Source organism: Bacillus sp. Xin1 (genome assembly GCF_013314535.1).
GTDB lineage: Bacteria > Bacillota > Bacilli > Bacillales > Bacillaceae_G > Bacillus_A.
The window spans coordinates 115344-173014 of sequence record NZ_JABUAE010000002.1; the positions used below are offsets into that span (position 1 = coordinate 115344).

61 protein-coding genes, 1 tRNA gene and 1 riboswitch (2 of these 63 cut by a window edge) are annotated in these 57671 nt (G+C 35.8%); of the genes, 46 read left to right on the forward strand and 16 right to left on the reverse strand.

Annotated elements, in window-relative coordinates:
* The 8 genes from HRG09_RS03675 to HRG09_RS03705 all read left to right on the forward strand — a co-directional run.
* A protein-coding gene (locus tag HRG09_RS03675; protein WP_174099410.1) for a helix-turn-helix transcriptional regulator crosses the window boundary here: on the forward strand, positions 1-144 show its 3' portion. It extends 63 nt beyond the left edge of the window; only the last 144 of its 207 coding nucleotides appear in the window; the start codon falls outside the window, past its left edge; the stop codon is at positions 142-144.
* 19 nt (positions 145-163) lie between these two features.
* Positions 164-541 (forward strand): permease, encoded by a 378-nt coding sequence (locus HRG09_RS03680; RefSeq protein ID WP_174099411.1) that lies wholly within the window; start codon positions 164-166, stop codon positions 539-541.
* Between the two features lie 41 nt (positions 542-582).
* A complete protein-coding gene (locus tag HRG09_RS03685; protein WP_174099412.1) occupies positions 583-768 on the forward strand; it encodes a DUF3976 domain-containing protein in 186 nt (61 codons plus the stop codon).
* 324 nt (positions 769-1092) lie between these two features.
* Complete coding sequence (locus tag HRG09_RS03690; protein ID WP_174099413.1) at positions 1093-2229, forward strand: 3D domain-containing protein; 1137 nt, start codon at positions 1093-1095, stop codon at positions 2227-2229.
* 232 nt (positions 2230-2461) lie between these two features.
* Positions 2462-3556, forward strand: a complete 1095-nt coding sequence (locus HRG09_RS03695; RefSeq protein WP_174099414.1) for a response regulator aspartate phosphatase — start codon at positions 2462-2464, stop codon at positions 3554-3556.
* Positions 3553-3687, forward strand: a complete 135-nt coding sequence (locus tag HRG09_RS29330) for a hypothetical protein (RefSeq protein WP_262386337.1) — start codon at positions 3553-3555, stop codon at positions 3685-3687. The genes HRG09_RS03695 and HRG09_RS29330 overlap by 4 nt, the downstream gene beginning before the upstream one ends.
* 358 nt (positions 3688-4045) lie before the next feature.
* On the forward strand, positions 4046-5311 hold the full coding sequence (locus HRG09_RS03700) for a Y-family DNA polymerase (RefSeq protein WP_174099415.1): 1266 nt from the start codon (positions 4046-4048) through the stop codon (positions 5309-5311).
* Positions 5308-5649 (forward strand): YolD-like family protein, encoded by a 342-nt coding sequence (locus HRG09_RS03705; protein WP_174099416.1) that lies wholly within the window; start codon positions 5308-5310, stop codon positions 5647-5649. Before HRG09_RS03700 ends, HRG09_RS03705 begins: the two co-directional genes overlap by 4 nt.
* A gap of 185 nt (positions 5650-5834) precedes the next feature.
* Here the strand turns inward: HRG09_RS03705 and HRG09_RS03710 are convergent.
* Together HRG09_RS03710 and HRG09_RS03715 are read right to left on the reverse strand one after the other, a co-directional pair.
* Positions 5835-5907: transfer RNA gene (locus tag HRG09_RS03710), tRNA-Val, on the reverse strand.
* A 236-nt stretch (positions 5908-6143) separates the two neighbouring features.
* Complete coding sequence (locus tag HRG09_RS03715) at positions 6144-6365, reverse strand: hypothetical protein (protein ID WP_174099417.1); 222 nt, start codon at positions 6363-6365, stop codon at positions 6144-6146.
* 275 nt (positions 6366-6640) lie between these two features.
* Here HRG09_RS03715 and HRG09_RS03720 point away from each other — a divergent pair, with 275 nt between their 5' ends.
* The 7 genes from HRG09_RS03720 (at position 6641) to calY (ending at position 12105) form a co-directional block, all read left to right on the forward strand.
* Complete coding sequence (locus tag HRG09_RS03720; protein ID WP_254610019.1) at positions 6641-7108, forward strand: hypothetical protein; 468 nt, start codon at positions 6641-6643, stop codon at positions 7106-7108.
* Positions 7109-7225: 117 nt separating this feature from the next.
* Complete coding sequence (locus tag HRG09_RS03725) at positions 7226-7453, forward strand: hypothetical protein (protein ID WP_174099418.1); 228 nt, start codon at positions 7226-7228, stop codon at positions 7451-7453.
* Between the two features lie 156 nt (positions 7454-7609).
* Positions 7610-8878: a D-alanyl-D-alanine carboxypeptidase family protein gene (locus tag HRG09_RS03730; RefSeq protein ID WP_174099419.1), complete on the forward strand. Its 1269-nt coding sequence runs from the start codon at positions 7610-7612 to the stop codon at positions 8876-8878.
* 134 nt (positions 8879-9012) lie between these two features.
* Positions 9013-9588, forward strand: a complete 576-nt coding sequence (sipW, locus tag HRG09_RS03735) for a signal peptidase I SipW (RefSeq protein WP_174099420.1) — start codon at positions 9013-9015, stop codon at positions 9586-9588.
* A 101-nt stretch (positions 9589-9689) separates the two neighbouring features.
* Entirely contained in the window at positions 9690-10277 is a 588-nt protein-coding gene (locus HRG09_RS03740; RefSeq protein WP_174099421.1) for a TasA family protein, read from the forward strand.
* A 171-nt stretch (positions 10278-10448) separates the two neighbouring features.
* Complete coding sequence (locus tag HRG09_RS03745; RefSeq protein ID WP_174099422.1) at positions 10449-11201, forward strand: DUF4047 domain-containing protein; 753 nt, start codon at positions 10449-10451, stop codon at positions 11199-11201.
* A 310-nt stretch (positions 11202-11511) separates the two neighbouring features.
* Positions 11512-12105 carry a biofilm matrix protein CalY gene (gene calY / locus HRG09_RS03750; protein WP_174099423.1) on the forward strand — a complete coding sequence of 198 codons (594 nt, stop codon included), beginning with the start codon at positions 11512-11514 and terminating at the stop codon, positions 12103-12105.
* Positions 12106-12194: 89 nt separating this feature from the next.
* Here the strand turns inward: calY and HRG09_RS03755 are convergent, their stop codons facing one another.
* Both HRG09_RS03755 and HRG09_RS03760 read right to left on the reverse strand, forming a co-directional pair.
* On the reverse strand, positions 12195-12518 hold the full coding sequence (locus tag HRG09_RS03755; RefSeq protein WP_174099424.1) for a helix-turn-helix domain-containing protein: 324 nt from the start codon (positions 12516-12518) through the stop codon (positions 12195-12197).
* An 82-nt stretch (positions 12519-12600) separates the two neighbouring features.
* Positions 12601-12732, reverse strand: a complete 132-nt coding sequence (locus tag HRG09_RS03760; protein WP_174099425.1) for an anti-repressor SinI family protein — start codon at positions 12730-12732, stop codon at positions 12601-12603.
* Between the two features lie 378 nt (positions 12733-13110).
* Between HRG09_RS03760 and HRG09_RS03765 the strand changes: the two genes are divergently transcribed.
* The 11 genes from HRG09_RS03765 (at position 13111) to HRG09_RS03815 (ending at position 26942) form a co-directional block, all read left to right on the forward strand.
* The gene (locus HRG09_RS03765) at positions 13111-15495 is read left to right on the forward strand and encodes an immune inhibitor A domain-containing protein (RefSeq protein WP_174099426.1); all 2385 of its coding nucleotides are present in this window, start codon (positions 13111-13113) and stop codon (positions 15493-15495) included.
* 310 nt (positions 15496-15805) lie between these two features.
* Positions 15806-17173, forward strand: coding sequence for an aldehyde dehydrogenase (locus HRG09_RS03770; protein ID WP_174099427.1), 1368 nt, complete (start codon positions 15806-15808; stop codon positions 17171-17173).
* 235 nt (positions 17174-17408) lie between these two features.
* Entirely contained in the window at positions 17409-18392 is a 984-nt protein-coding gene (gene potA, locus HRG09_RS03775; RefSeq protein ID WP_174099428.1) for a spermidine/putrescine ABC transporter ATP-binding protein PotA, read from the forward strand.
* Complete coding sequence (potB, locus tag HRG09_RS03780) at positions 18389-19234, forward strand: spermidine/putrescine ABC transporter permease PotB (protein ID WP_098492316.1); 846 nt, start codon at positions 18389-18391, stop codon at positions 19232-19234. Before potA ends, potB begins: the two co-directional genes overlap by 4 nt.
* A gap of 6 nt (positions 19235-19240) precedes the next feature.
* Positions 19241-20041, forward strand: a complete 801-nt coding sequence (potC, locus tag HRG09_RS03785) for a spermidine/putrescine ABC transporter permease PotC (RefSeq protein ID WP_174099429.1) — start codon at positions 19241-19243, stop codon at positions 20039-20041.
* A gap of 39 nt (positions 20042-20080) precedes the next feature.
* Entirely contained in the window at positions 20081-21130 is a 1050-nt protein-coding gene (locus HRG09_RS03790; protein WP_174099430.1) for a polyamine ABC transporter substrate-binding protein, read from the forward strand.
* Between the two features lie 395 nt (positions 21131-21525).
* Complete coding sequence (locus HRG09_RS03795) at positions 21526-22173, forward strand: phosphatase PAP2 family protein (protein ID WP_174099431.1); 648 nt, start codon at positions 21526-21528, stop codon at positions 22171-22173.
* A gap of 128 nt (positions 22174-22301) precedes the next feature.
* Positions 22302-24497, forward strand: a complete 2196-nt coding sequence (locus HRG09_RS03800; RefSeq protein WP_174099432.1) for an MMPL family transporter — start codon at positions 22302-22304, stop codon at positions 24495-24497.
* A gap of 308 nt (positions 24498-24805) precedes the next feature.
* Entirely contained in the window at positions 24806-25222 is a 417-nt protein-coding gene (locus tag HRG09_RS03805) for a histidinol dehydrogenase (protein ID WP_174099433.1), read from the forward strand.
* A gap of 100 nt (positions 25223-25322) precedes the next feature.
* Entirely contained in the window at positions 25323-26246 is a 924-nt protein-coding gene (locus HRG09_RS03810; RefSeq protein ID WP_174099434.1) for an RluA family pseudouridine synthase, read from the forward strand.
* Positions 26247-26336: 90 nt separating this feature from the next.
* Entirely contained in the window at positions 26337-26942 is a 606-nt protein-coding gene (locus HRG09_RS03815) for a DUF1648 domain-containing protein (RefSeq protein WP_174099435.1), read from the forward strand.
* 162 nt (positions 26943-27104) lie between these two features.
* On the opposite strand, the gene HRG09_RS03820 is transcribed toward HRG09_RS03815, so the two are convergent.
* The 4 genes from HRG09_RS03820 to HRG09_RS03835 form a co-directional block, all read right to left on the reverse strand.
* Positions 27105-27896, reverse strand: a complete 792-nt coding sequence (locus HRG09_RS03820) for a CAP domain-containing protein (protein WP_174099436.1) — start codon at positions 27894-27896, stop codon at positions 27105-27107.
* A gap of 458 nt (positions 27897-28354) precedes the next feature.
* On the reverse strand, positions 28355-29683 hold the full coding sequence (locus tag HRG09_RS03825; protein ID WP_174099437.1) for a (Fe-S)-binding protein: 1329 nt from the start codon (positions 29681-29683) through the stop codon (positions 28355-28357).
* A complete protein-coding gene (glcD, locus tag HRG09_RS03830; RefSeq protein WP_174099438.1) occupies positions 29680-31092 on the reverse strand; it encodes a glycolate oxidase subunit GlcD in 1413 nt (470 codons plus the stop codon). The genes HRG09_RS03825 and glcD overlap by 4 nt, the downstream gene beginning before the upstream one ends.
* Positions 31093-31278: 186 nt before the next feature.
* On the reverse strand, positions 31279-32382 hold the full coding sequence (locus HRG09_RS03835; RefSeq protein ID WP_174099439.1) for a CdaR family transcriptional regulator: 1104 nt from the start codon (positions 32380-32382) through the stop codon (positions 31279-31281).
* Between the two features lie 329 nt (positions 32383-32711).
* Between HRG09_RS03835 and HRG09_RS03840 the strand changes: the two genes are divergently transcribed.
* The 9 genes from HRG09_RS03840 to HRG09_RS03880 all read left to right on the forward strand — a co-directional run bounded on the left by HRG09_RS03840 (position 32712) and on the right by HRG09_RS03880 (position 41020).
* Positions 32712-33683, forward strand: coding sequence for a YncE family protein (locus HRG09_RS03840; protein ID WP_174099440.1), 972 nt, complete (start codon positions 32712-32714; stop codon positions 33681-33683).
* Positions 33680-34354, forward strand: a complete 675-nt coding sequence (locus tag HRG09_RS03845; RefSeq protein WP_174099441.1) for a response regulator transcription factor — start codon at positions 33680-33682, stop codon at positions 34352-34354. Before HRG09_RS03840 ends, HRG09_RS03845 begins: the two co-directional genes overlap by 4 nt.
* Position 34355: 1 nt before the next feature.
* Positions 34356-35756, forward strand: a complete 1401-nt coding sequence (locus tag HRG09_RS03850; RefSeq protein ID WP_174099442.1) for a sensor histidine kinase — start codon at positions 34356-34358, stop codon at positions 35754-35756.
* 312 nt (positions 35757-36068) lie between these two features.
* Entirely contained in the window at positions 36069-36758 is a 690-nt protein-coding gene (locus HRG09_RS03855; protein WP_309231999.1) for a FadR/GntR family transcriptional regulator, read from the forward strand.
* A gap of 172 nt (positions 36759-36930) precedes the next feature.
* Positions 36931-37650, forward strand: coding sequence for a (Fe-S)-binding protein (locus HRG09_RS03860; RefSeq protein WP_174099443.1), 720 nt, complete (start codon positions 36931-36933; stop codon positions 37648-37650).
* 16 nt (positions 37651-37666) lie between these two features.
* Entirely contained in the window at positions 37667-39088 is a 1422-nt protein-coding gene (locus HRG09_RS03865) for a LutB/LldF family L-lactate oxidation iron-sulfur protein (protein WP_174099444.1), read from the forward strand.
* Complete coding sequence (locus HRG09_RS03870) at positions 39088-39798, forward strand: LutC/YkgG family protein (protein ID WP_174099445.1); 711 nt, start codon at positions 39088-39090, stop codon at positions 39796-39798. Before HRG09_RS03865 ends, HRG09_RS03870 begins: the two co-directional genes overlap by 1 nt.
* An 85-nt stretch (positions 39799-39883) precedes the next feature.
* Positions 39884-40633: a prepilin peptidase gene (locus HRG09_RS03875; RefSeq protein WP_375335747.1), complete on the forward strand. Its 750-nt coding sequence runs from the start codon at positions 39884-39886 to the stop codon at positions 40631-40633.
* A 15-nt stretch (positions 40634-40648) separates the two neighbouring features.
* A complete protein-coding gene (locus HRG09_RS03880; protein WP_174099447.1) occupies positions 40649-41020 on the forward strand; it encodes a cyclic-phosphate processing receiver domain-containing protein in 372 nt (123 codons plus the stop codon).
* On the opposite strand, the gene HRG09_RS03885 is transcribed toward HRG09_RS03880, so the two are convergent.
* From HRG09_RS03885 to phaQ, 7 genes are all read right to left on the reverse strand, one after another.
* Entirely contained in the window at positions 40989-41840 is an 852-nt protein-coding gene (locus HRG09_RS03885) for a formate/nitrite transporter family protein (protein ID WP_174099448.1), read from the reverse strand. The genes HRG09_RS03880 and HRG09_RS03885 overlap by 32 nt on opposite strands.
* 231 nt (positions 41841-42071) lie before the next feature.
* Complete coding sequence (locus tag HRG09_RS03890) at positions 42072-42869, reverse strand: TerC family protein (protein ID WP_174099449.1); 798 nt, start codon at positions 42867-42869, stop codon at positions 42072-42074.
* A gap of 80 nt (positions 42870-42949) precedes the next feature.
* Positions 42950-43125, reverse strand: a riboswitch (yybP-ykoY riboswitch).
* Between the two features lie 38 nt (positions 43126-43163).
* Positions 43164-44483: a TrkH family potassium uptake protein gene (locus HRG09_RS03895; protein WP_174099450.1), complete on the reverse strand. Its 1320-nt coding sequence runs from the start codon at positions 44481-44483 to the stop codon at positions 43164-43166.
* A 117-nt stretch (positions 44484-44600) separates the two neighbouring features.
* Entirely contained in the window at positions 44601-44786 is a 186-nt protein-coding gene (locus HRG09_RS03900; protein WP_000241213.1) for an alpha/beta-type small acid-soluble spore protein, read from the reverse strand.
* Between the two features lie 172 nt (positions 44787-44958).
* Entirely contained in the window at positions 44959-45402 is a 444-nt protein-coding gene (locus tag HRG09_RS03905; protein ID WP_174099451.1) for a MaoC family dehydratase, read from the reverse strand.
* A 101-nt stretch (positions 45403-45503) separates the two neighbouring features.
* The gene (gene phaP / locus HRG09_RS03910; RefSeq protein WP_174099452.1) at positions 45504-46028 is read right to left on the reverse strand and encodes a polyhydroxyalkanoic acid inclusion protein PhaP; all 525 of its coding nucleotides are present in this window, start codon (positions 46026-46028) and stop codon (positions 45504-45506) included.
* 42 nt (positions 46029-46070) lie between these two features.
* Entirely contained in the window at positions 46071-46523 is a 453-nt protein-coding gene (gene phaQ, locus HRG09_RS03915) for a poly-beta-hydroxybutyrate-responsive repressor (protein ID WP_174099453.1), read from the reverse strand.
* 198 nt (positions 46524-46721) lie between these two features.
* Between phaQ and phaR the strand changes: the two genes are divergently transcribed.
* From phaR to HRG09_RS03940, 5 genes are all read left to right on the forward strand, one after another.
* Positions 46722-47204, forward strand: coding sequence for a polyhydroxyalkanoic acid synthase subunit PhaR (gene phaR / locus HRG09_RS03920; RefSeq protein WP_174099454.1), 483 nt, complete (start codon positions 46722-46724; stop codon positions 47202-47204).
* Between the two features lie 157 nt (positions 47205-47361).
* Positions 47362-48105, forward strand: a complete 744-nt coding sequence (locus HRG09_RS03925; RefSeq protein ID WP_174099455.1) for an acetoacetyl-CoA reductase — start codon at positions 47362-47364, stop codon at positions 48103-48105.
* An 83-nt stretch (positions 48106-48188) separates the two neighbouring features.
* Positions 48189-49274, forward strand: a complete 1086-nt coding sequence (gene phaC, locus HRG09_RS03930; protein ID WP_174099456.1) for a class III poly(R)-hydroxyalkanoic acid synthase subunit PhaC — start codon at positions 48189-48191, stop codon at positions 49272-49274.
* A 143-nt stretch (positions 49275-49417) separates the two neighbouring features.
* Positions 49418-50611 carry an NAD(P)/FAD-dependent oxidoreductase gene (locus tag HRG09_RS03935; RefSeq protein WP_174099457.1) on the forward strand — a complete coding sequence of 398 codons (1194 nt, stop codon included), beginning with the start codon at positions 49418-49420 and terminating at the stop codon, positions 50609-50611.
* Positions 50612-50634: 23 nt separating this feature from the next.
* Positions 50635-51984, forward strand: a complete 1350-nt coding sequence (locus HRG09_RS03940; protein ID WP_174099458.1) for a TrkH family potassium uptake protein — start codon at positions 50635-50637, stop codon at positions 51982-51984.
* Positions 51985-52021: 37 nt separating this feature from the next.
* Here the strand turns inward: HRG09_RS03940 and HRG09_RS03945 are convergent, their stop codons facing one another.
* Positions 52022-52357 carry a DUF3905 domain-containing protein gene (locus HRG09_RS03945; RefSeq protein ID WP_174099459.1) on the reverse strand — a complete coding sequence of 112 codons (336 nt, stop codon included), beginning with the start codon at positions 52355-52357 and terminating at the stop codon, positions 52022-52024.
* Positions 52358-52530: 173 nt separating this feature from the next.
* On the opposite strand from HRG09_RS03945, the gene HRG09_RS03950 reads away from it, so the two are divergent.
* The 6 genes from HRG09_RS03950 to phnW all read left to right on the forward strand — a co-directional run.
* The gene (locus tag HRG09_RS03950; RefSeq protein WP_000240797.1) at positions 52531-52683 is read left to right on the forward strand and encodes a hypothetical protein; all 153 of its coding nucleotides are present in this window, start codon (positions 52531-52533) and stop codon (positions 52681-52683) included.
* Between the two features lie 227 nt (positions 52684-52910).
* A complete protein-coding gene (locus tag HRG09_RS03955; RefSeq protein WP_174099460.1) occupies positions 52911-53987 on the forward strand; it encodes a putative 2-aminoethylphosphonate ABC transporter substrate-binding protein in 1077 nt (358 codons plus the stop codon).
* A 15-nt stretch (positions 53988-54002) separates the two neighbouring features.
* Positions 54003-55004, forward strand: a complete 1002-nt coding sequence (locus tag HRG09_RS03960; RefSeq protein WP_174099461.1) for an ATP-binding cassette domain-containing protein — start codon at positions 54003-54005, stop codon at positions 55002-55004.
* Positions 55005-56762: a putative 2-aminoethylphosphonate ABC transporter permease subunit gene (locus HRG09_RS03965; RefSeq protein ID WP_174099462.1), complete on the forward strand. Its 1758-nt coding sequence runs from the start codon at positions 55005-55007 to the stop codon at positions 56760-56762.
* A gap of 17 nt (positions 56763-56779) precedes the next feature.
* Positions 56780-57574: a phosphonoacetaldehyde hydrolase gene (gene phnX / locus HRG09_RS03970; RefSeq protein WP_174099463.1), complete on the forward strand. Its 795-nt coding sequence runs from the start codon at positions 56780-56782 to the stop codon at positions 57572-57574.
* Between the two features lie 14 nt (positions 57575-57588).
* Positions 57589-57671: the beginning of a 2-aminoethylphosphonate--pyruvate transaminase gene (gene phnW, locus HRG09_RS03975; RefSeq protein WP_174099464.1), read on the forward strand. 1015 nt of this gene lie beyond the right edge of the window; the window shows 83 of its 1098 coding nt (coding positions 1-83); its start codon is at positions 57589-57591; its stop codon lies beyond the right edge, outside the window.

Consider the following 57671-nt stretch of genomic DNA (forward strand, 5'->3'; position numbering starts at 1 on the left):
AAGCTTGGAGTATCTAGGCAAACCATTATTTCAATTGAAAAAGGAAAATATGATCCATCGCTTCCTTTAGCATTTGAAATTGCGAAAACATTTCAGACAACCATTGAGAATGTATTTCTTTATGAGGGGAAAGAAGAGGAATGATAGAAAAGGGGGAATAGTAATGAATTATTCACAGAAGTACTTTATGATTATTGGTATGCTCTTTTTAATTATGAGTGGATTCATGGTATTAGCAGGGGTTATGACACATTCTGCGCCGCCCACTCCGACTTATACATTAGTATCGATGATGATTATGTGCTTTTGCTTAAGCTATTTACATCCGCAATTTAAAGAAAAAGATGAGCGAATGAAGTTGATTCGTCAAAAAGGAATGTTTTATTCTTTCTTTGCATTATTGATATATTACATTGTTTTTTCATTTGGACTACATTTAGAAATCATTATATTGACCGCTGGAGAACTACTTAATATTTTAGCTGCATTAACAATTAGTACAGTTTTTATTTCGTTTGTTGTTTTATCTAAAAGATATTAAGTGGAAAATAATAAATAGGTCTTATATAGGAAGGAGAAAAAATGCAACTTCTTTATACGTTTGGTATCAGTATTATTTTAGTTCTATTCATGTATTTCTTCGTTCGTAAAGATATTACGAAAGATAATACACTCACAAAGAGAGGTTTTTATAAATTAATTGGGTGTTTAGCAGTGATGTTTATAGGGATTATTGTGATGATTGTTTTGGTGATTCAGAAATTCTAGAGATGGTGTAGAGCGGAATAGGCATTGACATTGAACTAGAGTTTTAAGGTTTATAGAAAAGGATAGATTGACTTGTAAAAGTTAATCTATCCTTTTCTACATTTCTTATAGGTGACTGATATTGTGCAGTTGCCCTTTTGTTGTTTCAAATTACATACAAAAATAGATTAATTCCAGTATGCACTAAGTTTGAAATTGGATTTCATTCTATTTAATTTTTATTACAATTATGTTACTACTCTTATTCTTATCTTAGAAACAATTATACTTATACATAGTACATATGTTTAGTCAATGATAAAATTTAGGAAAAGGAAGGAATTTATGAGAAAACAAATTATAGCACTCACTTTAGCTGCGGCTCTAGGACTCGGTTTCCAACCGAATAGTAGTTTAGCAGAAACATCAAATACTATAACACAAGCGGCTCCTCAGCAAAATGGATGGAAATCACAAAATGGGAAATGGTTTTATTATCAAAATGGTAGTAAAAAAACAGGATGGATTACGGTAAATAATCAATGGTATTACCTAGATGGAGCAGCTGGCGGAGCGATGAAGACGGGCTGGTTGAAGTACGGAGGTAGTTGGTATTACTTAGATGGAGCAGCCGGTGGAGCGATGAAGACGGGCTGGTTGAAGTACGGGGGTAGTTGGTATTACTTAGATGGAGCAGCCGGCGGAGCGATGAAGACGGGCTGGTTGAAGTACGGAGGTAGTTGGTATTACTTAGATGGAGCAGCCGGTGGAGCAATGAAGACGGGCTGGTTGAAGTACGGGGGTAGTTGGTATTACTTAGATGGAGCAGCCGGCGGAGCAATGAAGACGGGCTGGTTACAAACAGGAGGTAGCTGGTACTACTTAGATGAAGCAGCCGGCGGAGCAATGAAGACAGGCTGGTTAAACAAATGGGGATTTTGGTACTACTTAGATGGAGCAGCCGGCGGAGCAATGAAGACAGGCTGGTTACAAACAGGAGGTAGCTGGTACTACTTAGATGAAGCGGCCGGCGGAGCAATGAAGACAGGCTGGTTAAACAAATGGGGATTTTGGTACTACTTAGATGCAGCAACTGGCGGAACAATGAAAACAGGTTGGAATAAGATTGATGCAAAAATGAATTATTTCAAAGATGGTGGACAATGGGTAAATACACGTGAGCTAACGGTTAGATCAACAGCATACTCAAACGATCCAGCAGAAAATGGTGTGAAACCTGGTCAACATGTTTATACGAGCATGGGCGATGATTTAACAGCCAATCCACATTTAAAAGTGATTGCTGTGGATCCTAAAGTTATTCCACTTGGATCAAATGTATATGTAGAAGGGTATGGTCCAGCTGGAGCTAGGGATACTGGTGGGGCTATTAAAGGGAATAAAATAGATGTATTCATTCCTTCCAAGCAGGATGTTTGGAACTGGGGAGTTAGAACAGTAAAGGTATATGTATTACCTTAAAACTGATTGTAGTTTATGTACATATTGCTATGTTGATAGTTTTTTAGTAGAAAGAGCTTCTTTAAGTATAGACTTGGAGAAGCTCTTTTGTTTTATGTAAATACAATTATTTTATTTTCTCTAAAAGCAGAATATTCTTGAGAAATAAATATATGTACTTTTTGTTTATTCTAATTTTGGTATTGTTTATTATAGGGAGCTTTGATAGAAAAAAGAAGAGGGAGGGTTATTTATGAACGTTCAAACAAAAGGGAATGAACAAATTACACTATTATTAAATCAGTGGTATTTAGAGATTCGCTCTAGAAATTTAGAAAAATCTACCGAATTAAAAAAGGAAGTAGATACAAAGGTTAATGAGATGAAAGAGAACAAGGAGCTATTTCAGCATTATTTACTCCTGAATTTTCGATATGATTTTTTGATGGATAATTTGGGGGTATCTAAAGATAGTTTTGATGAAATTGCTTCTTTAGGTGTACCGACAAATCAGTCACTAGCTTACTATTATCATTTTTTTAAAGCGATTCACTCTGATGCAATTGGTGAATATAAGTTAGCGAAAGAGCACTATGAGAAGGCAGAAAGTCTCTTGAAGTATATTTATGATGAACTTGAACATGCAGAGTTTTATTATAAACTTGGGTATTCTTACTATGATACTTATCAAGCTGTACTAGCGATGAAGTATTTAAATAAAGCGAAAGATATGTTTTTAAAACATACGGGCTGTGAAACCAATATAGCTTTTTGTAATAACCTTTTAGGATTAGCTTGTACGCATTTGAGAGAGTATGAGTTGGCTGAAGAGTATTTGACTTCTGCAATGAACACTTTCCAGAAGATAGGTGAAAAGAAGTTTATTACGATGGCCAAACATAATCTTGGCCTACTGTATGGAAGTCAAGATCTTTCAGAAGTAGCCATTCGTTATCTTTCTGAGGTAATCAAAAACTCACCAAATCATTATAAAGCTATTTTTATTAAAGCTAGAGAACACTTTAAATTAGATGAAACAAATATAGCATCAGAATTAATTGAAAAAGGGTTAAGCATTTGTACGAATTTAGAGAATGAACAATATCAATATCGTTTTGTAATCCTTAGGGAAATGAATAAAAAGGTTTCAGCTGAGGAGTTGGAAAAAGCAGTTTTAGCAGGAATGGACTACTTCAAAAAAGAAGAATTATGGGAGTATATCCAAGAATATACTGAGGTAGTGGCTGTTCATTACCATAATGAAGGTAATTTTGAGCAGAGTAGCAAGTATTTTTATTTAAGTTATAAGGCTAAAAAAGAAATTCATAGGAAGGGGGCGTTAAAATGAAGAAGACATTACTTAGCTTAATGGGAATTGTAACGATTTTTACTTTAACACTTGGAGTACATACTTCAGTAGATAAGGAACAAAATATTACTCTAGTGAAAAGCATGGCAGATGGAGACGGTGGTGGTTGATTTTTTTAAGAAATTAACAGGAGCAGGGAGAAATCCTTGCTTTATTTTTTTGTGCAGAAATATGAAGTAATGTAGCAGAGAATATGCAGGAAAGAAAATTATAAAACCTTTTCTCTATTAATCTAGACCGTGAAAAAAGCTGCTTCTGAGTCATTTGAGTAGCAGATTGGCAGTAGCCTTTTTGTAACTCGTGATGCCTTACTTTGAGCAACTCAGTTTTAGATTATACGAATAGTTTCATCATTTCATGTAGTATTGGGAATTATTTTTAACCAATATTTTCTTAAAAAACCCTTCTAAAAGAACGTAGGTTCGTATATAATAAGAACGAACGTTCTGTATTTTAGGAGTGATTATCTTGTATGAATATTCTCTTTTGCCTAATCGAATCATACTATGCGTCGATCTTCAAAGCTTTTACGCATCAGTCAGTTGTATCAAAAGAGGACTAGATCCGAGATATACAAAACTTGCCGTAGTGGGTGATGTAAATCGAAGTGGGGCGATAGTGCTAGCAACCACACCTCCGTTAAAAGCATTGGGCGTTAAGAAAATGGCTCGATTATACGAAATACCTAAACGACCAGATATACTTATCGTTAACCCAATCATGCATACATATATGAAATGTTCGAATTACATAACGGAATTAGCGCTACAATACGTGGCACCAGAAGATTTTCACCAGTATTCAATAGACGAATTTTTCATGGACATGACGGCTAGTATTCATTTGTTTGCGAATAGTCCGTACGAATTCGCACTAAATTTTAAGCGAGAAGTCTACGAACGTACGCGTATTATATGCACAATCGGCATTGGTCCCAATTTATTAATGAGTAAGGTTGCAATGGATAGTGAGGCGAAGCGGAACCAAACTGGGATTACACAATGGACGTATGACGATATACCCGAGAAGTTATGGAGCATAAGGCCACTCAGTAAATTTTGGGGTATATCGTACAAAACAGAAGCGAAGTTAAATAGAAAAGGAATTTATACAATCGGTGATTTAGCGAACTATCCACTGAAATATTTAAAACAAAACTTCGGGGTACTTGGAGAAGAATTACACTTACATAGTAACGGTATAGATTTCAGTCGTATATCGGAAAAACATATCCAAGAGGAAAAATCTATAGCGAAGAGTCAGATATTATTACGTGATTATATGATATATGAGATTCCGATCATTTTGCTCGAGCATACAGAAGAAGTGTGCTATCGATTACGCATGCAAAAGAAACTCGCTAGAACAATCCACCTTTCAATAGGCAGCAGTAAAGGGTACGGTGGTGGCTTTAGAAAAACACACACGTTCAGCCGGCCGACCAATTTAACGATGGATGTGTATCAAGTTTGTACATATTATTTACACACACTATACACTGGTGAGCCAATTCGAACAGTTAGCATATCACTAACGAATCTAGTAGCAGAAGGTGAAGAACAGATCTCGTTATTTGATAACGTAATACAACGAGAAAAAGAAATGCGACTCACGCAGGTCATGGATGAAATCAGAACACGTTTCGGAAAAAATAGCATTTTACGAGGCGTTTCCTACACAGAAAATGCAACTGCGAGATATAGAAACACACTACTAGGGGGACACAAATCATGAATAACGCAAATATGCCAAAAGGAAGAGGTATGATGAAATGGCAGCCGTTTGCAAGTATGCCAGAACAATTTATTGGTATACGAGAAATCATTAAAGAGAATGCAAAAGTGTCACGACCGATCGTAACGCAAGACGCCAAGGAGCGAATTGAGAATCGTCTACTAACGTCGTTATTAACAGAAGAAGAAATACTAATTACATATTATGAGGATGGTTACGTACTTACTAGTTATATGACCGTTGTTGATATTGATCCTTTAAAAAAGGAAGTTATGTGTACGGATGCATTTCATACTAAGAAGACGTTTATATTTATCGATATAATTGATGTAGAATGAGCGCTATTGAACTACAGGAGATTGCATACTTGCTGTACTAGATGAATATGAAATTGGTGAAAACTTCGGTGCGATCTGGTGAAGAGATAAACAAATATATAGACTTGAAAATAGAGGGAGATAAGAGGCGGATGAAAAAATAAAAACCGTATCAAATGTTTATTTGATACGGTTTTTTACAACTATGACCCCGGAGAGGCTCGAACTCACGACCTCCACCCTGTCAAGGTGGCGCTCTCCCTGCTGAGCTACGGGATCGTAATAAATATTGATGTTGTTTTATGTCTGATAATTCTGTTAAGTTTATTATACATAACTAAGTGTCACATTACAATAGTTTTTAATTGCAATATGTAAACTGTTATATGCTATTTGGAAATGAGAAGTGTATGGAAAGGTTGGACGGGTTAGAAGACAGAAAGGTTTATAGAATATGTTTTTTTAGAAGTGAGCATTGCAAGTGTTTAAATGAAAGAAAAGAATATCGGCTTGTATTATTTCTTCCTAAACTTTAATAAAGGACTTGTATTGCTTAATTCAACAAAGAAGGGAAAAAGAAATAAAAAAGGTAAAGCATGAGCACCAAATTCAAATGTATCATCTGAAAGATATTGTCTTTCAAAACAATAAGGACAGTCCTTACCATCATTTTGCATGAGAATTGACCAGGTATCTTTTGCTTTCCATTTCGCTTTACAATTCGTACAACGAGTCATAAAACCCATCCTTTCCTTTGGTTTATTTTATTTTCCTAAATATCCCATTTAATTATATGCAGAATAAATACTAGAGTAAATGAAATCAGATAGAAGTTTATATGTATTACATGTGAAAAGGTAAGTATTATTGTAAATAATATATATCTATTTAACTTGAAACATCGATATAAGCTTATAATCTATAAATAAAAGGAGAGTGTCACAATGGTTAAAAAAGTGATTCGTTTTGTTATGGAGGCCTTGTTTTATTTGGAGTTATACTCGGCGGCGTTATGTGGTTTCATAAAACAGATAAACAAGGAACGAATGTTGAAAAAACTGAGACAATGAAAGAGGTAGACAAATCAAAAGATATTGGAATGAAGATAAGGGAAACGCATAGTGATTTAAATCGTATGACTGGTTGGGAAAGATATGAGAATCTTGAGAAGGTGGATGCCCTAGCTTGGGAAGAGAACAAAGAGGGTTTTAAATTAATTGATGTAACTTTAAAGGAGGCAGTTTCATTGACTACAGGTAATTTAAAGGAAGATTTAGAACGAGCTAGAAAATTGCTTGATATTTCAGTTCAAAATCACGATACAACAGCTTTACTATATGTTCATCGTATTTTACATGATCTTGATATCGGACAAAACAGATTGAAAGAGAAAGATGTGTTTAATAGCGCAAAAGCGGGTGCTGGTAATGCGAGTGAAATACCTACTTATGATGATTATATTAAGCAACATAGTAAATAAATAGTTACTTTATAGTTGTTTTGGTAGGATATTCTTTTTACAATGTCATAGAAATAGTATATAACAGAAATAGAGAATAGATTTATAAATATTCATAGATTAAAGGAGCATATACGAATGGTAAGAAAAACTTTCAAGATGCGTGTACCTAGAAATAGAACAATTTCAATAAATGGTGCGATTCTTGATGTTGATGTTTCTCATGATGAGTTTTTAGATGAGTTTATTAAATGGGTAGATTTAAAGGGCTGGTCCTTTATGGGAATGACTGATGAAATTACAGAAGAGGAAGCTGGGAATAATTTAATAGATTTATTAGCTGATGAGAAGGATAAGAAAGAATGAGTCCTTCTTATTTTTATACGTATGATTATGTCCTTTCTTGTAAAATTATGATATAGTGAAAAACGGTAATAATTTTTCCATTTTAATTCCAATTGTATGACAGATTGGTAGAGTTAGTACATACGGTGAAAAAGAAAATAGAAAAGGGAGAGTCACATGGTGAATTGTAAGAAAATTTCGGTTTTTATGATGGTTATTTGTTTATTCTTTTTAACACCTATGACATTGTACGCTGAAACTAGCACCGCACCAGTACCGGCACTAGGCCAAGGTCCAAATGTATTTGGTCAGTTTGCAGTTTCAATCGATGCAAAAACGGGGGATGTGTTGTACGACAAAAATGCATATCAACATGCATTTCCGGCAAGTATGACGAAGGTATTGACTGCTATTTTATTAATGGAGCATGTGAAGCCGGGGGAGCAATTTACGTTTTCGCAACCTGCATTAGATCAGGAAAAAAGTAATTATCAACTTGAATTTCAAGTAGGGGAAACGATCGATCGGAATACAGCGCTTACAATTTTAATGGTGCTGAGTGCAAATGATGTTTCGTACGCAATTGGTGAACGTATTGGAGGAAGTATAGAGAACTTTGCAAATATGATGAATGAGAAAGCAAAGCAACTAGGAGCAAAAGATAGTCATTTTATAACGCCCAATGGTTTACATGACTCGAATCATTACACGACGGCATATGATATGGCAATGATTACGAGAGGGGTTCAGCAATATCCTGAGATTTTACAAGCCATGAATACAAAAAGGATAACGGTTACAACATCTAGACAAACGGTTTCTATTTTTAATAAAGCTACCTATTTTGAAAACCCATACAGCATTGGGGGGAAAACGGGTTTTACGAATGAAGCACGCAATACTCTTGTATTGTTAAATGAGAAAGATGGCAATCGTATTATCAATGTTGTGATGGCATCACAAAGACCAGAAATCTACGAAGATATGCGTCAAATTGCAGATCATTCCTTCGCGCAATTTACAAAGCAAATGGTGTTAGATAAAAATAATTGGCATCAGCAGGCAACATATTTAGATAAAAATATAGATTGTGAACTGGAAAAAAGTGCAGAATTGATGTTAAAGAAAGATGAAGGAAAGAATGTGAAAACAGTCTTTAAAGCAGCTACGGTTGATAAGGAACAATTATATCAAAAAGGAATTCACCGCGGAGATGTGATCGGGACAGTAAATGTGACGAAAAATAATCAAACGATTGAAAGCATTAATGTTCTTTCTAAGGAAGATGTTACATTTGCAATACCTAAAAAAAATATAAAGCCAGCTGAGCCTACGTATCCAGTTGGGTTGATGGCAAGTATCGGAATTGGATTTATTGCTTGTATGATAATCGGTTTATATATAGTAAGACGTGCTAAAAAGAATGTGATTTCAGAAGGGGAATAGGCAATGATCAATTGCCTATTTTTTATTGCGTTTTCGAGTTGTTCATTATAGTATTGACTTAAGTTCTCTTTTAAGAACAATTCAGGATATCCTTGTTTTACGTGCATATACATAATAAAAAGGAGGAGATACGGATGAAACTAGTTTGGAAGATTATTAGTAACGTTATCTCATTTGTTTTATTTGCGCTCATGGTTTGTTTAGCGTTTGTTGTCATTTCATCAAAGGCGAGCGGCGGGGATCCAACCGTAATGGGATATCAATTTAAAACGGTACTATCTGGATCGATGGAACCAACATTTTTAACAGGTTCAATTATTGCGATTGAACCAACGAAAGATGGATCTAAATATAAAAAAGATGATGTAATTACTTTTAAAGAAGATGAGAAAAAAATTGTCACTCACCGTATTATTGGTGTGAAAGAGGTAAATGGGAAAGTCATGTATGAAACAAAAGGTGACAATAATAATGGTCCGGATTTAAAGCCAGTCTTAGCGGAAAATGTTATTGGAAAATATGAAGATATTACAGTTCCATATGTGGGATATTTGTTGAATTATGCAAGTTCAAAAGCAGGAGCTGCCTTACTTTTAATTATTCCAGGTGTATGCTTACTTGTGTATTCTATCATTTCTATCTCTAGCGCAATCCGTAGCATTGATAATGAAAAGAAAAATAAATCTACAGATGTTGGACAATCTGTGTAATTCCGTGTAATTCCGTGTAATTCCGTGTAATTCCGTGTAATTCCGTTATTTTCTCTATTTTGGAGATTATAAATATATAGATATTATTGGGGGATATGGACATGACCTTAAAGAAAAAAATGGGAATGGGAATTACATCAGCGCTTTTGGGAGCAGCATTAATCGGAGGAGGAACATACGCGTACTTTAGCGATAAAGAAGTCTCAAATAATACATTTGCGGCAGGTACGCTTGATTTAACTGCAAATCCGACAGCAATTATTAATGTGAATAATATTAAGCCTGGTGATACGATCATACGCGATTTTGAATTGGTAAACAGTGGGACAATAGATATTGAAAAAGTTTTATTATACTCTGAATATAGTGTGAAAGATGCGAAAGGCGATAATACTGAAGATTTTGGTGACCAGATTAAAGTAACGATTTTAAGAAATATGGACAAGGGACATGCGATTATAAAAGAAAAGAAATTATCTCAATTAACAGGAAAACCATCTGTACCAGTTAATAATGATGCCCTGTCTGAGAGAGTAGATGAGAAGGGAATTAAAGCGGGAAACAAGGATACATTTAAAGTGAAGTTCGAATTTATGGATAATGGAAAAAATCAAAATCAATTTCAAGGGGATACACTTGAGTTGAAATGGACATTCGATGCGCAGCAAACAAAAGGTGAGGAAAAATAAACCGAGGAAAAAGCTATCAAAAACGATAGCTTTTTTCTTTTGATAGATGTAGGAGGTAGATTAAGTGAAAAATGATACAGCTTTTTCTTTTCATTTGAATACAACTTCATTATAATGAATTTATAAGTTCTTCATAAAGAACGAGAAATGCACGTAGTGGGAGAGGGTATAATGTCAAAAACTTCAAAGAGGATAAAAGCGATGCTCATATTACCATGTATGTGTTCGGCTGCTTTTTATATGGGCTCTCAAATCGTTACTCATACAGAAGCTGCTTTTGTAAAAGAGCAACAGGTTCAAGGTGTTATTTCTGCAGCACCTGTATTTCCGAAAACAATTGATATATTAAAAAGCGATGCTCAGCAGCGTGAACAATCTATTATACATGCATATAATGAGATGAATAAGGCGCCAGAAACAACTTCCATAGAAGCACTTGAAAAAAAGCTGAACCTCTGGAAAGAGCAGCATGAAAAGATTGCTCCTGAGCGTGAGGCGTTACAAAATATATACATAGAGATTGAGAGTTATTATAACCAATTAGTAGAAAGTGAAAAAAATAATCATTTGGAATCCAATCAACAACTCATTCAGTCTACACAAGCTGGTTTAGCGTTTATTAAGAAAGTTTGTGAGAATGTAGATAAGCAAGTGAATTTACAAAAAATTGATGAACAAATTCAAGGGTTCCAAAAGCAAATAGATGATGAAAAGGCGAAGCAAAAGCTACTTGAGCAATCAAAAGAAGTAGAAAAGAAAACTGAACAAATCGTACCGCCTGAAAAGAAAGAAGAAGTAGTAACTGTGAAAGAAAAGGATCAGTTAGAAGAGAAAAAGTCCTCACAAGAAACAGAACCGAAAAATCCGGCGTTGCAACAACCAAAAGAGCAATCTAAGGAGCAATCGACAAAAGTAGTACAGTAGTGATTCGCGGACAGTGACGCTTTTATATTAATGGAAGAACCTGCTGCCAATTGAGGGGATTTTTCATTATAAAAGGAAATAATTTTGAATATTATGTAAAAAAATGAGAAATAAATTAAATCTATTTTATGGTTGCAATAACACCTCTATGTTCTTTATAATGAACATAAGGTAGCTTTTTAAAGAACAGATAGATTCAAGGGGTATTGTACATACATTGACCATAGAAAAAATAAAAGTCGTTCTATTAGTTATACCTCTTATCCAATCATTAAGAGATAACAATAAAAAAGCTTAGGGGGAATTTAAAGTGAGTTTAAAGAAAAAATTAGGTATGGGAGTCGCTTCAGCAGCATTAGGATTATCTTTAATCGGTGGAGGAACATTCGCTTACTTTAGTGACAAAGAAGTATCGAACAATACGTTTGCAGCGGGTACATTAGATCTTACTTTGGACCCTAAAACAATTGTAGATATTAAGGACCTTAAACCAGGGGATACTGTTAAGAAAGAGTTCTTATTAAAGAACAGCGGTACATTAGCAATTAAAGATGTGAAATTAGCAACGAAATATAAAGTAACAGATGCAAAAGGTGATAATGCTGGGGAAGATTTCGGTAAGCATATTAAAGTAAAATTCCTTTGGAACTGGGATAAACAAAGTGAGCCTGTATATGAAACAACATTAGCAGACTTACAAAATGTTGATCCAGATGTATTAGCGAAAGATATCTTTGCTCCAGAGTGGGGTGAAAATGGCGGCTTAGAAGCTGGAACTGAAGACTATCTATGGGTACAATTTGAATTTGTAGATAATAAAGATGATCAAAATAAATTCCAAGGCGATGCATTAAACCTAGAATGGACATTTAATGCAAACCAAACAGATGGGGAAGAAAGATAAGAAAATTAAGCGAAAAAGCGGGGAGATTCCCCGCTTTTTTCTTAAATAAAAAAAGAGTGCTCCCCAGTATGCACCCCTTCTCGTATACACTATTTCTGGTTTTGCTTCCATTTTGTAAACTCTAGAAATTCTCGGAATTGCTCTTTTGAAACACCGGAGTTCATCGCTTCTTTGACGAGATGTGTCCATTCCGAGTCCAATTGGCTTTCGGATGTTGTTTCGTCATGGAGGAGCGTGTCAACTGGTATTTGTAGAACATTTGCGATTTTTTCAAGAAATTGAATGGAAGGGTTCTTTTGCAAATTACGTTCAATAGAGCTGATGTAAGACTTTGCCACACCGGCTTTTTCAGCGAGTTCTGTTAAAGAAATCCCTCTTTGCAAACGAAGGCGTTTTATACGTTCTCCTATCATCTTTGCGCACCTTTCTGTAAGTATGTAATCGGCTTATGATGTAATTAGTATAACACAAATTTCGTTAAAAAGAACGCCTCTGCTAGTTTCCAGTAGGCTGGTTCATACGTTGGAAAAAGTGTTCGATATCTTGAATCGCAATTCCAGCATCTAGAGCTTCAAGCATTAAATCAATCCAATCCTGATCTAGCGTATCTGCCTTTTCTTTGTACAAAGTGTATTCCTCCCTAATGTCCAATTGTCATGTCATAAATCGTACAAAATAAACAATCTTTTAAACACATTATAATATTTTGAAAAGTTAATTTGGTGAAAATAATGTTAATTTATTGTATATTTTGTAGGTAAAACCAATAAAGAAGTTACTATTTTGTCATTCTATAAAGAAATTGTAATAGTTTTATCAAAAATTATCAATATCTTCAGAAATGACTGATATATTGAGAAATTTTTTTATGGATAATATATAATTTTACAAAAATATTACGAATTTTACAAAATAACGCAAAATAAAACAAAATATTGAAAAGTTACTGAATTTTTATTATTATCTAAATATTAGTACATATTCTTATTAGGGGAGGAAATGGGGATGAAAAAGAAACCATTTAAAGTTTTATCAACACTGGCTTTAGCAGCTGTATTAGGCTGCTCGTTTGGGGCCGGTAGTCAGTCTGTTTATGCAGAAACGCCTGCAAAAACACCTACAAGTCCAATTGATGATCATTTAATTCCAGAGGAGCGTTTAGCGGATGCTCTGAAAAAACGTGGAGTAATTGATTCATCTGCTTCAAAAGAAGAAACAAAGAAAGCTGTCGAAAAGTATGTAGAGAAAAAGAAGGGTGACAAACCTGGAAAAGAAGTAACAACTGGGGATTCTGTTACAAAAGAAGCGTCTGATTTTCTGAAGAAGGTAAAAGATGAAAAAGCTGACACAAAAGAAAAATTGGAACAACCAGCAAATGGAAATGCTGCTGGAACTGGTCCAGTTAGAGGAGCATTAAATGGTAAAGTGCCAACTTCTCCTGCGAAAGCAAAAGAGTATAACGGGGAAGTTCGTAAAGATAAAGTACTAGTTTTACTAGTAGAGTATGCGGATTTCAAACATAACAATATCGATAAAGAGCCTGGTTATATGTATTCTAGTGATTTTAACCAAGAACATTATCAAAAAATGCTATTTGGTGACGAACCGTTTAAATTAGAAGATGGGACAAGCATTGAAACATTTAAGAAATATTATGAAGAACAATCTGGCGGTAGTTATACAGTAGATGGAACAGTTACAAAATGGTTAACAGTTCCAGGTAAAGCGGCTGATTACGGTGCAGATGCTGGAGATGGACACGATAACAAAGGCCCATTAGGACCTCGTGACCTAATCAAAGATGCGTTAAAAGCAGCGGTAGATAGCGGTCTTGATTTATCAGAATTTGATCAATTTGATCAATATGATGTAAATGAAGACGGCAATAAAAATCAACCAGATGGTTTGGTTGACCACTTAATGGTAATTCATGCGGGTGTTGGACAAGAAGCTGGCGGCGGTAAATTAGGTGACGATGCGATTTGGTCACATCGCTGGACAATTGGTCCAAAACCATTTGCAATTGACGGAACAAAAGCGAAAGTGCCATATTGGGGCGGTAAGATGGCAGCATTTGACTACACAATTGAACCTGAAGATGGAGCAGTTGGTGTATTCGCACATGAATATGGTCATGATTTAGGTCTTCCAGATGAGTATGACACGAAATACTCTGGCGGCGGTGAACCAGTTCAATCATGGTCTATTATGAGTGGTGGTAGCTGGGCAGGTAACATTGCTGGAACGACGCCAACAAGTTTCTCTCCGCAAAACAAAGAGTTCTTCCAAAAAACAATTGGTGGAAACTGGGCAAACATTGTGGAAGTAGATTATGATAAGTTAAACCGAGGCGTTGGTTATGCAACATACTTAGATCAAAGTGTAACAAAAACAGCTCGACCAGGTTTGATCCGTGTTAATTTACCGGATAAAGATGTAAAAGGAATTGAACCTGCATTTGGTAAGAAGTACTACTATAGTACAAAAGGCGATGATCTTCATACAACATTAGAAACACCTTTATTTGATTTAACAAATGCAACAAATGCAAAGTTTGATTACAAATCGTTGTATGAAATCGAAACAGATTATGACTTCTTAGAAGTACATGCTGTGGCTGAAGATGGAACGAAAACATTAATCGATACGATTGGTAAGAAGAATGTAAAAGATGGTGCAGATACATCTCTTGGACAATGGGTAGACAAATCGTATGATTTAAGCCAATTCAAAGGCAAAAAAGTGAAGCTAGTATTTGAATACATTACTGATGGTGGATTAGCATTAAATGGATTTACTCTTGATAATGCAACATTAACAGTAGATGGTAATGTCGTATTCTCTGATGATGCAGAAGGCGATACTCAGTTTAAGTTAGATGGTTTTGTTGTTTCAAATGGAATCGAGAAGAAGAGCCATAACTACTATGTAGAGTGGAGAAACTATGCTGGTGCGGATGAAGCGTTAAAACATGCTCGTGGCCCAGTATATAACACAGGTATGGTTGTGTGGTATGCAGATTCTAGCTATACAGATAACTGGGTTGGCGTACATCCAGGATACGGATTCCTTGGTGTAGTTGACTCTCATCCTGAAGCAATTGCAGGAACTTTAAATGGTAAACCAACATTTAAAGATAGCACACGTTATCAAATTGCTGATGCAGCGTTCTCTTTCGATCAAACACCAGCTTGGAAAGTAGTATCACCAACTCGTGGAACGTTTGACTACAAAGGATTACCAGGGGTTGCGAAATTTGATGATTCTAAAACGTATATTAATAAGCAAATTCCAGATGCAGGACGTATCTTACCGCAACTTGGCCTGAAATTTGAAGTAGTTGGTCAATCGGATGATAAATCTGCAGGAGCAGTTCGCCTATACCGTTAATTATGAAAAAGCTGTTGAAGATTTTCTTTTCAACAGCTTTTTTTATGAGCAAATGTATTTTATATGAAATACAAACTCATATATAATGAAACTTTAAGAATAGAAAATGTTAAGTAAAAGATGGCATATATATTGAAGAGCCGAGATAAACCTTTTTTAGATGGAAGAGAGCATCCGTCTATGTATAGAAGCGGTCAAATCCATGCCGAGTGAAGATAAAAGAAGAAAATGAGTGGAAATCTGTTTTTGTTTTCAGAGCATTGATTTATATGTTGAAAAATTAATATGAATATAGGAGGAGGGATAACAGGTGGATATTACTTCTATTGTGAACGAGCAAAAATCATATTTCTATAAAGGGTACACAAGAAATATAGAGGTAAGAAAACAAAATTTAAAAAGATTGTATGAAGGGATTCAGCAGTATGAATCTGATATTTTTCAAGCGTTAAAATTAGATTTAAATAAATCCGATCATGAATCATTTACGACAGAAGTTGGATACGTATTAAAGGAAATTTCATTTTTAATGAAGCACCTTTCTTCATGGAGTAAGCCAAGGCGTGTTCGTACAGCACTGACGCACGTTGGTTCGAAAGGAAAAGTCGTTCCAGAGCCATATGGTGTTACCCTTGTAATGGCCCCGTGGAATTATCCATTCCAACTTGCAATCGCACCCCTTGTAGGGGCAATAGCCGCTGGAAATACAGTTGTATTAAAACCTTCCGAATTGACACCTAATGTGTCTAGTCTTCTTGCAAACATGTTACGGGAGTTATTTCCGGCCGAACTGGTTGCGGTTGTTGAAGGTGGTATTGTGGAAAGTACTGCACTCTTAAAAGAGCCGTTTGATTATATTTTCTTCACGGGTAGTGTCGGAGTAGGGAAAATTGTTATGGAAGCAGCGGCTAAAAATTTAACGCCCCTTACGCTAGAACTTGGCGGAAAAAGCCCATGTATTGTGCATCATGATGCACAATTAGAAATAGCAGCAAGGCGCATTGTTTGGGGGAAATTCTTAAATGCGGGACAAACATGTGTCGCGCCGGATTACATATATGTTCATTCTTCTGTAAAAGAACAATTGATTGAAGAATTGCGAAATGAAATTAAAAATCAATATGGAGAAAAACCTCTGCAAAATGAAAATTACGTTCGGATCGTTAGTAAACGTCATTTTGAAAGGTTATGTTCGTTTTTACAAGATGGAAAAGTTGAAATTGGCGGGAAATATAATGAAGAAACGCTGCATATTGAGCCAAGTATTGTAACGAATATTACATGGCAGGATTCGATTATGGAGGATGAAATTTTCGGTCCGATTTTGCCAATTATGGAGTATGAGAAAATAGAAGATATAATTGAAATGATTCAAAGGCAACCTAAATCATTAGCCTTATACGTATTTTCAGAGAGTAAAGAAGTTCAAAAAAACATTACACGTAATATTTCATATGGTGGAGGGTGCATAAATGATGTTGTGTATCACCTTGCTACCCCATATTTACCCTTTGGCGGCGTTGGAAGTAGTGGACTAGGAAGTTATCATGGAAAACAAAGTTTTCGCACATTTTCGCATTATAAAAGCATTTTATCTCAATCTACAGTGTTTGATATGAAAATTCGTTATTCTTCTACAAAAAGTGCTTTAAAATTCATACGAAAGTTGTTAAAATGATGATGGTGTTTATCAGTAGGCGTAGCCGTATGATAAAAGCCCCTTCTTACGTGAAGGGGTTTTTCTGTTCGACATATGTATCATGAGAAAATGAAACAAACATACTACATAAGGAATAGAAGAGGACGCTGTTAAACAATTATTTTTGTTTGGATCGAAACAAAAGAATTTATAAAAAAACTAATATATTCATGAATATAAAGATTAAAAAACTTGAGGTAGATAGGACGGGAAAATGAAAAAGATTATTAAAGTTGAAGCGGTAGAAAAACATTTTGGAGATCAAGTGATTATTCCACCTCTTTCTTTAGATATTAAAGAAGGAGAATTTTTAACAATTCTTGGACCGAGTGGGTGTGGTAAAACCACTTTACTTCGTATGATTGCAGGGTTTGAAACTCCTACAAAAGGTAATCTCTTACTCGATGAGGAGAGAATAAATGATTTACCACCTTATAAGCGTCATATGAACCTAGTGTTCCAGCATTATGCATTGTTTCCACATATGACGGTTGAGAAAAATATTTGTTTTGGTATGAAGATGCAAAAAGTATCTGCAGCGGAACAAAAAGAACGTGCAGAAGAAGCGATGCGTTTAACACAGCTTCTTGAATTCCGTAATCGTAAACCAGCAAAACTTTCTGGTGGACAACAACAACGTGTAGCGATTGCAAGAGCAATCGTAAACAACCCGCGTGTATTATTACTAGATGAGCCACTTGGAGCACTAGACTTTAAATTAAGAAAAGATTTGCAACGTGAATTGAAAAATCTGCAACGTAATTTAGGAATTACGTTCATTTATGTAACGCATGATCAAGAAGAGGCAATGAGTATGAGTGATCGTATTGTCGTTATGAATAAAGGGCACATCGAGCAAATTGGAACGCCTAAGGAAATTTATAATGAGCCAAAGACATTGTTTGTCGCGACATTCATTGGTGAAAATAATATTATTAAAAATGGGGAAAACTATGTAGCAGTTCGCCCTGAAAATGTGAAAATACGTTCGGTTGAGCAACCAATTTTAAAAGAATACCATCTTGGACATATTGAAGATATCGAATTTGTTGGAAATATGGAGAAGCTGTATGTACGTGATGAAAAAACATCAGAACTATTAATGGCATACCAAACTGCAGAAGAAGCAGCGCAGTGGAGTATTGGAGATAATGTATACGTAGGCTGGGAGCAAGAGGATGAGGTGACCTTAAATTGAAAAAAGGGAAACTACTCGCATTACCTACAGTTACGTGGTTATTAATCTTCTTTTTATTTCCGCTTGTATTCGTATTAGCATTCGCATTCTTGCAGCGCGGGGCATATGGAACAGTGGAAATGCAATTTACGTTAGAGAATATAGCGCGCGTGTTTGACCCCTTGTACATGAATACGCTATGGGAAACAGTGAAAATTGCAGTTATTACGACGGTACTTTGTTTACTTATTGGTTACCCATTTGCATATACGATTACAATTGTTGATCGCAAATACCGCTCTATTCTTTTATTATTGGCAACGATTCCGTTTTGGATTAACTTCCTTGTGCGCTCGTATGCATGGATTGTTATTTTACGCTCACAAGGTCTTGTAAACACACTATTGTTAAAGTTAGGCATTATTAGTGAACCGTTAAATTTATTGTATAATACACCATCTGTAATATTAGGAATGGTATATTCTTTACTACCGTTTATGATTTTACCAGTGTACGCAGCAATCGAGCAGCTTGATAAACGTAAGTTAGAAGCAGCATATGATTTAGGAGCAACACCGATGAAAGCGTTTTGGCATGTAACATTGCCAATGACAATGTCAGGAGTTGCGACTGGTTCGATTTTAGTATTTGTATCATCTATCGGAATGTTTGTTGTATCAGACGTGATGGGTGGATCGAAAGTAGCATTAATCGGAAATGTGATTCAAAACCAATTCCTAGGTGCACGTGATTGGCCATTTGGATCAGCGTTATCTATTATCGTGGTTCTGTTCTCTGTTCTGTTAATTTACTTATATTATCGTGCGACGAAAGTATATAAATACGGAAACGGAGGGGAATAGACAAAAATGAAGAAGTTTTTAATTTCGTATTCTTGGTTAATTTTATTGTTCTTGTATTTTCCAATGATGGTTCTGATGGTATATTCTTTTAATGATTCACGTATTAACGCAGAATGGGAAGGATTTACACTTCATTGGTATACAGATTTATTTCAAAAGCAAGATGTTATTGATGCATTTGTAAATAGTATTACAATTGCGATTGTGACGACAGTTGTAACAACAGTTCTTGGTGTAATTTTCGCTGTTGCATTACATCGTTATAAATATCGCTTTGAAGGGGCAATTAACGGTCTTGTATACTTACCGATTTTAATTCCTGATATTTTAATGGGATTATCGCTACTTATTTTATTTAGCCAGATTGGTATGGAATTAGGACAAGTTACCATTATTATTGCGCATATTACATTTAGTATTTCATTTGTTGTTGTTATTTTAGCAGCACGCCTTTCTGGTATGGGACGTGATTTAGAAGAAGCAGCAAATGATTTAGGAGCAACTCCGTGGCAAACGTTTCGCTATGTAACATTCCCTAGTATTGCGCCTGGTGTTATTTCAGCGGCGTTATTAACATTTACACTATCAATCGATGACTTTGTGATTAGTTTCTTCGTATCCGGTCCAGGGTCAACAACATTACCATTATATATTTATAGTATGGTGAAACGTGGTGTAACACCTGAAATTAATGCTCTTTCTACCATCTTAATTGTTGTGATTGTTGGATTAATGGTTGCATCAGAAATCTTCCGTAATAAAGGTGCAGACGGTGAAGAAAACTCTGGAGGACATCTTCCGTTATAAGAGAGTGCGCATGATAAAGAACGAGGAGGTAATGAATCGATGAAATTGATGAAAAAAGTAGCTGGCGTAGCACTTAGCTTTAGCCTTGTTGCCGGTGTACTTGCTGGTTGTGGTGAAAAGAAAGAAGAGCTAAATATTTATAGCTGGGCTGATAACTTTGATGAGCAAGTAATTAAGGACTTTGAAAAGAAATATAATGTAAAAGTTAACTATGATAAATATGCAAGTAACGAAGAAATGCTTGCGAAATTACAAGCTGGTGGAGCAAATTATGATTTAATTCAACCGTCAGACTACATGGTTAAAACGATGGCGAAAATGGATTTATTAGAGCCGTTAGATAAAAACAACATTCCGAACGTAAAGAATCTTGTATCTAACTTTAAAACACCTGCATTCGATCCGGAGAATAAATACTCACTTGTATACACTTGGGGAGTAACAGGAATTGCATATAATAAAAAGTATGTAAAAGAAACGCCAACAAGTTGGAACGATTTATGGAATGAGAAATATAAAGGCCATGTTACTTTATTGAACGATTCTCGTGAAGTATTAGGCATGGGGCTTAAGAAGAATGGATTTTCAAATAGCACAAAAGATGATGCACAGTTAAAGACAGCAGCGACCGATTTACAAAAGTTACTGCCAAACTTACTTGCATTTGATACAGATAATATTAAACAAAAGTTTATTACAGAAGATGCTTGGATTGGAACAGTATGGTCTGGAGATGCAGCATTTATTGCAAAAGATAATAAAGATGTAGGATATGTTGTTCCAAAAGAAGGCGGAACGATTTGGGCGGATACGTTAGCGATTCCGAAAGGTGCGAAACATAAAGAACTTGCAGAGAAGTTTATGAATTATTTAATGGATGAAAAAGTAAGTGTGAAAAACTATGAATCCATTGGATATAGTAATCCAAATGAAAAAGCTTGGGAGCTTCACAGTAAAGAATACCGTGATAATAAAATGATTTTCTTATCACCAGAGGAGTTAAATCGTACAGAGTGGCTTGTTGATGTAGACGATAAATTAAAAGAGTACGATCGTTACTGGACGGAATTAAAAACAAAAGGGAAATAATGATAGAAAACTTAATCTTTTAGGTTGGAGAGAGGATCCGGCTGAGCGTAGAAGCGGTCAGATTCTTTTTTCGCCCCATGCCATGTGAAAACAGAAGGAGGAAGTAAGTGGAAGTTTCCTTTTGTTTTCCAAGCCGTGATGTATATGTTGGGAACCCAAAATATATAAATATAGATAGAAAAACAGATAGAAAACCTAATCTTTTAGGTTGGAGAGAGGATCCGGCTGAGCGTAGAAGCGGTCAGATTCTTTTTTCGCCCCGTGCCATGTGAAAACATAAGTAGAAAATGAGTGGAAGTCTTCTTTTGTTTTCCTAGCTGTAATGTATATATTGGAAATTAAAAAATGCGGTTTCTAAATAGAAATCGCATTTTTTCATAATGGGAGGAAAAAGCTTGAAACGAAAATTGCATCAATATGAGCTTGCTTGTATCATCTTGTTATTTGCTGCATTTGCTCTCATTGCTTGGAGAGTACAAGCAGATGGTGTAACATCAATTGATTCATATGTGAAAAACCTTGTAGGCAGTTTACAAACAGAAAATTCTCTTAAGTTTTTTTCATATTTTACAAAGTTAGGCTCTGCAATTGGAATTGTTACGATTCTGATTGTTAGTTTGCTAATCTTCTTTAAGAAACGCTATTATGTAGCAATGGTAGTTTATCCAACTGCTATATTAATTACGCACCTTGTTAATAAGGGGATAAAAGAAATTGTAAAAAGAGATCGACCGAGCTTAAATGAGGCACTTGATGCCCTTGGATATAGCTTTCCGAGTGGACATGCTATGCTATCCATTATGACGTATGGATTTCTTGCGTACATTATTGCTGCAAACGTAAAAAATATGGCTGGAAAAATTATTATTACACTTATTATGGCAATACAGATTTTATTGATTGGATTAAGTAGAATCATTTTATCTGTACATTATCCGACTGATATTTTAGCTGGCTATTGTTTAAGTGGTATTTTATTAATTATGGCTATTTATTTTCACCGCTTACTTTCAGAGCGGTTTGGAGCAAATCAAGAGAGATAAGAAACATCTGAAAATTCCTAGACTATAGGGACTTTCGGGTGTTTTTTTATTATGTTTTATTAGTGATCATGGTAAGATATGCTAAAATGTAGGGGGAATCATTAATTATATAAAGTAGGTGAAAATGCGTGAAGACAAATGTACATAAAATAGATAAATGGGGAAAACTAGGTACTTTTTTGTATCGATTTCGCTATACAGTTATTGCGGCATTAATCATGTTAGCGATAGGACTTGGCATTTTTGCACCAAAACTTCCGGGGGTATTAGGAGGCGATGGCTTCCAAACAGAAGGAGACTATCAAACGACAAAAGCAATTTTAGATAAAGATTTTAAACAGTCTCAAGACACGCTCCTCCTCGTGTTTCAGAAGAGTAAGGGAGTTGCAAATGAGGATTTTCAAAAACGAATAGGAGAAATTGTAGCGAATATTCAAACGAAAGAAACGTATGATTCATTCCGTCATCCATTAGAAAATAAGGAAATGATTCAAGATGATATTGCGTATGCGACGATTTTATTTTCCGGGAAAACAAGTAAAGAGCGTAATGAAAAGACGTTACAATTTGCAAAAGAAATACAAAAAGAGAGTAACAATGTTTTGAAGGTATCACCAACCGGTTTCCCAAAGATTAATGAAGAAATTAACGAGCGAACACAAAATGATTTGAAAGTAGCAGAAATGATCGGGCTGCCAATTGCCTTTCTTGTACTATTATTTTCGTTTGGTAGCTTGCTTGCATCAATCTTGCCGATTATAAATGGGGCGCTTAGCGTACTAAGTACAATGGGAATTTTATATTTTATTGGTGTAGATAAAGAATTGTCAATTTTTGTATTAAATGTTGCGCCTATGATTGGGCTTGCTTTATCAATTGATTTCGCATTATTATTTGTAAATCGGTTTCGTGAGGAAGTGGCATATCGGACAGTAAAAGAGGCAATAGCTGTCACATATCAAACAGCGGGGCGCGCTATTGTATTCTCTGGACTATGTGTCTTTGTTGGTTTATCTGGTCTATTTTTCTTTGAGATTGATTACATTCAATCTGTTGCGATTAGCGGAATGATTGTTGTTGTGATGAGTATTTTATTTTCACTTACACTTCTTCCAGCATTGTTATCGTTAATAGGGAAACGAATATTGAAAAAGAATCAAACTGCACCTCGCACTTCAAACATGTGGCGTCAGTTCGCTCAATTTGTTATGAAGCATCCTATTATGATGATTATCGTTGTTACATTGTTTATTATTGTCTGTTTATTGCCGCTTCGCACTGCCAATCTTCAATTTCCTGGTGTAGAAGCATTGCCAGAGAAAAGTGATACACGGGTTGCGTATGAGCAGTATGAAGAGTCATTCAACAAAACTGTAAAAACACATGCTGATGTGACAGTAGTGCTAGAGATGAAGGGGAATGTCATAGAGAAAGAAAATTTACAGAAGTTAGAGGATGTTATTCAAAAACTGAAAAAAGATAAGCATGTCTATAAAGTTAACAGTCTATATGGTGAGTTAAATGGTATGAACGCTGAACAATTGGCTACATTGTTACAATCTCCGCAGCGTACGCAAGTGGAACCTGTACTAGAAGCATATACGAAAGGAAATAAAACAACTCTTCAAATTTTCTTGGATACAAAGCCTAAAGCGGAAACTGCGAAACAATGGGTTCGTGATTTTAAAGACACGTATAAAGATGACAGTATTACGTATTATTTAGGTGGTATGACAACATTTCAACAAGAATTAGAGGATGAAATTAAAGATAAAGTTGTAATCGGGATGTCTGTCATATTCGGATCTACTTTCCTTATTTTATTATTCGCTTTCCGTTCTATCCTTATTCCAATTAAGGCGATTGTGATGAATATCCTTAGTTTAAGTGCAACCATTGGTATTGTGATTTGGTTATTTGAAGGAGGGCACTTTGGACTAGAGGAAAGTTCGGTTTTATTCGTGTTACCAATCTTTATATTTGGCCTTGTATTTGGCTTAAGTATGGATTATGAAGTATTTCTTATTTCACGTATTCATGAATTATATGAAGAGACAGGAGATAATGACAAGGCAACGCTTGAAGGGCTTGTATCAACAAGTCGCATTATTACATCAGCTGCTCTTATTATGATTGTTGTAACAGGAGCATTCGCTTTTACAGATATTTTACCAGTAAAACAAATGGGGCTTGGTGTGGCACTCGCTATTTTTCTTGATGCGACGATTATTAGACTTATGCTTGTACCGAGCTTAATGAAAATGTTCGGAGATTGGAATTGGTGGTTACCTTTTCGAAAGAAACAAGTAAAATCATCAGATTAAAAAAGCGCTTATTTTGTAGAGAGGCTACTGAAAAACGAAAGTTTTTCAGTAGCCTCTTGTTTATATATCGTTTATATACTGGCATATTAGTCGTAGCTATGAAAACAAAAGCATCCTCCTTTTACTTTCATGCTGAATGGTTGGAAAAGGCACTAATCGCCTCTATGTATAAGCGGATCTTCTCTCACACTCCAAAACATATTTTTAGCAGTTTCTCTTATAGAAGGGCGCTTTTTTATGAATAGCATTCCCCTCTTTTTGCAAATAGTATGTGATAAGAACAATACATATAGAAGCAGGTGAAGACAATGTTTCGCTATTTTAAATTTAAGTTAAATGATACTGTACAGTTTGCAGAAAATGATGGGCACATGTATCGCATTGTCGGTTATAGGCTAGAAAAAGGTTTTTATCCAAAAGATGAATGGACTCATATTATTTATGAATTACTTAGAGAATTTGATGGGTATACGATGGATGCTGAAGAAGAGGAACTTGTGAAAGTCATTCAAGTGGAGGAAGAATATTATAAAATACATGAGATGTCTGGTTATCGGTACCCAGTGAAAATGAAATCAAAGCCAACTGTTTCTAAAGAAGAAACGATAGATGAACTATTAGATGCTTACAACGACTATAAGCGATTGGCAGACTTTTTTAAAGATCTATCTTATGAACAAAAAGCAGAAGAAACGTTACAAGAAATGAAGAAATTACGTGCTTAGAGGGCAGTCTATTATGTAGACTGTCTTTTGCTTTAAACAATGCATAATGAATCATTTTCCGTTACAATAGTAGAATCAATAGAAATAAGGTGGATAAAGCATGGAAATGAAAAGAAAGGGAGAATGGTGCGAAATTACGGTTCCTGCTAAATGGAGCGGTATCAGCATTGATTCTTTGTTAAAAGAAGAATGGGGCGTCCCCAAAAAACTATTACACAGGATTCGTATGGAAAGAGGCATTATCGTCAATGGAGAACGAAAAGGGTGGAGTGACCCTTTAAAAGAAGGAGATAAACTGCAGGTTCATATGTTTATCCAGGAAGAGTATGGTGTCCAGCCAGAGTTCGGTGATTTAGAAGTGATATTTGAAGATGACCACGTATTAATTGTAAATAAACCTGCGCATATGGATACGCATCCTTCTAGCAAAGGGGGAACAGGAACACTCGCGAACCTCGTTGCTTTTCATTTACAAATGCAAGGTGTAGAGACAAAAGTACGTCATATTCATCGATTAGATAAAGATACAACAGGTGGTGTTGTATTTGCGAAACATGGGATAGCCGGTGCCATTATGGATCGATTATTGATGGAGCGTAACATAAAAAGAACATATTTGGCATTGGTGGAAGGGAAAGTAAAAAAGAAGCAAGGAATAATTGACGCAGCGATTGGAAGAGATCGACATCATGCAACAAGACGCCGTGTGTCTCCAAAAGGTGATCATGCTATAACGCATTATAAAGTAGAGAAATACTTCAAGAAGCAAGATGTAACGCTTGTAACGTTACAATTAGAGACAGGGAGAACGCATCAAATTCGCGTTCATATGAGTCATAGTGGTCATCCGCTGATTGGTGATATGTTATATGGTGGACAAGCAACACATATGTCTCATCAAGCCTTACATGCTATGCGGATTGTTTTTTTACATCCAATTACGAAAGAAGAGATAACAGTAGAAGTGCCACTTCCTAATCATTTAAATAACATCATTGAATCTTTTAAAATGTCGAATAAATAAAGTTCTTCTGTGTGGTTGAGAAAGATATTTTTTGCAGGAATTTTTTTATGGAAATCGAAGCCGTAAATAGAAAAGAGAGGTGAAGAGTACTTGGTAAGACATAAATATATTATGGGTATATTTCTTGCTGGTCTTCTATTTACGTTGTTTCTATATCCATATTTACCGAATTATTTAGCGGTGCATTGGAATCAGGATGGTGAACCAAATGAATATGCAAGGAAGCAAGTTGTTGTATTGTTTATTCCTTGCCTTATTATTTTTTTTCATGGTCTGTTGTATATAATCTCACGTTACGTATATAAGCTGAATGAGAATGACCACTACATTGTAATAAGGTTTAAAGAGAATGTATCGCTATTTTTATTATTTATTCATATACTTATTCTTGCTATTGGCACTGGAATAGATATACCATTTCAAACGGGCCTTATAATCGGGAGTAGTGCGTTTCTTTTTATGGTTAGTAAAGGATTTAAAAAAGGAAGAGAAAAGGAAGAGGAGCCGATTGTGTTACAGAAAATACGCTTGTTTAGTCAGCGTATTTTTCAATATATGTCGCTTACCATACTCATTTGTTTGTTTTTGAAGCTACAATGGGGATTTTATTTACTAATTGGTGTGATTAGTCTCGGGTCTATTTCTTTTATGTTTTGTATTTTGTATTCATATATACTGGAAAATTATGAAACATAAAAAGGAGTCTTCCGTAACAGAAGACTCCTTTAATATAAATCTATTGTGGCATACCAACATATAAGTTATGGCTATGAATCCAAAAAGGATCTGACCGCTTCTATGCACGGCCAGATCCTCTCTCTCCCTCTAAAAAGAAGGGTTTTCTATCAGTTTTTATACTTACTTCGTGATAAATTGTTGTGTCCAGTAGTTTCCACTTTCAACATAACCAACACCGATGTGAGTATAACCACTATTTAAAATATTCGCACGGTGACCTTCACTATTCATCCAAGCTTGTACAACTTCTTCTGGTGTACGTTGGCCTTGTGCAATGTTTTCACCTGCAGATCTATAAGAAATACCAAACTTCTTCATCATATCGAATGGAGATCCGTATGTTGGGCTGTTATGATCGAAGTAGTTATTTTTTTGCATGTCTTCAGATTTAACGCGTGCAACTTTACTTAATTCAGCATCAACTTTTAATGCTGGTAAGCCTTGTTTTGTACGCTCAGCGTTTGTTAATTCAACAACGCGTTGTTCAAATTCGCTTAAAGAACCTTTTGACTCTTCAGCAGGCTTATTTTCAGCCGGTTTTTGTGTTTCATTGTTGTTATTGTTATTTTCAGCTGGTTTTTGAGCTTCAGGTTTTGTTACTTCTTCAGCAGGCTTATTTTCAGCTGGTTTTTGTTCTACTGGCTTCGTAGTTTCTGGCGCTGGTACATTTGGTTGTTGACCAGGAATGAAGCAGTTACCTTGTTGGAATTGTGCTAGAGAGTTAATTCCCATAGATTGTAAGTGTTTTTGTAATTCTTCTTGATTCATATGTTGCATAAAGTCTTTAGCTTGCTGAATATTTTGAACCTTCATTGTAGATGGTTGTACTGTTGATGCCTCTGCATTAAGAGTAGATGCTCCGAATGTAAATGCAGTTGCTGCTGCTACAGATAATAAAACACGTTTTTTCATGACATGTGTCCCCCTATATAAAAGTTTTTTAACTGTTCTCACAAAGATTTGTTTTTGACAGCCTGTCTGACTGACAAATTCATCGTAGCATACAAATTACCGGAAAAAAGATGGAAAAAAATACATAGATTATAAAATTACCTATTTTATCCTAGAATGAAATAAGAGATAAAATAGGAGAAAACTAGAGTGTAACAGGAGTTTTCAGCATTTTCTGCTTTGCTTTTGAAGGGGGGATTTTGGTTGGAATTACCTATTAGAGATGTAGAGAAACCTATTGTATCAAGGGTTTCTCTACATTTTCGAGGAATATAATGGATGTATTTTTACAAAACTGTAATCTTTTTGTTGTTCTTTTTTATAGACGGTAACATATTTTTAATCTTGTAGCGAATAAAAAAAGCGGCTATCTCTTTACGTAGAAGAAGGAGATAGCCGTTTTCATATTGTTACATATATTACGATGTATATTCAATTGCTTCCAATAATAAATCTACAATGTGAACGCCTCTCATTTTGTGAGAGAGTTTTTCACGTTCAATGCCGAGTTTCATTTGTAGTAAGCAACCTGGGTTTGCAGTGACAATGGTTGCCGCGTCTGTTTCATGAACACGTTCCATTTTATAATCTAAAAATTCCATAGACAATTCAGAGTGTACAATATTATAAATACCTGCAGAACCGCAGCAACGATCTGCTTCTTTCATTTCTCGATAGGTCACACCTTGAATTGCTTGCAGTAGCATACGCGGCTCGGAAGATGTCCTCATGACATTGCGCAAGTGACAAGAATCTTGATACGTAATAATTTGCGGAGGAAGGCGTAAATCATAACGTTTATGAAAATCTAACTCTACTAAAATAGCGGTGATATCTTTTATTTTTGCAACAAAATGTTTTGCGCGTGCTGCCCATTCTGGATAATCTTTTAATAAATGATCATAATCTACAAGAAACGCTCCGCAACCACTGGCATTCGTAATAATATAATCAATTTTTAAGTCTTCAAAGGCTTGGATGTTTCGTTTTGCCAGCTCTTTTGCACCGCTTTTTTCTCCGGCATGGCCATGCAGTGCTCCGCAACAACTTTGTTCTTTTGGGATTACAATATCACAGCCAGCAAGCTGAAGGAGCTTTGTTGTAGCGTTGTTTGTTTCCAAAAACATAGTGTCCATTAAACAACCAGTAAAGAAAGCAACACGTTTTTTCTTTGTTGTTTCAGCTGGTAAAAATTCAGGCCGGTTTTTCATTTCTTTCATCTTCGGTACTTTTGGCAAGACGAGATCCATTGTTGCCAGTGTTTCTGGGAACAACTTCATAATGCCTGTTTTATGTGTTAACGTTTGTAAGCCAGAGTGCTGATAAAAGCCGATGAGTCCTGTTAATGTTCGCATGCGATTTTGATGAGGGAATAATCCTTCGAATACAATTTTGCGAACAGCTTTGACTGGCATAGAGAACTTTTTATTTTGATTAATAATATCTCGTGCTTCTTCTAATAAGTGTCCATAGTTTACACCAGATGGACAAACAGGTTCACAAGCGCGGCAGCCAAGACAAACATTCAATGTATTTTCCACATCTTCATCCGGTTCAATTAAGCCGTCAACAATGCCCTTCATTAAAGCGATACGACCGCGCGGAGAATGAGACTCTTTATATCCAGATTGAATGTAAGTAGGACAAGTCGGCAGGCAAAATCCGCATCGCATACAGTTTAATAATTCATCTTCATCTAGACGTTCTTTAAACTCTTTTTGAATTTGTTCTTTGTTTAGAGTAGTCATCTTTCTACCACCACTCTTTTACGAGAGTCCTTAGCGAACATTTTCCCAGGGTTCATAATATTATGTGGATCGAAAGCTTGTTTAATACCTTTCATAGCAGCAATGCCTTCTTCTCCTAACTTCAACTCTAAATAAGGAGCTTTCATGGCACCAACGCCATGTTCACCTGTAATGGTACCACCAAGTTCAATTGCCTTTTCAAAGATTTCTGCAAAGGCTTGTTCGGCACGATGCATTTCTTCTTTATTACGAGCATCAGTCATGCATGTTGGATGTAAGTTTCCATCACCGGCATGCCCGAATGTACAAATAGCAATATCATATTTTTTAGAAATGGCATTAATTGCTTCAACCATAGGAGCAATTTGAGAACGTGGTACAGTAGCATCTTCTAAAATTGTAGTAGGTTTTAGTCTTGCTAAAGCAGAAAGGGTGCTGCGGCGTGCTGTGCGAAGTGCATCCGCTTCCGTTTCGTCCTTGGCAACGCGAACGTCAACCGCATGCATAGAACGACAAACTTCAGCCATTTTTTCAATATCACGGTTCACAACTTCAGAAGAGCCATCTTGTTCGATTAAGAGAATAGCTTTTACATCTGTTGGTAAACCGATTTGTGCAAATTCTTCTACTACTTCAATTGTTGGTTGATCTAAAAATTCAAGTGTTGCTGGAATGATTTTATTGGCAATGATTGCTGATACAGCACGAGCTGCTTCATTGATTTCTTGATATAATGCAAGCATTGTTTTCTTTGTTTCAGGCATTGGAACAAGTTTTAAAATGGCTTCCGTTACAACACCAAGTGTGCCTTCTGAGCCGATGAATAGGCGAGTTAAATCATAACCAGCTACATCCTTCGCTAATTTACCACCGGTGCGAATGATATCACCATTTGGCAAGACAATCTCAAGGCCCATCACATAATCTCGTGTTACACCGTATTTTAAACCGCGTAAGCCACCTGAATTTTCATTAATGTTACCGCCAATTGTAGAAATCTTCATAGAGCTTGGATCTGGTGGATAAAATAACGCTTTTTCCTCTACAGCTTTAATAATATCAAGCGTAATGACGCCAGCTTGCACGGTAATTGTTAAGTTTTCTTCATCTATTTCTAAAATGTTATTCATATGACGGAAGATTAGAACAACTCCGCCTTCAAGTGGACATGTACCTGCACAAAGGTTTGTTCCAGACCCGCGAACGTATACCGGAACTTTATGTTCAGTACATACCTTTAATAGGTCAGCTACTTCTTGCGTATTGCGCGGTGCGACAACTGCATCGGGCATCGCTTGGAAATTTGGTGTTGCATCGTAACTATACGTTAAACGTCCCATGTTGGACGTATCTACATTATCTTTGCCCACAATCGATACAAATGAATCAATAATATGTTGTTCTAACATTAGAAAACCCCCCTCAAACTGTTAACTTGCTTATCTCAATTGAATATATTGTCCGTGAATCGCTTGAGATAAGTTATATACCGCTGAAAATAAGAATAAAAGCGTTGTAACAGTGTTTTCATTATAATCATAAAAAAGTAGGGGATTTCTTTCTATGTATAATTAACTAAAGATTAATTAGTTTTGCTATCTTTTTTTTGTATGATTATCTAATAAAAGAAGTGCGAAGTATAAAATGATTAAATCTTTAAATTGTTTTGGATCGAGTCCTGTGTAATCTTCTATTTTTTTAAGTCTGTAATGTAATGTATTAATATGAATGTGTAACATTTCTGCTGTTTGTTTATAGGACTGATTATGATCGATAAATAGGCGTAGTGTTTGCATGAGTTCAGTTGCAGGAAGCAAACTGTAAATGGTACGCTGAAGAAATTCCTCACGAGTTTCAGTAGTAATATCTTGCAGACACATTTCTAAACGTAAATCTTCATTAAATATAATACCTTTCGTTTCAAAGGCTACTGAAAGTGCACGCAATGCTTGCTCGTATGACACATGCATCTCATTTGGTATGACAGTTTGTCCAATACCGATATAGAGTGTAATAGGAAATAAAGATTCACACTCATGCTTCAATCTCTTTAAAAATTGAAAGGTTCTTTTCTTTGTTTCCTTTGCAGTAAATAGTATAAAACGGTCATTTCCCCAGCGTACAAATAGTTCCTCTTTCGCTAATACGTTACGAATGTGCTGCCAAATTTTGCGTTGTAGCATCGTATCATCTTGATCAAATGAAAATAAAATAAGTTGTTTTTTTGTATGTAAATCAATACCGAGTGTTTTCGCCCGATCAAGAAAACTCGGAGACCAATCATTGCTTTGTAACCAGTCAAAAACAAAAGCTTCATAGGAACGGTGCTCAAGTTCTAGTTGTTCTAAAAAATAATTTTCATGAATTAATAATTCGGTCATTTTCCGTAATATTTCTCCGTATTGTGAAATTTTTTCAGGTTCCCCTGTAATACCGATGACACCGATTACTTCATCGTGGAAAAGAAGCGGGAGATTCATTCCTGCTTTTACTCCTTGTAAATGCTGTTCGTCTTCTTTTGTAACAATAACAGTTTTCTTTTCTTTCGCGCAGCGAAGGGCACCTTCGTGGAATTGTCCAATTCGCGCTATATCTGTACTAGCAATAATTGTTCCTTTTATATCAATAATAATAATATTTTCGTCAATTAGCCTTCGAACCTCACGGACAATTTTGTTCGCTAAATCGGGAAAAAGCATAAATTGTACACCTCTATTTCTATTTGTTGTACCATTATATATAAATCGAAGCTGAAAAAACTAATATCAAACCATTCTTTTTATGTGGGCGAGAGCATCCGGCCATGCATAGAAGCGGTCAGTGCTTTTTTCGCCCCATGCCGTGAGAAAACAAAAAGAGGAAATAAGTGGAGAACTGTTTTTGTTTTCATAACCGCAGCTACTATGTCGAAAAATCAAAATGTATTTATATATGTAGTTTTATTAAAATAGGAAGATTTCACACTTTCCTCACAAGTATTTGCTATTTTACAATTATAACGAAATCATCTAAAAATGGAGGGAATCTTTTGAAGAAATACTTTTTTCTGCTCTGTTTTTTGTTTCTATTAGCAGGATGTCAAGGTAATTCATATACACCGATTGCTAAAAATAAAAGTATCATTATAACAACAAATATTAAAGAAGGCAGCGTTAGTTTTATTGATAAAAAGTCGAAAAAGATAGTAACAACATGGGAATTAAAAGAGCCTATTACAGGGATCGCACTGTTACCAAATGGGGAAGACATGCTTGTATATGGTAAGCAGTTAGAATATGCATATATATATTCGTTAACAGAAGGAAACCAAGTGGATAAATGGAAGACAGGAAAAGGGATTACGAATGTCATCGTAGCAAATGATGGAAAGCAATTATTTATGGCTGATCAAAATGAACAAAAAGTACGTTTCTTTACGATAAATGGAAAAGAGACCGAAAGTGTTTCGGTAGGGAAAGGCCCGTTAACAATGGTGCAAAATGATAAACAATTACATGTATTGAATTTTTATGATACGCAGCTATCCACGATTGACTTAGATCAAAAGAAAGTTGTTCATTCATTTATGGTACCACCAGCATCAACAGGGGCCATGGTTAGCGCTGATGGAAAGGAAATATGGATTGGCGGGCATGGTGATGGTACGCAAGTGAATGAGAAAGTATTGGTCTATTCTTTAGAAAATGGACAGATGGTGCGTTCTTTACATGCACCATTTATGCCAGTTAGTATTTCGGGTGATGAAAGATTTATGTATACTTTAAGTCATGGATCAAATACATTAAGAAAATTTGATACACAAACATACCAAGAAGTGGGAGCCCTTGAGGTAGGATCCAATCCATTTGTTTTTTTGAAAATTGAGAAAGAAGGCTATATAGCAAGCTATGATAGTAATGAAGTGTATGTAATTGATATAGAGAATATGAAAATAAAACAAACGATTGCAGTTGGAAAGGGACCATTTCAACTTACGCACAGAGAAGGAAGAGAGAAATGAAGAAACATAAAGTGTTACTTGTAGATGATGAAAGTGATATGAGACAGCTTGTTGGCATGTATTTAGATAATTTCGGATATGAATGGGGAGAAGCAGAGAATGGAAAAGATGCCCTTCATATGCTTGATACGGCTCATTACGATTTTGTTATTTTAGATATTATGATGCCGGAGATGGATGGAATTTCAGTTTGTAAAGAAATCCGCAAAACCTCTTATGTACCGATTATTTTTTTAACAGCAAAGGGAGAAGAATGGAATCGTGTGAATGGTTTACGGATGGGGGCAGACGATTATATTGTAAAGCCATTTAGTCCTGGAGAACTCATCGCTCGTATGGAAGCTGTATTAAGAAGATATACAAAGCAGGAAGAACAACAAGAAGAGCTTCAATTTGGTTCAATCCGAATTAATGAAAAAAGCAGGAAAATTGAGGCGAACGGTGAGACAATCTCCCTTACGGTAAAAGAGTTTGATTTACTGTATTTTCTTTGCATGCATAATGGACAAGTATTCAGCCGCGAGCAATTACTTGAAAAAGTATGGGGATATGATTATGCAGGAAGTACAAGAACGGTAGATACACATGTTAAAACGATGCGTTTAAAACTTGGGGAAAGTGGAAACTACATTCAAACAGTATGGGGTGTAGGTTATAAATTTGAGGTGTAACATGTTTACGATGGTACAAAAGCTTTGGCTTACGGTAGTATGTGCAGTATGTGTAACAGTTTCTTTTCTCTATTTCGTGTCCTTATATTCATATGAAAAGTTATATGTTCAAAACATTGAAGACTCATTAATAATGGAAGGAAAAAGACTTGTATCTCAATATAAAAAGGACGAGGGTACGTTAGCGTTTGGAGAAAAAGTTCAGGCATTTGATCGTATCTCGAGTGCGGATGTACTTTTTATAAGCAACCCTCGTGATTTAAGTGCTTGTTTACCTTTTGATGTACATCATCATTCTCTGATTAGTGAGGATGATAGACAAACATTATTGGATGGAAAGACGGTTACAAAAGTTGGATATGAAGAACATTTCGATCGTAATATTATGGGAGTTGTCATTCCTGTTTTAGATGGTAAGAAGTTAGTTGGGATTGTGTACTCATATATTCCATTAAAGAGTATTAAAGATTTAATTTATGATATGGGGCTTATTTTGGCTCCGTTAGCTTTAGTTATGATTTTACTTACAATATGGATTGGTAGAAAAATTATTATTGCGATTACAAAGCCGCTCTCACAAATGGAACAAGTTGCGAATCATATGGCAACAGGAGATTTTTCTGAGCGTATTACAATTTCATCTGAAGATGAAATTGGTCGTCTAGGTAAAGCATTTAACAAAATGGCAACTTCATTGGAGACTGAAGATACGAAACGTAAGGAGTTTTTAGCGAACGTGTCTCATGAACTTCGGACGCCACTTAGTTATATTAAAGGGTATAGTGAAGCAATTTTAGATGGCGTTGCAAAGGGAGAACAGCAATCGAAATTTACGCAGCTTATCCATAAAGAAGCGGGGCGCATGCAGCGGCTTGTGCATGATTTGTTAGACCTTGCACAGCTAGAAGGGGAGCATTTCCCATTAAAGAAACAACCAATCGTATTCGCACAGCTCATTGAAGATGTACTTGAAACGTATGAATTGAAAAGTACAGAGAAACAACTGCATATTTCAACGGATCTTGATCCAGATATTATTGTTATGATTGATGAGGATCGGATGCAACAAGTGCTTCATAACTTGTTAGATAATGCTATACGTTATACAAATCAAAATGGTAGTATTATCATACATTTGGAGAAAAAAGATAAGTGTTGCGAATTGAGAATAAAAGATACGGGAATTGGAATTGATTCAGAACATCTAGAGCAGCTCGGAGAAAGGTTCTACCGGGTAGATAAGGCGAGAAGTCGTCAGCATGGCGGGACTGGTTTAGGGCTTGCTATTGTAAAACAAATTGTGCATATCCATGAGGGAGAGTGGCAGGTTGAAAGTCAAAAAGGAAAGGGCACAACAGTTATTATAAAATTACAGATAAATGAAGAAGGAAGCATGTTTTAGGTAAAGCATGCTTCTTTTATTGAATTACTTAAAGAACACCTAATGAACCAGCTTGATTCAGATGTTATATAGATAGGAATAAAGGCGAATCATCTAGAGGGAATACTAAGTATAAACCATTAATGGGTATAATAACCATTAATTCCCTCCATATAACAAAAATTTGGCGATTTTATGAACAAAACATTTGTACTTCTTACCAATTCGTTCTAAAATAGGTATGGATGCAATGTTCTTATAAATCGTTTTAATTGTTGTTTGGATGATACTGAGGTGATTTAACTGGAATACAAATCTATTAAACCGAAAAAAATTTACGAAGAGGTATCTGAAGCCATTTTAACAATGATTAAAAATGGTACGTTAAAACCTGGTGACAAACTTCTTCCTGTTCATCAATTAGCTGAGCAGTTTCAAGTTGGCAGATCTGCAGTTCGTGAAGCGCTAAGTGCTTTACGGGCAATGGGCTTAATTGAAATGAAACAAGGGGAAGGGACATATGTGAAAAACTTCGATTCTTCAGCATTAACAAAGTCGTTAAATCATACGTTGTTAATGAAGAAAGAAGATATTTTAAATTTATTAGAAGTGCGAAAAGTGCTTGAAGTGGGGGCAGTTCGAGTAGCTGCAGCAAAACGTACAGAAGATAATTTACAAAATATGAAGCACTGGTTAGATGAAATGGCAAAAAGCATTGGGAATGAAAAAGCTGGTGAAAAAGCGGATTTTCATTTTCATATGGGGATTGCAGAGTCTTCACATAATAACATCTTACTTGAACTCATGAATCATGTTTCAGAAATGATTGCTGAAACAATTGGTGAGTCAAGACGCATTATTTTATATGGTGAGCAAACAACAGCAGAGCGCCTTTTAGAAGAGCATCAAGCTATTTATGATGCGGTATTAGAGCAAGATGTAGAATCTGCACAGCAAGCAATGCTAAATCATTTAACAAATGTAGAGCATATTGTCACAGGTAGAAGAGGTATAAATTCGTGATTTAGTCTTTCGAAATTTTATTTTTTTGATAAAATAGAAGAAAGGTTAGGTAAGCGTTTTCTTTTTAGGGAAAGGATTAGGTAGGAAAATTATTCCTAACTTCTTCTTTCTATCTAATCATCTGATGACCATATGAATGTTGGCGAAGTTGTAATGAGGGGGAATTATAATTATGAAAGTTACTTTGTTTGTTACTTGCTTAGTCGATATGTTTGAAACAAATGTCGGGAAAGCAACAGTTGAATTGTTGGAGCGTTTAGGTTGTGAAATTGAATTTCCAGAAGCGCAAGTTTGTTGCGGTCAACCAGCTTATAATAGCGGACATGCAGAGGCAGCGAAAGAAGCGATGAAACATATGATTGAAACTTTTGAAGATGCAGAATATATCGTTACGCCATCTGGTTCTTGTGCGACAATGTTTCACGAGTATCCACACGTTTTTAAAGATGATCCAAAGTGGGCAGCACGTGCACAAAAAGTGGCAGATAAAACCTTTGAATTAACACAATTTATTGTAGATGTGTTAAAAGTTACAGATGTTGGCGCTAGCTTAGAAGGTACAGCAACTGTCCATAAATCTTGTCATATGACACGTATGCTTGGAGTAAAGGAAGCACCAGGAATTTTACTATCAAATGTGAAAGGATTAACTGTAAAAGAACTACCAAACGTACAAAATTGTTGTGGTTTTGGGGGAACGTTTTCAGTTAAGATGACACCAATTTCTGAGCAAATGGTAGATGAGAAAGTTGATAGTGTAATGGAAACGGGTGCTGATTATTTAATCGGTGCTGACTGTGGGTGTTTGTTAAACATTGGCGGACGTATTGAGCGCTTAGGTAAAGAGGTAAAAGTAATGCATATTGCTGAGGTATTGAATAGTCGCTCATGAAGGGGGAACATAAGCTATGTCTATGAAAATCAGTGAGAAAAAATTTAATGATCGCGTTGACGAAGGAATTCAAGATTCATTTATGCGCGGAGCAGTATCTTCTGCACAAACGCGCTTATATACAAATCGATTAAAAGCAGCCGATGAATTAGGAAACTGGGAAGAGTGGCGTGAACTTGGTGAACAAATTCGTCAGCATACATTAGAAAATCTAGACTATTATTTAATGCAACTGAGTGAAAATGTATCTAAAAGAGGCGGGCATGTTTTCTTTGCAAAAACGAAAGAAGAAGCAGCGCAGTACATTCAAGAAGTAGCGAAAAAGAAGCAAGCGAAAAAAGTTGTGAAATCAAAGTCGATGGTAACGGAAGAAATTAGTATGAACCATGCGCTTGAAGAAATTGGTTGTGAAGTGTTAGAGAGTGACTTAGGTGAGTACATCCTGCAAGTGGATAACGATCCACCATCTCATATCATTGCACCAGCACTTCATAAAAACAGAACGCAAATTCGTGATGTATTTAAAGAAAAGCTAGGATATGAAAATTCTGATGATCCATATGAAATGACAAAGTTTGTTCGTAAGCAACTTCGGGAAAAATTTATGGATGCTGAAATTGGGGTAACGGGGTGTAACTTCGCAGTTGCAAATACAGGTTCCCTTTGTTTAGTAACAAACGAAGGAAATGCTGACCTTGTTATGTCGATTCCAAAAACACAAATTGCAGTAATGGGTATGGAACGTATGGTTCCAACGATGGAAGAATTAGATGTTCTTGTTGGTTTACTGTGCCGCAGTGCGGTTGGACAAAAACTAACAAGTTATGTAACAGTAGCAGGACCAATTCAAGAAGAGGAAGTAGATGGACCAGAAGAATTCCATTTAGTTGTCGTAGATAATGGACGTTCTCAAATTCTTGGCTCTGAATTCCGCCAAGTCTTACAATGTATTCGCTGTGCAGCTTGTGTAAACGTATGTCCTGTATATCGTCATGTAGGTGGACATTCTTACGGTTCTATTTATTCAGGACCAATTGGTGCTGTATTAACACCGCTTTTAGGTGGATACGATGATTATAAAGAATTGCCATATGCATCTAGTTTGTGCGGAGCATGTACAGAAGCTTGTCCGGTAAAAATTCCATTACATGATTTATTATTAAAACATCGTCAAGTTATTGTTGAAAAAGAAGGACGAGCACCACTTGCAGAAAAATTAGCAATGAAGATGTTTAGTATGGGTGCCTCTTCAGCAGCCTTATACAAAATGGGATCGAAAATGGCTCCGGCAGCAATGAGCCCATTTACGTCTGGTAATCGTGTAACGAAAGGTGTAGGACCGCTGAAAAACTGGACGGATATTCGTGAGTTCCCGGCTCCAAGTAAGGAAAGGTTCCGTGATTGGTATAAAGATCATAAGAAAGGCGGGGACAAGTGATGACAGGGACAATTCAAAACCGTGATTCTTTTTTAGAGAACATTGCCAAAGAACTTGATCGTGCGCGTAAAACAGAAGGCGTGCAGCGTCCAGCGTGGAAAAATAATGTAAACGTGGAAACATTGAAAGATTATTCAGAGGAAGAATTGTTAGAAGTATTTAAAAAGCAGTGTACGAACATTCATACGACTGTAATTGAAACGACAAAGGATGAACTGAGTGCAGTGATGCAAAAAGTAATTATTGAAAACGGTGGCGGCCCAATATTATTATCGGAGGATGACCGCTTTGCTACGTACGGTTTGAATTCTTTATTTTCTACAGAGCTTCCAGGCCAAAATGTTGAAGTGAACATTTGGAATCCAGAGAAAAAAGAAGAGAACATTCGCTTAGCTGAAAAAGCGAATATCGGTATTGCCTTTAGTGATTACACATTAGCAGAATCTGGTACAATTGTTGTGCAAAGTCATAAAGGACAAGGCCGTTCTTTGCATTTCTTACCTACGGTTTATTTTGCAATCATCCCACGTGAAACAATCGTACCGCGTATTACACAAGCAGTTCAGGATATGAACACGCGTGTAGAGAATGGAGAAGCAGTAGCATCTTGTATTAATTTCATTACGGGACCAAGTAACTCAGCTGATATTGAAATGAATCTTGTTGTAGGTGTACATGGACCATTAAAAGCATATTATTTTGTAGTGTAAAATGGAGAAAAGCAGGCTAAGAAATAGCCTGCTTTTTTATTAGAACAAAGATAATGCGAAATGGAAGTACCGCACTCTTTTTGTTATATTTTGGGGGAAAGGAGAGGATGGTATGACATTTTATTTATATGCTTTTTTAATAGGAACGGTGCTTGGTTCTTTTTATACGGTTGTAGCAGTACGTATTCCAATGAGACAATCTATTATTGTTCCGCGTTCTTATTGTCATGGCTGTCACCATACGCTAAGCCCGAAAGAACTTATTCCAATTGTTTCGTTTTGTTTGCAAAGAGGTCGCTGCATTCACTGTAAAATGAAAATACCTTTTATTTACACATTGTTTGAGATGATAACAGGGGTAGCGTTTCTTTTTTTTGCGTGTATGATGGGAATGGAAAAAGAGCTTCTTTTTATATGGACGTTACTTTCTTTACTTATTATTATTACAATGACAGATTTGTTCTATATGTTAATTCCAGATGTGATTTTATTTTCTTTCGCCTGTTTATTTATGATAGAGATTATTTTTATCCCTCTTGTTCCTTGGTGGGATAGCTTGATAGGTGGAGGAACGATATTTATTGTATTATATCTCGTTCAAATTATATTTCCGGATGGACTTGGAGGAGGCGATGTGAAATTACTTTCACTACTTGGGTTTATAATAGGAGCGAAAGCAATTTTTATTGTGCTTTGTTTTGCTTCTAGCACGAGTCTTTGTTTTTTCGGAATGGCTATTTTATTAAGACGGATGAATCGAAAACAAGCTTTACCATTTGGACCGTTTATTGCACTTGGAACAGTCTGTTATTTGACTATAGTATATTTGGAGTAAAAGGAGAGGTAGAGGATGAACGTGTATATGGATGATCAAAGGCTTTGTCCATTCGGTTATGTTTTAGTAACAACGGTGGAAGAGGCTATCAAAATTGTTAGAGACCATGATGTGAGTATCCTCTCTCTTGACTATAATATGGGATGGCGTCAAAAAAATGGTTTGGATTTTTTAGAAATTTTTTGTACAGAAGGTCTTTACGCAAAGGAAATTCATTTACATACAAACGATTCAATTGGTATGCAGTATATGTTGGACCGGATAAATAAGGGGAAAGAAGTGAGCGAGATTTTTTCAAATATACAGGTGAAATGTACTGGAAGTAAAAAAGCTCCAAGGGGTCCTTGGAACTTTTTTAGTGTTTCATATGTGCTTGTAAAGGTATAATCTCTTCTTGTTGAATTGCTTCTAAGTTATCTTCTGCCGCTTTAGGCTCTGGATTTTTTATAGTTAAATAATGATACACCATACCAACGAATACGGATCCACCAATAATGTTCCCAATTGTAACCGGAATTAAGTTATGAATAGCACCGGCGAAAGAGATTGTATCAGGGTGTGGTGATACTAAAGATAATGCAAATAGTGATAAGTTTGCAATGCTATGTTCATAACCAGATAAGAAGAAAGTGAAGACCAGAAACATCATCATAAGTATTTTTGCTGTATCTCCTTTTACTTGAGAGGGAAGGAAACATGCAAGGCACACAAGCCAGTTACATAAAATCGCTTTGAAAAATAATTGCATTGTAGGTGTTCCCATTTTTCCTTCAACGACTGTATTCATTAAGTGTTCATGATCAATTGCTTCAAAAATACCAGTTGCATAAAATAGTAATGCGAAAAATACTGCACCTGCTAAATTACCTGCATAACAAGCACCCCAATTGCGAAGTGTATCGACAATTGTAGTTTCTTTTCGCAGAGTCGAGACTGTAAAATACATTGTATTCCCTGTAAATAATTCAGCTCCGCCATATATAATTAAGATAAGTGCAATTCCAAAAAACATAGAAGCTGCTAAATATGTTCCGGGTGAATTTGCGATATGAAAAAAGTTACCTAATTTAAAACATAATACAATAATAAAACCGATATAGATGCCAGCTAGTGCAGCGCGAATGAAGTATTGCATTGGATTTGCATCCAACATTTTTTTCTTCTTCTGCGCAAGTTGTACAACGTAAGCTAATCCTTGTTCTAGCATAAGTAATACGCTCCTTTAGTGCATTGTCTGTAAATACTCCTTATATGAATAAAGTACATGTATTTACTCCTAGTTTCAATAAGTTTGTGCAATATTTCACAAAAAGGACATACCTTCAAAATGAAAGCGTTAACAAATTGTATTATAATATTATATGCTTGAAAAAAGAGGGAAAGTAACACTCAATGGATCCTTTATCTATTTTTGAGGTCAATGAAAAAAGCGCTGTTGTTACAGCGCTTTTTCATCCAAATTCTTTTGTGTAGTTTGGACACTTGTATCTTTTGAGAAGAACCAACCGCCAGCTGCAATTCCGATTAATACAGTCCAGAATATTAATTTCCATGTAGTAGACTCTGGGAAACTGTGTGGAATAACACCTAAAGCAGGGTGAGCTAATGTGTAAACAGCTAATTTAACACCAACCCAACCAACAATTAAGAAAGCAGCAGTTTCTAATCCTGGTTTACGTTTTAATAGTTGTACGAACGCAGTCGCAGCAAATCGCATAATAATTAATCCAATCATCCCACCTGCAAAAATAACTAGGAACTGTCCTGTATCAAGGCTACCAATTGTACCAAGACCTGTTTTTGGTAAAGTCATTGCTAATGCAACAGCCGCTAAAATAGAATCAACAGCAAACGCAATATCAGCAACTTCAACTTTAAATACTGTCCACCAAAAATTTTCTTGTTTCTTTTTTGATTCTTTTTCTGCAGCTTCCTCATGTGAATTCTTCTTAACATATGTTTTGAATAAGTGGTTACCAGCGATAAACATTAAGTAAATCGAACCGATTGCTTGCACTTGCCATACGTCGACTAAGAAAGAAATCATAAACAATGATCCGAAGCGGAAGACGAAAGCTCCTGCTAAACCGTAAAATAATGCTTTTTTTCGTTTTTCTTCTGGTAAATGTTTTACCATGATTGCAAGAACTAGCGCGTTATCAGCTGCTAAAATTCCTTCCAGTGCAACTAAAATTAATAATACCCAACCATACTCCAATAATAATGATACATCCATGTACATTCTCCTCTCATTTGTATAAATATTAAACAAGTGAAGAGGTTTCCCCACTGTTTAGTTTCCCCATACTCCAGCTTATCAACGGTGGGAGGAACTGGAAAAAATGCAAAAAAGACCTCTGCCGTCAATAGGCAAAGGTCTTGCTAGACATATGTAATGAAATGCCAACAAAGCCGGAAGAACTAGGTTCTACGTAATGACGACTTTGTTTCCAAGAATAAATTCTCGGACGCTACTCCCCTTTGGAGATATGCTATTGTATTTTTATTATATGGATAATGTAAATGTTTGTCAACCTGTTAAAATGTCTTCGTTTGGATATTTTACCTTTCTTTGTTTTTTTCGTGCAAAAGAAAATGCTAATGTTAAAGGACCCATTTTTCCAAAAAACATCATAAATATAATAGTTAATTTCCCAATTATTGTGAGTTTTGGGGTAAGTCCCATACTGAGCCCAACAGTCCCAAATGCTGAAAATACTTCAAAGGCACTCAGTAAGAGGGGAACTTGTTCAGTGATACTTAAAATTAATATAGCGAAGAAAATAAATGAGATTGAAATGACTACAATGGCAAGTGACTTTACAATTAAACCATCTTTGATTGATTTTTTAAAGATGACAATATCATCTTTCTCTTGCAAAAATTTAAGTACCCCTAATAACATAATTAAAAAGGTTGTTAATTTAATGCCTCCGCCTGTTGAAGCACTACCAGCACCGATGAACATAAGTAACATCATTAGTAAAAGTGATGGTTTTGTTAATTGAGCCATATCAACAGTATTAAATCCAGCTGTGCGTGTGGAAATGGCTTGGAAATAGGCTGCTAGTCCTTCTTCAAATGGTGTAAAGCCTTTCATGGAAATGGGATTATGGAATTCGAATATAAAAATTAAAATTGTAGCAGCTATATTTACAATAAGAGTAGATGAGAGCATAAGTTTAGAGTGTAACGTAAGGTTCTTAAAGTTGCGCTTTCTCTTTATATCCACTACGACTGTGAAGCCAATTCCGCCTAAAATAATGAGAGACGAAATGACTACGTTGACGAGTATACTATGAGACTGTGACATCAAGTTATCAGTCCAAATAGAAAATCCAGCGTTGTTAAATGCTGAAATAGCATGAAAAAAACTATAATATAGTCCGCTGGAAACACCGTATTTGGGAATCCATTCAAAAGCAAGAAGGAGGGTAGCAAAACATTCAATGGTAAAAGAAAATAAAAATAATGATTTTGCGAGACGGATTACTCCGCCGATATTTGTTTGGTTTAATGCTTGCTGTAGTAAAATTCGATTTTGGAGACCGATTTTTCTTCCGAGCATAATCGCGATTAATACAGCGAAGCTCATAATCCCGAGGCCGCCAACTTGAATGAGTGTTAAGATGACGATTTGGCCAAATAAGGTGAATACTTTTCCGGTGTCGACAACGCCGAGTCCTGTAACTGTACATGCAGAAACAGTTGTAAATAGAGCGTCTAGCCAAGAAATGGGTGTTGTAGTGGAGATAGGTAGTTTTAATAAACATGTTCCGATAATGGTTAATGTAATAAAAGATAATGTAAGTACACGAGGTGGACTCATTCTGATGTTAATCCGTTTCATAGTATACATCTGTCCTTTCGATTTGCTCTTTGTAGTATGTGAAGAAGGATGATAATGTATGTTGTCAAAAAGAAAGGAGGCAGAGTGTGTCTGCCTCCTGAAGCCATTGTTATAGGATTATCCACGTAATTGCTGTTGTGCTAAGGAAACAAGACGTTTTGTTACTTCGCCACCGACAGATCCGTTAGAACGAGATGCTGTATTAGAACCTAAGCTTACACCGAACTCTTGAGCAATTTCATATTTAAATTGTTCCAATGCTTGCTCAGCACCAGGAACAAGTAATTTATTTGTTTTTACCATTTATAACACATCCTAATGTATATTCCAGTTTATTTGTTTTTTATGAGCAGTGAAGAGGTGGGCTCACTGTATAAACTGGTATCGTTAGTGTATGTGTTATATGTTTGCTCATACACGGAAGTAATCGGTGAGATTAGAAGTTATTGGATACGAAAAAAGAGTAGCAAATTTGCTACTCTTTTTTCAGTATTGTTGCTGTCCCTTCGACAACTAGGTCATTCAATTGATTATATACATTTGTTTGCAACGTAATAATCTTTTTATCATCACGTTTTTTGATCACTTCTGCGACGACACGTAAAGTGTCACCAATTTTTACAGGTGCTCGAAATGATACATTTTGTGATAAATAAATTGTATTTTTCCCTGGTAATTTTGTTCCAAGAACGGTAGAGATAAATCCTGAAACAAGCATACCGTGTGCAATTCTTTCTTTAAACATTGTGGTTTTTGCAAAAGAGTCTAGAATATGAATTGGATTTACATCCCCAGTCAGTTTTGCAAAAGTGATAATGTCTTCATTCGTAATCGTTGTTGTTAAGGATGCTTGATCGCCAACTTGAATCTCATCATAATGAAGCTCTTGAACAGACTGTGCTTCTTGAAATGGATTCATTTTTTCCTCCTTCTTTTCCATATCGAAAAATGTAAGCCATCTTGATGTAATAGGAGGAAGAAAGAGTTTAGTTTGTTCTGCGGTAAGCTGCCACATTTTTCTTACTTGATGGAAGTAAATAGATTTTTTGAGTTTTCCTCGAACTTTTGTACGAGTTCCAACTGCGTAGATTTGAATTCTTCCAAAAAACTTTCTAGTTGTTTTTGAACCTCGTTCCGTTGAAGTTGTTGTTGTTCAATGAATTGCTTTGTTGTTTCTTCAAACTGGCCACTCGTTTGTGTAAGAATTGTCAAAGATGTTTTTGTTGGAGACACAGTTAGTTGATGAATATGATTAGAAAGTTCATTCCATTTGTCTTGCCATTCGTTAATTTGTTCATTTAAGGAATTTCCTGTGAATTGCTTCACGTATTCTGTATATTGACTATTCAATTGAGTAGTGAATTGTTGTAGTTCTTTTTCGAGTTCATCTACCCCTGCTGTTAATTTATGCAAAGCATCTTGTTGTTGTTTTAATGTTTCTAAAGTAAGTTGTTCTAATTGTTTCCCTGCTGAAGAGAAAAGGGAAAGAGAGTGTGACCAATTTTTCCAAAATGCATCGACAAGTTCGTATGGTTTAGTTTCCATTGTTTGACCTCCAAATGTTTTTTTGCATATTGTGAACGCAGATTATTCTGCTGTACCACCAGGTGAAGATGAAGAGTTTTTCTCATCCTTTTCTGGAGAAGTAGAAAATGGAAAGAATGCGTTGGTGTATAACGTAAAAAACGTCCGCAGCATATTTTGGTAATGCTCAAAAGAGGTCGCGCATGTTGCTAAATATTGCTCTCCATATTCTGTTAAAGAATAAATTCGCTTTGCTGGCCCACCTTCACTTGTATCCCAAGTAGAAGAAATAAGATTTTCTTTTTCTAACTTGCGTAATGTTCTATACACATTACCTTGGTCAACGGAAGAGAAGCCGATATCCATTAGCATTTGAATTAGTTTGTAACCGTGAAGACTCCAGTCTTTTAGACATAGAAGTAAGAAGGGAACTAAGAAGTTTTTTGGCATGGAGTTTGGTTGTTTCGCTTGGTTTTTTTCCAAACTTTCTTGTTGGCCTGGTTCATTATGTAGCATGATTGTACATCACCTCATGAATCAGTTAGATGGAATTTTTTGCTTATAAGTGCAATTTACACCTATCTGTTTTCAATGTCAATACATTTGTTAGAATATAGAAAAAAATAAAATACAGACTTGAAGTTTTATTCAGAATATTGGAAAATGGTGAATAGGTTGAATTGTTTCAAAAACGAATAAAGGAGTGTAGGAGAAGTGATTGATCAAAAATTCGATCCACTACAAGCATGGAAAGAAGCTTATGAACAGACTGAAACATTTTGGGGAAAAGCGCTCAATGAAACAATCAAAACAGAAGAGTATTCTGCTTGGATGGGAAGCGTTCTAGATTTGAACTTGTTTTATCAGAAGATGTTAAATGATGCAACGAAGGGCTATTTAGAAAAAGTGAATATACCAACTCAAGATGATATTGCAAGGGTAGCTACGCTTGTTATCAACTTAGAAAATAAAGTTGATAACATTGAAGAATTTTTGGAAGAAAAAGCAGAATCTCTAGGACAATCTCCTACGCTAAAGCGTGATGTAACAAAAGTGAAACAAGATATTCGTACATTAGAAAATAAGGTAGACAAGATTTTAGAATTACTTGAAAAACAAAATGAAGTGTTAGCAAAATTACAGGAACCCGTGAAAGAAGCGGCGAAAGCACCTGTGAAACCAGAAAATAAAAAATAGTTATGAAGCGCCTTATTTACTTGTATCAAAAAGGGGAGGGAGAATCCTTTTTGCAGGCAGTATAACGGCGAAAAAATATTATATATGGTGCTTTTTATATAAGTGCTAATTCGATTCATTCATTATCGTTCATAAATTCATTAAAGGGGGAAAAGAAATGACTCAATTAAATGGTAAAGTAGCAATCGTAACAGGTGGAGCAAAAGGGATTGGAAAAGCGATTACAGTAGCGTTAGCAACAGAGGGAGCAAAGGTTGTTATTAACTATAATAGCAGTAAAGAAGCAGCTGAAAACCTAGTGAATGAATTAGGGTTAGAAGGTCATGACGTATATGCAGTACAAGCAGATGTTTCTAAGCTAGAAGACGCAAAGCGTCTTGTAGATGAAGCGGTAAATCATTTTGGTAAGGTAGATATTCTTGTGAATAATGCTGGTATTACAAGAGATCGTACATTCAAAAAATTAAATCGTGAAGACTGGGATCGTGTAATCGATGTGAATTTAAGTAGCGTATTTAATACAACGAGTGCGGCACTTCCTTACATAACAGAATCAGAAGAAGGTAGAATCATTAGTATTTCTTCTATTATTGGACAAGCGGGTGGATTTGGCCAAACAAACTATTCAGCAGCAAAAGCTGGTATGTTAGGGTTTACAAAATCATTAGCGTTAGAACTTGCGAAAACAAATGTAACAGTGAATGCGATTTGCCCAGGATTTATTGATACAGAAATGGTAGCAGAAGTACCAGAAGATGTTCGCCAAAAAATCGTTTCTAAGATTCCAAAGAAACGTTTTGGACAAGCTGATGAGATTGCAAAAGGTGTTGTATACCTATGCCGTGATGGAGCGTATATCACTGGTCAACAGTTAAATATTAACGGCGGATTATATATGTAATGAAGGAAGAAGAAAGTGCATATCCATAGCAGGAGTGCACTTCTTTCTTGAAGAAGGAAATCAATCAAAAAGGAGATAGGAAAATGACTACATTCGTAACGGAATGGGAAAAGCAATTAGAACTATACCCAGAAGAATATCGAAAAGCATATCGTCGTTTTAAAAGAGCGAGTGAGGTTTTGTTGCGTGAACCAGAGCCACAAGTTGGTTTAACTCCCAAAGAGGTCATTTGGACGAAAAATAAAACGAAGCTGTATCGTTACATTCCAAAGCAGGAAAAAACACATTCGGTTCCAATTTTATTAATTTATGCGCTAATTAATAAGCCATATATTATGGATTTAACACCAGGAAATAGTTTGGTGGAATATTTAGTGGACCGTGGTTTTGATGTATATATGCTTGATTGGGGTACATTCGGGTTAGAAGATAGTCATTTGAAATTCGATGATTTTGTATTCGACTATATTGCAAAAGCAGTTAAAAAGGTCATGCGAACTGCAAAATCGGACGAGATTTCTTTACTTGGTTATTGCATGGGAGGAACGCTAACATCCATTTATGCAGCACTTCATCCGCATATGCCAATTCGTAATTTGATTTTTATGACAAGTCCGTTTGATTTCTCTGAAACAGGATTATATGGCCCGTTATTAGATGAAAAGTATTTTAACTTAGATAAAGCGGTGGATACATTCGGAAATATTCCACCGGAAATGATTGATTTTGGAAATAAAATGTTAAAACCGATTACAAACTTCGTTGGTCCATATGTTGCTTTACTTGATCGCTCAGAAAATGAACGCTTTGTAGAAAGCTGGAAGCTCGTTCAAAAATGGGTTGGAGATGGTATTCCATTCCCAGGTGAATCATATCGACAATGGATTCGCGATTTTTATCAAAATAATAAATTGGTTAAAGGTGAGCTCGTAATTCGAGGCCAAAAAGTAAAACTTGAAAACATTAAGGCAAATGTATTAAATATTTCTGCAAAACGTGATCATATTGCATTGCCATGCCAAGTAGAGGCGCTCTTAGATCATATTTCTAGTACAGATAAACAGTATGTGTGCTTGCCGACAGGACATATGTCAATTGTATATGGCGGAACTGCTGTAAAACAAACGTATCCTACAGTTGGAAACTGGCTTGAGGAACGCTCTAATTGAAGTAAAGCAGTGATGGCTTGAACAAATATCTTGTTTGTTCATACGAATGAAATGGAAAATCCAGCTAGTACAGACTAGCTGGATTTTTTTATGTAAAGTAACAAAAACTAAAAGGAAGGAAATTAAATTTTAGGAGCATAGTTATGAAATTAACATTAGGGAAGTTATACTGGAATGAAGAAGCTTCTATGCCTTGTTATCCACTATTAGAAAGTGATATGATATGTGATGTGTTGATTGTGGGAAGTGGTGAAACAGGTGCTCATATTGCATATTTTTTAACGCTGTTAGGAATGAAAGTTATATTGATTGATAAGCGAAAAATTGCAAATGGGAGCACGCTTGCAAATACAGGAATACTTCAAGTTGCTCATGATAAATCATTAACTTCTATGATTCATACGTTTGGAGAAGAAAAAGGGGTACGTACTTATCAGCTTTGTTATGAGGCACTACAGACATTAGAACGGGTTGTTTCAAAGTTAGATATGGACTCTTGTTTCATTCCAAAAAGCAGTTTATATTATGCGAGTCAGAATGAAGATATTTTATCCCTTCAAGAAGAGTATCGTACATTACAACGTTACGGATTTCCTGCTACGTATTTTACAGAATCTGATATTAAAAAACGATATTCATTTACAAAACCGGCGGCATTATATACAGAGGGAGATGCGGAAGTGAACCCGTATATGTTAGCACATGGTCTTATACATAAAGCAAACCAACTAGGAGCTTCTATTTTCGAAAATACAGAAGTTATGCATATTAAGTCAGTTCAAAAAGATGTAGTTTCCTATATAAAAACGGGTAAGAAAATTGTGGCGAAAGCAGTGATTATGGCTACAGGATATGAAATGCTATTTGGAAAAAAAGAAGCGAATGCAATAGTAGAAACTTCTTATGCGATCGTTACAAATGAACAAGAGCATTTTAATGGATGGCACGAACAATCATTAATTTGGGAAACGGCTCGTCCGTATTTATATTTCCGTACGTATAAGAATCGAATTATTGTAGGCGGATTGGATGAAGCTATGCAAATTCAGAAATTTGGTGATACAAAGCTATTGCATAAACGAGAAGTGCTTACTAGAATGATACAAGAGATGTTTCCAAATCTTTCAAATGTAAGAGCTGAATATTATTGGGCTGCTGCATTTGGGGGAAGTCGTGATGGACTTCCTATTTTAAAAGAAGATAGGAAAATCTCTAATTTGTACTATGCATTACCGTATGGGGGAAATGGAACTGTATATGGAATGGTATTTGCAAAACTATTTCAGCAGTTATTTACAAATAAAGAAAATGGTGATTTTTCTTTGTTTAATCGATAGAAAAAAGGTAGCGAAGTGATGGAATGAGAGATATAAAGAAATTTTTACAAAAACTACGTCCGGTGCAGCTTATTGTTTTATTCTATTTTATAGCAGTAATTGTTTCGGTCATTTTATTAAGTTTTCCATTTTTCATTAAACCGGGTGTAAAGTGGACGTTTATAGATGCGTTATTTACATCTGTTAGTGCTGTAAGTGTTACAGGACTTTCCGTCGTTTCTATTCCAGATACATTTAATACAGCAGGTATTATTGTTTTAGCGCTTGTATTACAATTAGGTGGTTTAGGAATTATGGCACTTGGTACATTTGTTTGGATGTTAACAGGGAAAAAAATTGGTCTGCAGCGAAGAAGATTAATTATGGCAGACCATAACCAAGGAAATTTGTCAGGTCTCGTTGAGCTCATGCGATCTATTTTAATTTTGATTGTTTCAATAGAAGCAGTTGGAGCCCTTCTCTTGGGAACAAGGTTTTTACTCTATTTTCCAACTTGGCAGGAAGCGTATTTTCACGGTTTTTTTGCTGCTGTTAGTGCGACGACGAATGGTGGGTTTGATTTAACAGGTCAGTCGCTTATTCCATATAAAAACGATTATATTGTACAAATTATTCATATGCTGCTTATTATTTTAGGAGCAATCGGATTTCCGGTATTAATGGAGATAAAGCAGTACTTGAGTAAGAGAAAACATCAATTATTTCGTTTTTCACTATTTACAAAACTAACGACAACGACATTTTTCTCACTTGTTATTGTTGGAACAATCGTTATTTTTTTACTGGAGCGAAATCAATTTTTATTAGGGAAAACTTGGCATGAAACGGTGTTTTATACACTGTTCCAATCCGTTACAACGAGAAGTGGCGGATTAGCGACAATGGATATACGGGAGTTGTCACAGCCGACGCTTTTATTTATGAGTGTTTTAATGTTTATTGGTGCTTCACCAAGTTCAGTTGGAGGAGGGATACGTACGACGACGTTTGCTGTAAACATCCTTTCTTTATATACGTTTGCAAAAGGTGGTAGAACGGTACGTGTCTTTAAACGCCAATTACATGAAGAAGATATTTTAAAAGCATCTGTTGTGATGACGATGGGGATTTTATTATGTGCTTCGGCGCTATTTATTTTGTCAATGACTGAAAACGTACCACTAATGAGTTTAATTGTTGAAGTATGTTCTGCATTTGGAACGACTGGACTATCGACAGGCATCACTTCTGATTTAACCACTATTGGAAAGCTTGTATTAATTATTCTTATGTTTATTGGTCGTGTTGGTATCTTAACATTTATTTTGGCTAGTGGTGGAAGAGAACGACCACCTCGCTATAAATATCCGAAAGAGAGAATTATCATTGGATAAAGTGAAACCATTCTACCTGTGAAGGTAGAATGGTTTTTTAATCGTTAATACCAAATTGAGGGTGCATAAATGAATCTTCAGCTCTATCTGCTTTGTTTTGTAACACTTCTTGATTTTCTTCTGAAATCCATCCGATATCATTTGTTGGGTGAATCCATTCCTTGCCAGCCATGATAGCCGGATCAACTTCATCACTCCAATTGTTAAGTGGGCTATTTTTTGAATTGTATTTACTATCTCCAATTACAACATTATATTGATTGATGAAAGGTTGTTGCATTTGTTTTCCTGTGCCTTTAAAGGAAGGAAAGTTCATTTGATGCGGAAGTGTCTCATCTAAAATGGGTGAATCAATTTGTTGTTTTTTCTTCAAAATAATCGTTCCTTCTTTATTGTAGTAGGAAATGTAAATTCCTTGTTCATATATAATGTTTCCCTATATATGTTACTTTGTACTTGTTAACACTTCCCATCAATAATTTTCGAATGTTTCCCCAAACTAATATAGAAAGTGATATGTCATTACAGTGAGGGAAGGTATTGTAAATGGTAAAACGAAAAGTAAAGCAACATGCGGCAATGAATCATAATAAAACTCCAAAAGAAAGTCTACCAGATGCGGAATTTGCGGTAGAGTATGAAAATGAAAATCCAGCGAAATATGCAAATCGTAATTCAAAAAAGGGTAAGCAAAAATGAGGCGTTTTTACAAACGCCTCATTTTTTTGTGGGATTTTTAATCTTTTTTTAATTATTTGTAAATTTTCTGTTTTTTAGTGGGAGAAAAACATGTAAAAACATTGAAGTAACAACGTATTACACAAAAACAAACAACAAACAAAAGATTAATGTTGGTTTAATACTGTTTTTACACTTGGCGTTTATATTGGAGTTGTACATAAGAAAAATAAAAGGAGAGAGAAACAGTGAAAAAAACATTCTTTAAAGCTGTAGCAACCGGGGTAGTATTTTCTTTATTAATGGGATGTGGTGCTAAGAAAGAAGAAACTGCGGGGGCAGAAGCGAAAGGTGACAAATTGTCCGGATCATTAACAGTTTACACAGCGATTGAAGAAGAACTTGTACCTATTTATCTTGATTCCTTTAAAAAGAAATACCCAGATGTGAAATTAAATATCGTTCGTGATTCAACTGGGGTTATTACAGCGAAATTGTTAGCGGAAGGAAAAAATACACAGGCAGATGTTGTATGGGGAACAGCAGCTTCTAGTCTTCTAGCTCTAGAAAAGAAAGAAATGTTAAAAGAATATTCTCCAAAAGGTGTAGATCGTGTACTTCCGCAATTTAAAGATGATAAAAAGCCAGAGAAATGGGTTGGAAATACGGCGTTTATGACAGGGATTGCTGTTAATAAAGAAGAGCTCAAAAAGAAAAACTTACCCATGCCAACATCATATGAAGACTTAACAAAACCAGAATATAAAGGAACGGTTGTTATGCCGCATCCAGCTTCATCTGGAACAGGTTTTTTAACGGTATCTGCATGGCTACAAATTATGGGTGAAGATAAAGGTTGGGATTACATGAAGAAACTTCATGACAATATTGCAACTTACACGCATTCAGGGTCAAAACCAGCAAAATTAGCAGGTGCCGGTGAATACCCCGTCGGAGTGTCTATGATTTATAGCGGTTTAAAAGAAAAACAAAAAGGCGCACCAATTGAAGTGGCTCTTCCAAAAGAAGGATTGGGCTGGGAAGTAGAAGCCAATGCATTAATTAAGAAAGATAATGCGAAAAACGATAAGATTGCGAAAGCGTTTTTAGATTGGGCAATTACAGATGATGTGATGAAGTTATATTTTGAGAAAAATGGATTTGCAACGATTAAAAATGATTATAAACTGCCAGATGGTTTCCCGAAAGATGTAACAGACAAGTTATATAAAAATAATGATTTCAAATGGGCAGCTGAAAATCGCGATAAAATTTTAGAACGTTGGGAAAAAGAGTTTGGTCAAAAAGCAGAACCGAAAAAGTAAGTGGGAGAGAGAAAAATGAGCGAATATTTATCAATTCAACATATTCAAAAACAGTTTGATGCGTTTACAGCGTTAAAAGATATTTCTTTTACAGTACAAAAAAATGAGTTTGTTTGTTTACTTGGGCCAAGTGGCTGTGGTAAAACGACGTTACTTCGTATTTTGGCCGGTTTAGAAGAGCCGACAGCAGGGAGTATAGCTGTTCATGGTAAAGATATTACAGCATTGCCACCCGGAAAGCGAAATTTAGGGATGGTGTTTCAATCATATGCGTTATTTCCAAATTTAACAGCACTTGAAAATATTGAATATGGATTGAAAACGAAGCGGTATTCCAAAGCGGAAGTAAAAGAGAAAGCGATAGAAGCATTAGAGCTTGTTGATTTGTTGAATGTGAAAGATAAATATCCTGCTCAAATGTCTGGGGGACAACAGCAGCGAGTTGCACTTGCGCGTGCGCGTGCGCTGTCTCCTGATATTTTATTGCTGGATGAGCCACTTTCGGCACTTGATGCAAAAGTGCGTGAGAAATTACGTAGAGAAATGCGTGAGTTACAAGAAAAAGTAGGAGTTACAACCATTATGGTGACGCATGATCAAGAAGAGGCATTAACGATGGCTGATAAAATTGTTGTCATGAATCATGCGGAGATTATGCAGATTGGAACACCAGAGGAGATTTATCAAAAGCCAGCGAATCCGTTTGTTGCAGATTTTATTGGTTCTATAAATTTCTTTTCGGAGAATGACAGGAAACAAGCAATTCGTCCAGAACACGTAATGATTGTACAAAATAATGGAATGAAAACAGTTGTAGAAAATATGGAGTTTCGTGGATCTGTATATCGAACGGAAGTACGTGTAGTAGAAGAGAAGACACATCTATATAATGAGCGAATTGTTGTGGATATATTAGCATCGGTGGCAGAGCAAAATTGTATTCGAAAAGGAAAACCACTTCAAATTTCATTTTCAGAAAATCATATGCTGTCATATGGAAAGAAGGTTGTTGTATAGATGGAAATGTTAGAAAACTATAAAACAGAAGTTTCTAGAAAAACAATTAAGAGAAGTATTGGGAAAGAAGAGTGGATACAAAGGTTGTTAGTTGTCAGTATGCTTCTTGCATTTCTTGTCATGCTTGTATTGCCACTACTGCAACTGTTTACACAAGCTTTCTATGATAAAGACGGTGCTTTCGTTGGTGTTGCAAACTTTAGCAAATATTTTACAACACCAACCCTTGTTCAGTCGTTGCAGAATACTGTATGGATTTCAGGACTTACGACCATTATTTCAGTTACATTAGCGTTCGCTTATGCATACGCAATTGCGCGTACGAATGTTTTTGGTAAACGCCTGTTTCAGTATATAGCACTATTACCGTTATTTGCACCAACGATGATGCACGGTATTGCACTTACATACTTATTTGGTAATCAAGGATTAGTAACAAAGGGGCTATTTGGTCTATTTGAAGGATTACACATTCCGTTGTATGGACCTGTTGGAATTACAATTGCTGAAGTTATTTATACGTTTCCACAAGCATTTCTTATTTTGTTAATCGCTTTTCAAGGTTCAGATTATCGTTTATATGAAGCATCCAATATGCTAGGGGCAGGAAAGGTAAAACAATTTTTCACCGTTACATTACCGGGTGTGAAATATGGACTAATTAGCGCGATGTTTGTTGTGTTTACACTTAGTTTTACTGACTTTGGGGCGCCAAAAATCGTAGGCGGTCAATATAATGTGCTTGCAACGGATGTATACAAACAAGTAATCGGCCAACAAAATATGCCAATGGGTGCGACGGTCGGAATGATTTTGTTAATCCCAGCTATATTTGCATTTGCAGTAGACCGAATTACCCAAAGAAAACAAGCGAATTTTTTATCTTCAAAAGCAGTGCCATATCGAATTTCTACTAATAAAAAAAGAGATATGATTTCGTTCATATATTGCACTATCATTACACTTATGATCATTCTTTTATTTGTTGCAGTTGGTGTTGCAGCAAGTGTAAAAGTATGGCCATATAATATGACATTTACACTCGAACACTTCAACTTCTCAAGTTTAACGGGAGATGGAATTGAAGCCTTTAAAAATAGTGTCATTGTTTCAGCGGTTACAGCGGTTATTGGAGCAATTCTAACATTTGCGTTTGCATATGCGATTGAAAAAATTCAGCAGTTAGCATTCTTTAGAAAAGTGGGATATTTCTTCTCGATTGTACCGCTCGCTATTCCTGGATTAGTACTTGGACTAGGCTATGTCTTTTTCTTTAGTCAACCGACCATTCAATTTTTGGGCTGGGAAGTAACAAATCCGTTTCATCCTTTGTATGGTACGATTGCGGTTCTTGTGCTTGTGAATATCATTCACTTCTATTCTGTAACCTTTGTTACAGCAACAACTGCGCTAAAGAAACTAGATCGAGAGTTTGAGCTTGTTTCACAATCAATGGGAATCCCATTTTATAAAACATTCTTTCGGGTAACGGTACCGATGTGCTTACCAGCAATTTTGGAAATGGTGATGTACTATTTTGTGAATTCAATGGTAACTGTATCGGCGGTCGTTTTCTTATATGCAGCTGATTTTAAGTTAGCAGCTGTTTCAATTGTGAATATGGATGACGCCGGAAACGTTGCACCTGCAGCAGCAATGAGTGTGCTTATTGTTGTAACGAATATTGTAGTTAGAGTCTTATATGAATGGGGAACGAAAGCGATTCGTAATCGAACATCATTATGGCAAAAAAGATAAGAAGGGTGATGGGTAGGATGAAAATTGAAGCGGTTATTTTTGATTGGGCTGGTACGACAGTTGATTATGGATGTTTTGCACCATTAGAAGTGTTTATGGAAATCTTTCATAAACGCGGTGTTGTCATCACAGTCGAAGAAGCACGTAAACCAATGGGATTACTGAAAATTGATCATGTTCGCGCATTAACAGAAATGCCTAGTATTAGAGAAGAATGGAAGCGAGTTTTTGGACAATTACCAACAGAGGCAGATATACAGGAAATGTATGAAGAGTTTGAAGAAATTCTTTTTTCTATCCTACCGCGATATGCAACGCCGATTCGCGGAGTGAAAGATGTGATTGCACATTTACGTAACCAAGGTATTAAAATTGGTTCCACAACAGGTTATACAAGCGAAATGATGGATATTGTTGCAAAAGAAGCAAAAGAGCAAGGGTATGAGCCAGATTTTCTTGTCACACCAGATGATGTTCCGGCTGGGCGACCATATCCATGGATGTGTTATAAAAATGCAATGCATCTAGGTGTATATCCGATGAATCATATGTTAAAGGTTGGAGACACAGTTTCAGATATGAAAGAAGGAAAAAATGCGGGGATGTGGACTGTCGGTGTCATCCTTGGTAGTAGTGAGCTTGGCTTAACAGAAGAGGAAGTTGAAAAGATGGATCCAGTAGAACTCCGGGAAAAAATGGAAGTGGTCCGTAAGCGTTTTGTAGATAATGGGGCTCATTTTACGATTGAAACAATGCAAGAATTACCGAAAGTAATTGAAAATATTGAAAAAGAAGAACTTATTATTTCATAAAAGGGGTAGGAGTCATGAATAACAATCATTATTTACTATTAACGCCAGGTCCATTAACGACAACAAAAACTGTAAAAGAAGTTATGCTATACGATTG

What these genes read in the sequence shown, in the direction of transcription:
- HRG09_RS03680 (WP_174099411.1), top strand. Translation starts at nt 164, where the DNA reads ATGAATTATTCACAGAAGTACTTTATGATTATTGGTATGCTCTTTTTA.
- HRG09_RS03685 (WP_174099412.1), top strand. Translation starts at nt 583, where the DNA reads ATGCAACTTCTTTATACGTTTGGTATCAGTATTATTTTAGTTCTATTC.
- HRG09_RS03690 (WP_174099413.1), top strand. Translation starts at nt 1,093, where the DNA reads ATGAGAAAACAAATTATAGCACTCACTTTAGCTGCGGCTCTAGGACTC.
- HRG09_RS03695 (WP_174099414.1), top strand. Translation starts at nt 2,462, where the DNA reads ATGAACGTTCAAACAAAAGGGAATGAACAAATTACACTATTATTAAAT.
- HRG09_RS29330 (WP_262386337.1), top strand. Translation starts at nt 3,553, where the DNA reads ATGAAGAAGACATTACTTAGCTTAATGGGAATTGTAACGATTTTTACT.
- HRG09_RS03705 (WP_174099416.1), top strand. Translation starts at nt 5,308, where the DNA reads ATGAATAACGCAAATATGCCAAAAGGAAGAGGTATGATGAAATGGCAG.
- HRG09_RS03715 (WP_174099417.1), bottom strand. Translation starts at nt 6,365, where the DNA reads ATGACTCGTTGTACGAATTGTAAAGCGAAATGGAAAGCAAAAGATACC.
- HRG09_RS03720 (WP_254610019.1), top strand. Translation starts at nt 6,641, where the DNA reads ATGTGGTTTCATAAAACAGATAAACAAGGAACGAATGTTGAAAAAACT.
- HRG09_RS03725 (WP_174099418.1), top strand. Translation starts at nt 7,226, where the DNA reads ATGGTAAGAAAAACTTTCAAGATGCGTGTACCTAGAAATAGAACAATT.
- HRG09_RS03730 (WP_174099419.1), top strand. Translation starts at nt 7,610, where the DNA reads ATGGTGAATTGTAAGAAAATTTCGGTTTTTATGATGGTTATTTGTTTA.
- sipW (WP_174099420.1), top strand. Translation starts at nt 9,013, where the DNA reads ATGAAACTAGTTTGGAAGATTATTAGTAACGTTATCTCATTTGTTTTA.
- HRG09_RS03740 (WP_174099421.1), top strand. Translation starts at nt 9,690, where the DNA reads ATGACCTTAAAGAAAAAAATGGGAATGGGAATTACATCAGCGCTTTTG.
- HRG09_RS03745 (WP_174099422.1), top strand. Translation starts at nt 10,449, where the DNA reads ATGTCAAAAACTTCAAAGAGGATAAAAGCGATGCTCATATTACCATGT.
- HRG09_RS03755 (WP_174099424.1), bottom strand. Translation starts at nt 12,518, where the DNA reads ATGATAGGAGAACGTATAAAACGCCTTCGTTTGCAAAGAGGGATTTCT.
- HRG09_RS03765 (WP_174099426.1), top strand. Translation starts at nt 13,111, where the DNA reads ATGAAAAAGAAACCATTTAAAGTTTTATCAACACTGGCTTTAGCAGCT.
- potA (WP_174099428.1), top strand. Translation starts at nt 17,409, where the DNA reads ATGAAAAAGATTATTAAAGTTGAAGCGGTAGAAAAACATTTTGGAGAT.
- potC (WP_174099429.1), top strand. Translation starts at nt 19,241, where the DNA reads ATGAAGAAGTTTTTAATTTCGTATTCTTGGTTAATTTTATTGTTCTTG.
- HRG09_RS03790 (WP_174099430.1), top strand. Translation starts at nt 20,081, where the DNA reads ATGAAATTGATGAAAAAAGTAGCTGGCGTAGCACTTAGCTTTAGCCTT.
- HRG09_RS03805 (WP_174099433.1), top strand. Translation starts at nt 24,806, where the DNA reads ATGTTTCGCTATTTTAAATTTAAGTTAAATGATACTGTACAGTTTGCA.
- HRG09_RS03810 (WP_174099434.1), top strand. Translation starts at nt 25,323, where the DNA reads ATGGAAATGAAAAGAAAGGGAGAATGGTGCGAAATTACGGTTCCTGCT.
- HRG09_RS03820 (WP_174099436.1), bottom strand. Translation starts at nt 27,896, where the DNA reads ATGAAAAAACGTGTTTTATTATCTGTAGCAGCAGCAACTGCATTTACA.
- HRG09_RS03825 (WP_174099437.1), bottom strand. Translation starts at nt 29,683, where the DNA reads ATGACTACTCTAAACAAAGAACAAATTCAAAAAGAGTTTAAAGAACGT.
- glcD (WP_174099438.1), bottom strand. Translation starts at nt 31,092, where the DNA reads ATGTTAGAACAACATATTATTGATTCATTTGTATCGATTGTGGGCAAA.
- HRG09_RS03835 (WP_174099439.1), bottom strand. Translation starts at nt 32,382, where the DNA reads ATGCTTTTTCCCGATTTAGCGAACAAAATTGTCCGTGAGGTTCGAAGG.
- HRG09_RS03845 (WP_174099441.1), top strand. Translation starts at nt 33,680, where the DNA reads ATGAAGAAACATAAAGTGTTACTTGTAGATGATGAAAGTGATATGAGA.
- HRG09_RS03850 (WP_174099442.1), top strand. Translation starts at nt 34,356, where the DNA reads ATGTTTACGATGGTACAAAAGCTTTGGCTTACGGTAGTATGTGCAGTA.
- HRG09_RS03860 (WP_174099443.1), top strand. Translation starts at nt 36,931, where the DNA reads ATGAAAGTTACTTTGTTTGTTACTTGCTTAGTCGATATGTTTGAAACA.
- HRG09_RS03865 (WP_174099444.1), top strand. Translation starts at nt 37,667, where the DNA reads ATGTCTATGAAAATCAGTGAGAAAAAATTTAATGATCGCGTTGACGAA.
- HRG09_RS03870 (WP_174099445.1), top strand. Translation starts at nt 39,088, where the DNA reads ATGACAGGGACAATTCAAAACCGTGATTCTTTTTTAGAGAACATTGCC.
- HRG09_RS03880 (WP_174099447.1), top strand. Translation starts at nt 40,649, where the DNA reads ATGAACGTGTATATGGATGATCAAAGGCTTTGTCCATTCGGTTATGTT.
- HRG09_RS03885 (WP_174099448.1), bottom strand. Translation starts at nt 41,840, where the DNA reads ATGCTAGAACAAGGATTAGCTTACGTTGTACAACTTGCGCAGAAGAAG.
- HRG09_RS03890 (WP_174099449.1), bottom strand. Translation starts at nt 42,869, where the DNA reads ATGGATGTATCATTATTATTGGAGTATGGTTGGGTATTATTAATTTTA.
- HRG09_RS03895 (WP_174099450.1), bottom strand. Translation starts at nt 44,483, where the DNA reads ATGAAACGGATTAACATCAGAATGAGTCCACCTCGTGTACTTACATTA.
- HRG09_RS03900 (WP_000241213.1), bottom strand. Translation starts at nt 44,786, where the DNA reads ATGGTAAAAACAAATAAATTACTTGTTCCTGGTGCTGAGCAAGCATTG.
- HRG09_RS03905 (WP_174099451.1), bottom strand. Translation starts at nt 45,402, where the DNA reads ATGAATCCATTTCAAGAAGCACAGTCTGTTCAAGAGCTTCATTATGAT.
- phaP (WP_174099452.1), bottom strand. Translation starts at nt 46,028, where the DNA reads ATGGAAACTAAACCATACGAACTTGTCGATGCATTTTGGAAAAATTGG.
- phaQ (WP_174099453.1), bottom strand. Translation starts at nt 46,523, where the DNA reads ATGCTACATAATGAACCAGGCCAACAAGAAAGTTTGGAAAAAAACCAA.
- HRG09_RS03925 (WP_174099455.1), top strand. Translation starts at nt 47,362, where the DNA reads ATGACTCAATTAAATGGTAAAGTAGCAATCGTAACAGGTGGAGCAAAA.
- phaC (WP_174099456.1), top strand. Translation starts at nt 48,189, where the DNA reads ATGACTACATTCGTAACGGAATGGGAAAAGCAATTAGAACTATACCCA.
- HRG09_RS03935 (WP_174099457.1), top strand. Translation starts at nt 49,418, where the DNA reads ATGAAATTAACATTAGGGAAGTTATACTGGAATGAAGAAGCTTCTATG.
- HRG09_RS03940 (WP_174099458.1), top strand. Translation starts at nt 50,635, where the DNA reads ATGAGAGATATAAAGAAATTTTTACAAAAACTACGTCCGGTGCAGCTT.
- HRG09_RS03950 (WP_000240797.1), top strand. Translation starts at nt 52,531, where the DNA reads ATGGTAAAACGAAAAGTAAAGCAACATGCGGCAATGAATCATAATAAA.
- HRG09_RS03960 (WP_174099461.1), top strand. Translation starts at nt 54,003, where the DNA reads ATGAGCGAATATTTATCAATTCAACATATTCAAAAACAGTTTGATGCG.
- HRG09_RS03965 (WP_174099462.1), top strand. Translation starts at nt 55,005, where the DNA reads ATGGAAATGTTAGAAAACTATAAAACAGAAGTTTCTAGAAAAACAATT.
- phnX (WP_174099463.1), top strand. Translation starts at nt 56,780, where the DNA reads ATGAAAATTGAAGCGGTTATTTTTGATTGGGCTGGTACGACAGTTGAT.